Genomic DNA, 50,092 nt, shown 5'->3' with positions numbered 1-50,092 from the left:
GCGTTTGACCGCATGGCCGTGAGCACAGACTGGTCATAGGCGACGACCTGATTGAGCGCCGTGGAGTTGTTGGCAGTGCCGTCGAACGAGTTGGTGCCCAAGCCGTAATCGATCACGTTGGCGTATTTCACCAATGTGTTCATGGTCGCGGCGCCGTTGAACCACAGCAGGTTGGTGCAGCCGAACACAGAGGCATTCATACCTGCAATCGGGGCCGATCCATCGCCATAGAGCGCCCGCGCAAACTGGCCGGTGCCGCCGTTCAGGCCCGCGCCAAGGGTGTCGTAATAGCCTTCGCCCAGGCTGTCCTTGCCCGTCAACACAACCACCGGATCGCCGGACACAAACGTGCCCATCAGCACCACAGGCAGCGCGGCCGTGCCAGTCGGCGCGGTACCGCTGAATGTCATTGCGCCAGTACCGGCGATGTTGGTCCAGGTCGTGACGGTCGGATCGTAAATCTGCGCCCGCGAACCGAATGCACCAGTGGTATACGACCAGTCGTAGTAGTTGTTGACCGGCCACGTGCCGTTGACCACGATATCGAAGCTGTAACGGAATCGCACCTTGTCGCCGCGCGAGAATTTGGTGAGCCCGAAAGCGCTTGGCAGCAGCGCGTCCGACAGGACTTCCAGAGCGGAACCGGCGATGGTGGTGCTTGTCGCGCCACCGAACAGCATTTGCACCGTCTGGTTGATCCCCTGATGCTCCAGGTACAGCGTGAAATTCGCCAGCGCCGTGGTGTTGTTGGTCACGCCCGAGACTGCGCCAAGACGGTTCGTGATACGGGCGACGATGCCGTCAAGATCACCAGAACCGATGACATGCTGGTAGACGTTCGCAACGCGCGCAGCAAAACTGGCCGAGCCTGCTTGCTGTTTGGTAGGGGCTCGATTGAACGAGGACGCATAACGCAAAATACCGGTCCGGACCGCTCCGCTTCGATGCCGCGCAGAGCGCAGATATTCGCGGAGTTTCATACTAGCGCCCATTCATTGGGGCCGACGCGCTGCACGGCGATGGTGCCGTACTGCACGGCAGCGGCCACGCCCGAAGGCGAGCGCAGAGTCACGCCCGATCCGGCCACGAACGAAACCGCACCAGCGCCAGCCTGGTAGGCGGCCACGAACTCATTGGCGCTGAAGCCACCAGTGGCGTCGTTGGGGATGGTGAGCGTCCCGGCCGATGCCGAGTTGTAGGTGATCAGGCCGTTCACGTCGGTGGCCACTACGGTGTCGGATGCGGTGATCGTGCGCGGGGTGCCAGGTGCTTGATTCAGCACCGCTTGCACGATGGTTGCCTGGATGGTCCCGGCGGTCGCGACAACGCGCACGCGGCGGGTATTGGCATACGGGCCCAGCTTCTGCGATTGGCCAGCAGCCAAAGTCCAGGACTGGGTCGAGTTTCCTGCGCCGGCCACGTCATCCAGCAAGTAAGCAGCGCCGCTACCATCGGCAGAAACCGACAGATTGAGGGCCTGGTTCTCTTGCAAGGGGATGGTTTCTGGCCCTTTTGCGGAAACAGTGATGGTCGTGGTCATGGTCTTTGGCCTTGTTGCTGGATGCTGGTGTTACTGGGCGGGGGCTTGGTCAAGCAGGGCTTGCAGGTCGGCCTTCGTGGCATTTGCCGGGAAGGCGATGCCCTTGGCGGTCAGCGCGGCTTGCAGGTCGGCCTTCTTGCCGCCGGTGGCCGCCGATTCGTCGCCGAAAAGCTCGTGCTCGTCTTCGTTGAAGTCGGTCTTGTTGATGACGATGTAGCCCAGGGGGTTGTCATCGCTCACTTCCGCTTTGATGCGGACGGTTTCAAGCATGCTCATGGGAATCCCGAGAAAGAGAAATGGCGGCCAAAGCCGCCATTCCTGATGGTTGAAACTGCGCGGCGGCGATCAGCCTTGCAGGATTGCGATGTGGTTGCTCTTGATCGCCTGGCAGCCCCACGCCAGACGGACGTGGTAGACCAGCTGCAGGTACTGCTTGTACATGGCGATGTCGAACACGATGCCAGAGACCGGGTCGGTGACCTGGATCACGTCTTCTGCCATATCCATGGCCTGACCGTTCGGGCCGATGGGCATCTGCGGCGAGCGGGTGATCAGCTGCACGGCCGACTTCGAGAACGACAGGTTCGGAGTCGCGGTGTTGCCCACGGTCATGGCGGTGGCCGAGGCCGGGATGGCTTGCAGCAGGCCAGGCGCGGCGATGGTGATGGTGCCCGGGGCAGAGACGCCAGCGGTCACGACGTACTTGTTCGAGTCGCCAGCGAAGGTCACGGTGTCGCCGGCCAGCACGGTACCCGAGCCGGTGATCAGGGTGATCTGGGTAGCGCCGACGGCGTAACCGGTGGTATTGGTGGTGTACGACGCGCCGGTGCCCTTGGTCACGGGGACGATGGCGGCGGACTGGTGGATGTCCTGACCTTCCAGGCGGCCGATGATGCCCTGACGCAGCAGCTCGTCGGTACCGGCTTCGTTCACCTTGAACAGCACGGTTTGCTTGCCGCGCAGGTTGGCGATACCAGCGTTGCCCAGGACCAGTTGCAGGTCGGTCTGCGGCGCACCGTTGTCATCCAGGATGCGGCGGGTGTTGGCGATGTCGGACAGGTCACCAGCGGTACCGAACGGGGCGGTGCCCGGCGTGCCGTAGGCGCGCGATGCGTTCTGGTAGGTGGTGGTGAACAGATCCACTTCCATCTGGTTGACCAGCGAGCGGAAAGCCTGGGTGAACTGGTTTTGCAGAATACCCATGTAGGTACCAGCATTGATCAGGCCACGCTGCTCTTCACCGTTCCAGCGCACCGGAGCGTGCTTGGACTTGCTGATGGTCATGTTAACCGAGGTGATGGTCTGGTCACCGGTGTTCGGTGCGGTCACAGCCGGGGTGTTGTCGGCCAGGGCGACAGCCGGGGTGATCGGGACGGAGATGACTTGGTTCAGGGCTGCGCGTTCTGCGCTCGAGTTGCGCGAGACCGCAGGGATCATGCCCACCATTTCACGGGAGACGACATCCAGCGACTCGTAGATGGTCGGGATGAGGCCGGTCAGGGTGTTGGCGCCCAGGATCAGGCCTTGTCGGGCCATGTAATTGTGCAGCATGCAGAAGCCGATTTCGCCCATGCGGGAGAAATAGGCAACAACAGGCGCAACCAGCAGCGCCATCAGGACGGTAATTTTCTTGAACATGGCTTCGACTTTCATAAAAAAAGCCGCCCGAAGGCGGCTTGGTGATGGTGTGCTTGATCAGTCGATGATCTGCACCCCGCTGCGGACCGTTTCGGCCTGCTCGACGGGGGGCAGCGCGGAAAACTGATCGCGCTTCATGGTTTTTGCGTTGGTGGTTTTGCTGCCACCCTGGCCACCGCCTGCACCCGTGCTCCCGGTCGGGAACCAGTGCGGCGCGGTCGCTTTCATGCTTTCCAGCCATTCGGCGGGAGTGAACGGGGACTTGCCGTCCTTCCCGAGCACCGGATGCTTGTCTTCGCCCAGCTGGATGGCCTTGCCTTCAGCGTCGAGGGTGAAGATCGAGCGGCCACGGAACAGGGCGTCCTCGATGGCTTGCGGGTGCATGCCGGCCGTTGCGGCGGCGGCGCGGATATGGTTGTCCAGGACCAGGCCCTCGAAGTTCTGCGCGCGCTTTTCAGCGGCCTTCACCTTCTCCAGAGCCTGCTGCACCTGGCGTTCCGATTCCGCGCGCAGCTTCTCGGTGCGGCGTTCGATGACTTGATCGAATTTCCCGTCCTTGATCAGCTTGGCTTCTTCGTCGTTCTCGAAGCGGGCCATGATTTGCTTCACGGATTCCACATCGATGCCTTCGAACTGCTTCAGCGTCTCTTTCTGCTTCTGCAAGCTGCCCAGGAGCTCGCTGTTCTTGGCCTTCAGGCCGTTGGTGGCTTCGGCGATGCGTGCCGCGATGACGGCCTCAATCTCGGGAGTGATTTCTGGGCCACCGCCACCTCCGCCACCGGTGTCATCCGTGGCGTTGAAGCGCATGAAGTTGAGGAACAGGTGCTTGAACAGCTTGCTGACGGAAAAAACGTGCATGAGTTATCCCCTTGGGATGGTTGATAAAGCGGCCTTGCCGCGTGGACGTAAAAAAAGCCCGGCCTAGCCGAGCTTGAAAAGATGGGGCGCAGCACCGCCTAGCGGCGCTACTCGATTTCGGATGGTTCTTGCGGTTCGGGCTGCTTGGCTGCGGGCGGTTTCTGCGCCGCGGCCTGGTCGTCCGGCTTGTCCTTCTTGCGGGCGGCGTCCTCTTCCTCCACCGTGCGGGTTGCAACGATGATCTCGCCTGCCTGCAGTTGGGCAAAGTAGGTCTCGAAGCTGATTGCGCCTTGCAGGAGGGCCTGCGTCAGGGCGGTGAGCTCGTCCGAGGACATCGGCATCGGGAAGAAATCGCGGTTCAGGTGGAATTCCACCTCGCCATCGATGCCAGCCCACATGCACAGCAGTTCGACTGCCTTTTCCAGGCCTTCGGAGAGCGTCTGCGCCACGCTGGCCAGGACGGAGTTCTCGCCCGCGCGGTGGATGCCTGCGGTTTCTGCAGCCTCGACGCCCTTTTTCGGGGCTTCCAGCAGCCGCGCGCCGAGGATGGCCATCTGGTTTTCCTTGCGCGCCAGGTTCTTTTCCAGCGCGTCCAGCCCTTGGCCGGTGAATTCCAGATACGATGCCTTCGCGTTCGGGTCAGGGAACACCCAGGCAGCCGCGCTGCCGATATAGAGCTTGTCGGGCTTCTCGCCGTTCGGGCCGTTCTCCGGCGTGTAGCCGCTCACCACCGGAGTGGGCAGGCCAGCGAAGTGGCAGCCGTGCTCATAATCCGCGCTCACCAGGTAGTGCGCATAGTTCATGTCCACCAGGTCGACCAGCGGCGGCAGGTCCACGGTCGGCGTCAGGTCGTCCACGCTCATGAAGATGAACGGGATGAAGTCCAGATGCTTGCCGCCCAGCATGGGATAGGCCGGGCCCTCCATGAGGACGTCGATTTCCTTGCCGTCCTTGTCCTTCTGCACCTCGAACACGCGCACCCGGTAGCGCACGGAGTTGCCATCACGCTCAAGGTCCAGCACGCGCCATTGGTCCGTGGGCTCGTCCTCGAACTCGTCCTTGCGGTCCAGGCGCTGCTCGGCCAGCACCACCATGGTCAGGCGGTGCGCGTTGCCGATCTTCTCGAATCGCCAGTTGATGATGGACTCGGCGCAGTACATGCACAGGGATGGGCGCAGGCCCAGCGCGGCGGCATCGGCCAGCGTGGCAGCCGGCGACGACTGCGGATAGTCCACCAGCACGCCCACGCGGTTCACGGTCAGCGCCTCCTCCACCAGGGTCTTGGCGAAGGCATCCAGCGGCACGCCCGAGAGCGTCACGTCCTCCATCATCTCGCCGGCCGCTTCCGGTACATCGAGGGTCGGCGGCTTGCGAAAGATCAGGCCAAGCATGGCGGCCAGCGTGCGCCAGGTCGCGCCGAAGAATGGCGTGCGGCCCAGATACGCGGCATATTCCTTGTCGGTCTGGTCCTTCAGGCGAGGCAAATACGCCTCCCCGGCGGCGTGCACCGCGCTCTGACCGGCGGCGGCATCGCGGCAGCGTTTCCACTGCGGCACCATCGCCTTATAGTCAGGATGCTGATACTTGACGCCCATTACACTCCGCCTATGGTCACTCGTTGCATTTGGTTTCTGACGATGGGCCAATGCTTAACAAGCAGATAACCCTGTGCGTCACATGGATGGTCGTGTCCGGTCTTCTTGTCTGGCTGGCCGTCCAGGCCCCAGACCTGCTGCTCGAAGGCTTCAGTCGTGACCGGGCATCGATAGGTATTGATCTTCCAGCGGCGCTCGCCTGATGCATTCAAGATCATGGCGTTCACCGAGTTGACCCGGTCCTTCACTGCCGGGTTGGCCGAGTTCACATCAATCGAGAACCCGGCCTGGCGTAGGATCGACAGATCCGACTCGCTGGCATTCTTGGTGCTGGTGTTGCCACCTGACGCATCTGGATAGATGGTCACGTGGTGGCCCTTGTCCTTGAAATCTTCCTTCAGAATCTTGGCCATGGCTGGCGTGTCACGCACCTTCACGCGCTCATCTACCGTCAGAGGCAGGCCGTCGCGGATCACGTTGATGCAGGCCGTCATGTTCAGCACGTTGAAGTCCATGCCCACGCGGATCGGCTCTTTCTCTTGCAGCACGGCATCAGTGTGGTTCAGCCGGCGGTCAAAGTCTGGATATACGCTGCCGCTGGCCAGGTTCACGAACTGGCCGCGCAGGTAGGCCGAGATCAGCTGCGGCGGGTAGGAGTCGAACAGGGACTGGATATAGTCTTCAGGCAGGTTCAGCTCGTTGTCATACGTGCTGGCCTGAATGAGGCCGTAAAGCTTTTCAAGGTGCGGCTTCTCGCGGAGCGCACGCACGAACTGCTGATAGACGAACTTGAAACCCTCGGGCGTCGTCGTGACGTCCACGCCATTGAGCAGGCCGGGCTCGTTGTAGCGCATACGGGCGATGATCTTCCGCCACGCGGTCTGCGCCTTGAGCTGCGCCATCACGTCCAGTTCGTCCACCAGGCCGTGGCCGATCTTGAAGCCGACGATGGTCTCAGGCTTCTCCATGGACCGGCAGATGATCGTGCCGCGGTACCGGTGGCGCTCGTAGACCTCGACCTCGTGGTCGGCCACCTTCACCTTCGTGCGCAGGCCCATGCCGAAAGCAACCTCCTCCATCGTCGGATAGAAGATGTCGCGGATCTGCGGATAGGTCGGCGCGAAGTAGCCCTGATTGATGCCAGGCCAGCGCCAGAAGTGTTGTGCGATGCCCGCGCAGCCCACAAAGGTCTTGCCCGAGCCGAAGCCGGCCACGTATGCCTTGAACTTGTGCGGCAGCTGCAGGAAGGCAGTCTGCGGCACGTTCAGTTCAAAGCTAATCTTCCTCATGAGCAGGCTTTCGGGCGTCCTTGGTGACGAATGTGACCTCCACCGGGCCCGGCGGCTCTTCTTCAGGCTTCACTGCGTCCTTGTTGGCTTGCAGCAGGCGAAGCGGGATTTCGGCAGAGAGGTTGGCCGTTTTGGTCAGCGCAATGATGCGCGTCAGGGCGTCGGCGGACTTCTCCGGCTCGGCGTCGTCCACCTGCTCCACCTGGCCGTGGGCGATCCCCATCAGGCGATGGGAAGTCATTGCGCCGTACTTGGCAGCGCTGGCGAGGTGGGTGGAGATGGCCTTTAGTTCATCGGCCAAAGTACGCGCACTAATTTGCGCACTTTTCGGCAGGGCTGAAAATGCTGTTTCCGCTGCAACCAATTGATTTGCAACGTCTTTTATCTGTTTTGTTTGCGCACCAAAGCGCTTGCGGATGGCGGCTTCTGAAATGCCGAACTCGCGGGCGAGCACTCGGCCCGCCTCCCCTTTCAAGAGGCGTTCGGCAATCTCAGCCCACTGCTTTTCCGTGAGTGATGACTTGCGGCCCATGGGGAACCTCTATCTATGGGAAGGATGATCGACCCCGCGCCGACAGCACGCCGGAGCTGCAACCGGCGAAGGATTCGGCTTCCATATCGTGTCGATCTGCCGGTCATATTTCCGTGTTTCCGGCGCGCGGAATTACTTAATTGATAAGCCCTTGTTGATCCAGTAGGCGAGCTTTTCCTCGTCTGGCTCTTGTAGGGTCAGCGCTGCATACAAGACGACGCAACGCAGGTACAGGCGCAGCCACCATGCCAAGCGAATCTCGACAGTGAGTTTTTGCAGTGTCATGGCGGCGCAGAATAAAAAGGCCGAGCCCGAAGGCTGCGGCAAGCTGGTCACACAACCAGGGAGGAGACAAGCGAAAATTTGGTGCCGCATCGAGGAATCGAACCCCGGGCATCCGGATTACAAATCCGGCGCTCTGCCTACTGAGCTAATACGGCGCAATTTGGTGCTGGGTTACAGCGTCCCAGCTGCGGTTGGAGCGCAAGCGCGCGCCGGCGTGACGGGTCACTCCGCTGATACAGCTATTGAATTGTCCGTGGTCTAAGGCTGACTTATCCGTTAAGGGGGCGCCAACCCCAACTACCCGCTGCCCAACGGCTACATGCGCGGTACGTCGGCTCACATGGGGCCCAGCCAATTACTGAGCCTCTCTGACAGGGAGGCTACTCGTCCCCGCAAGCGAAAAAGCCCCGCGCGGCGGACCGAGCGAGGCTTGTTATTGGTGGCTGGATTTGAACCAGCGGCACACGACCAAATTCTTGACCGATGCTGCCCTATCCCGGCTCAGCACGTCTGCTTTGCATTCACCAATAAGGATGCTGAATGTCCCATTCCGGGGTCGCGCGGTCCAGGCGCGTCTGCTTCCACAGTCAATCAGCATGCGTATTGGGGCTGAAAACACGAAAGCCCCGCTCGGTGATGAACGGGGCTTTCAGTGTGCTGCTCAAAATCTCTAGGCGAGCGAAAACAGCCAGTGATCAGAAGTTTACGGAAATTGCATGCGGGTTGCAACGTTTTTTTTCAGCAGTGGTTCCAAAGCCGCAACAGCGTCCGCGTAAGACTGCGGCAGCTCGGAATTCGGGAAGCCCCAGACCTTGGCCAGGCCGAACTTCTTCTTGATCGCCCACTGGTGGCGCGGCACCAGGCTCTTCATCATGGCGTCCGTGGCCTCGGCAATGGCGTTCTCTTGGCGCGCCAGGGCAGCCTCGGCTTCGCTCTGGCTGGACATGCTCTTGACGCCCAGGTCGCGGTCGTCCTTGCGCATCCAGTCGGACCAGACGAGCAAGCAGTATTCCATGCCGTCGCGCTGGCGGTCGTTCATTGATTCCACGGGCTTAGGTGCTCGTTTCGCGTTTGCATTGAACATTGGCAGTTCCCTCTTTCTCGGTGTAGTGCCGGCAGCGCCGGCCGTATTTCTGGTTTTTCTTGTCGCAGGTCAGGCGGTTGAAGACCTTGGTTTCGTGGGCGCAGCCCTTGCACGTCCTTTCCTCGCGCTCGATAAGCTGCTCCAGTGGGTCGCGGTAGCTTTTGCTCGGCAGCGCCATCACGTCATTCCGGTCTTGGGGTTGCGGCTGCCCTCACACAGTCGCATCAGCTGGCCTGGGTCGTAGCCGGTGAGCGGCTTGAGCGGAGGCAGATAGGCCGGGCCGGCAACGGCATGCGCCACGCGCTTCTGCACCATCTTCCGGCCGTTGTAATTCCGTCCATTGAGCTTGCAGTCCTTTTCCAGCGCCTTGACCTGGCGGAAAATGCGGTCCGCTTCCACGCCCAGCAGGTCCGCGATCTCGTGCGTCGTGTACCAGGTGCCGGGCTCCATGACTTCCATGACCATCTCGCTGATGGTGGGCTCTTTCTGGCTCAATTCAGCACCCTCCCCGGCTGGCCCATCTCCTCGATCTCGGCACGGATGCGATCCATGGCATCGGCGTTGCAGATAGCAGCGGCCGCCAGATAAAACGCCTGCAGCGCTGGCGTGGCCTCTTCCGGATTCGTCACCACGGCAAGCACCTCGCCAGTGGGCCCTTCCATGCTGATCTTTACGGTGAAGGTGTTCATGTGGATTTATCGCTTTCAAAGGGTACAACGCCAAGAGTGGAGGCCACAATCTGCTGGACCTCATCAAGGGTGGCCGCCGATATTGGCTTGCCGACCATGCACATCAGCCGATTGGTCAAAAGGCGAGTGAGGGCGATTTTCTGGCGGCGCTTTGGCATGCGCCTGATCCGCGCGGAAAACTTCATACCACCCCCGTCATCGAGTTGCGGGCACCCTGGCAAAGCCGCATCAGCGCGCCCAGGTCATACCGGCCCAGCGGCCGGAACGGCAGCGCGGCGCGCGGCTCAGCAATCGCCAGCTTGGCCGGCCAGTAGAGGAAGCTGTCCTTGTAGCCCTTGTTCGGGGTCGCGGTGAGCTGGCCGCGCTGGCGCATCTCTTCCAGCAGGCGCGCGGCCGTGTTGAAGTGGCAGTGCACGCCGGCCACGACGTCGCGGATGGTGCTGCCGGGATGCTGGGCGAGGAATGCCTGGATCATGGCCGGGGTCACGGCGGTCTTGGGCGCGCTCACTTGCGCACCTCGGACAGGGGCACCACGATGTCGCTCTGCTCCTGGCGCTTCACGCAGTAGGTCTTCAGCTGCCAGTCCATCTTGCTCTGGGGATAGCCGGCTTGCAGGCATGCAGATGTGGCCTCCATGCGCTTGTAGGTGGCGCCAATGCTGAAGGCCACGATGGCGCCGAACGCCAAGATGGTCAGAAGGGATGAAACAGGGCCCAGCTCCTTGCCGTTGATTTCGATGTTCATCATGCTGTTCTCCAGGTGGTGGTCAGTGTCCGCAAGGCAGTTCGCCGGCGGTGTTGGTCTTGGCTCCGCAGGAAAGGCAGGTGCGGGGCGGCGAAAGAAGGATGTCCAGTGCATCCAGCGTTTCCAGATCGGTGGAGGGCTGAAGCGTGAACGAGAGCCCGTCAGGCACTTCGAATGGCTGGACTGGCGTTGTGAAGCCACCCAAGCCTTCAATCGTGCAGACGATTTGGCAGTTCGCTACTGTCAGGGTGGCCATCACTTTGCCTCCCGCAGTTCGCATGCAGCCATCGTTGAGGCGATGGCAAAAACAGCGCTCAGACATGCGCCTTTCATGTCGTGGTCGTAGGCCAGTGCCACGCAATTCACCTGATTGGCGATGGCGCTGATCCAGAAAAGGGCTTTCAACATGGCGGCCATCACGCACCGCCTTTCTGGTCGTTGGAAAACGCTTCAGGGAAAGCCTCACGCATGTCATCGCGTTCCAGAAGCTCTGGAGTGCTTTCTATGCTTCGGACGAACTCGATCAGGCCGTGTGGATCGTCATCATCGTCGTGGATCAGTGTTTGGATGTTTCGCAGCCAGTTCGTCGGGCAAGAGTGCTCTTCGTAGAAAAATTCCTTGTTGTCCGGATAGCCATCAAATTTCGGCCCCTCGAAACGCATTCCCCTGAGCACGAAATAGACCGGCTTGGCCTGCGGCTGAAGCACCAGCAAATCCAGCGTTTGAACCTTGCGCTCATCCAGCAGCTCCAAATCGATCTGGCCGACATCGTCTTTGGTGCCACGGAAGGAACCCCCGCAGGTATCGCAGTACCACGGCCCGAAAGACCTTTTCCACGTGCCGTTAAGGATGTGGTCTACCGGAAACTCATCGCCATCGCAGTGCGGGCAACGGATGAATGTTTTGGTATGGGTTGCGGCGATCATTGCGCGCCCTCCCCTGCAATCACCGCCTTGATCTGCTTGGTAGGCCAGCCGGTGGCCTCGTGGATGCGGAGGATCATCAGCGGGCCGACAGGGATGCGGTTGTTGCGCATCTTGCTGATCACCACCGGATGACTGTCCATCTCGCGCGCCAGGCCGGCATCGTTCTTCAGCACCAGGGTGTTGATGACCTTGTCGAAAAGGGTAGCGGCGCTCACAGGTTGCCTCCATCAATCCGAATCACTGAGCCCCATTCGCCGAGGCCGCTTTCTTTGCCGACGGCTTCGACGGCCCAATAATCTTCACCATTCGGCAAGCCTTCCTCATTCGCGCTGGGCGTGACGAGCAGCACCGAATAATGCTGCGGGAGCTTCTTCAGCTCCTCGATCAAGTCGGCGACTCTCATGCTGCACCGCCTTCCTGCGCGACCGCGATTTTGCTGAATTCGCGCACCAGCACCAGCTTTTCTTCTTCTTTCACGGCGACGTCATAGGCCTCGTCAATCCACTCGATCGCTTCTGGATTGGAGTGTTTACCGCCGCCATAGTAGTAATTCCAACCAACCCAAGTACCATCGATATACTTGGCCGCGACCGCCTTGACTTCGAAATACCGCGCATAGGGTGTCGGCAAGCCGGTTTCCACTTCGCCGCCGCGAAGCTCATTGATTGCGTCCCACTTCTGATCGTCCTCGTCATAAAGACGGTCAATGTTTTCGGCCGTGATCAGCGGCAATTCTTTCCCGTCCCATTCGGCCAACTTCAACAGGATCATGTGCTTCAGTTTTTGCGATGCGTCCATTTATCTCTCCTTGGTTAAGCAGCCTGAGCAGCAGGCGGCATGTTGTTGAACAGCTTGGCCATGTCCTGCATACCGCCAGAACGATGGGTGTCCTTCACTCGCTTGATGGCGCGGCTGGACTCTGCTTGGGTGCAGTAGCGCAGCTGGATGCGGTACATGTCGCGGGCCTCGCGGATGGCTTCCAGCTCGGTGGCGTAGCAGGTCGACGTGCCGCGCTGGATCATCCGGCGGGCGATTTCCCGCAGCGCCTCTTGCGCACGCTCGAAGTCCGGGAAGAAGTTCGGGCAAATTTGCAGGTCGGCCAGGGCCACGGCGATGTTCATCGCGCTGGCCACCATGTTCCAGTCGTCGCGGGTGGCAACGCCCTGGCGCAGCAGGTCGATCGCATCGTCAACTGGCTTGATGAAGGCTTCCTGCTGTCCAAGCAGCAAAGTGTGCGCGCCGGCGATTGCCCACTCGAGTGGGTTTATCAATGCGCCCTTCGGCTTGTATGCTTTGTTACGCGGCTTCTTTGCCATGTTGTTTCTCCATCCATCTGATTCGCTGCGCCAGCACGTCGGCCGCCGCCATTTCAAACTTCCCGCAATCTCTTTCCGCCGTCATTGACCGGTAGTGCGCCTGGCTCCGCTCCCGATCACAGAGGCTGAAACCGTGCCGGCTCATCTCCTTGCTGCCCGGGCTGTCTCCAGAGGTCATGTGGGAGCAGTCCAGGCATTTCATGCATCTGCGCCGACCAGCGCCTCGTCGGCGAACTTGATCTGGATCAGCGTCAGGGACTTGTCGCCGCGCTTCTGCCTCGCCTTGATCTTCTTGGCCCAGTGCTTGTGGTCGGTCTTGCTAGTGGCGCTCTTCACCACGCCCTCCGCCCCGTAGTCCTTCACCAGCTGCGCCGCCTTCTCGCGGGAGAGGCCGGTCTTGCCAGGCTCAGGAAGCGCCAGAACAGGCTTCGGGATGTCGCGCCACTCGCCCTTGTCCAACTGCTCATCAAGGGCCCGCTCCCAGCGGTGCTTGATCTGCGAATAGGTCATCTGGTCGAAGTCATAGGCCATGGGCGTAGCGGCCCAGAAAATGGCCGGATGAGACCATTTGCCCATTTCCCCACGCTTACGCGCCTCAATGCCCGCCAGAGCTTCGTAATAAGCCGCTACGGCCTCCACGGTGGGCTTGCATAGGCGGATGAACTGCGGAAGGCTCGGCGGCCAATCCAGGGTGTCCAGCTTCGCCACGCCGGCCTTCAACTGTTCGCCCGTAAGGCCGGCCAGCTTTTCAGCCCAGTGGCGCTTCAGGCCGTCCGGATCGATCCCCTTCCACTGGTCCGCGAACTTCGCGCCGTAGGCGAAGGTCATGCGCTGGAACAGGCTCTCGATCCAATGGATCGGCAACGCCGGCGCGCTAGTTGATGTCAATGAGGGTTCGCTGTTCATGGTTCTGTCCTGTCAGTGCTGCGTAGGTCTCTCGCCTGGATTTGTCTTTTGCCGATTCGTATGGGCCAGAAGGAGAGGCGCGAGCCTGCTGCGGAGAAAGCCAGTCGGGATTGAATCCAGCCCATCCCCGCTCGCAGCAAATGCGGATTCCTTGATCGGGGGTCATCCCGGCTTTCCGGATGTTCCGCAAGACGCCATCAATCCCGGTCTTGGTCGGCTTGGCCCGCTTGGCTTTGCGCACCTGAAGCCAGTCAGCTGCTACCTGCTGGTCAACGCCCGCCTCCACGAGAGCAGCTTCCGCCGAATAGGCGGGAGCAACGGGTTTCGCCTTTTTCGCCGAAGGCGATGTATTAGGAATCGGTGAATCAGGAATCAGAGAATCAGGAATCAGAGAATCAGGGTGTTCTTTAACTGTTAAAGAATCGTTAGAAGACTGTTTGGCCTCTGTTATAGGTGCGTCTTTTAACGAGACAGAGCCAGTCGTGTATCCGTTTTTACCTCGTTCATGAACCCACAATTTGCCGTTTTGGTCCGGCAAATCACTGTCTTTTTCTGTGCCGTGAGGCGTCTGGTGCTTGGGGAAACTGACGATGTGAATCACCTTCACGCCGGCCGCCTCGTACCGATGAATGAAGCCCTCAGCGCACAGGGTGTCGAGCATGGCCTCGACATCGGCAGACCGGTCGTAAGGAAGGGCCTGTACTGCGATGCGATTCGGCCGATCTTCAAGCCGCCCCTCGCGATCTGCGAGCATCCACAGGTAAATGAACAGCAGGCGCGTCAGAGGCGGCAAGGACGCGAGATCCTCGTTCACCATGATCGCCGGCTTGATGTTGCGCGCGCGAGCCATGCTAGACCCCCATCGCCGAACGCATTTCCTGATGCCAGGCGGTCCAGTTGCGGGCATTCAGCGTGATGCTTTTCATCTCGCTGATCTCCAACCCGGCGTGATAGCCCTCTTCCAGAAGGCGAAGGCATTCGACCTGATTCACATAGGTGAATCTGTTGCGAGCGATGCCCCGAATGTAATAAAGGTCGCGCTTCCAGTCCGGCTCGGATGCCATGCGGCAAATACCGCCGATCTTTCTGAATGCAAGTGCCACGCTCTCGTGGGTGAATTTACCGTCACCCTCTTCCAGGTAGTTGGCGCATGTATCGATGGCCGCGAGAACCTGCTGAAGGCCGAACTTCTCGATGACCTTCTTCAGTTGCTTCTCGCCTTGATCGTTCAGCGAATACCCGGGAACAAGGTTATGCCAAGCTTCGGATGCTGCCGCAAAGGCGACGTCATCAATGTCCCGCATGCCCTCGCGCCATGCCAGCATCTGCTCCAGCTGCTCGCGGCGCTGGTTGAGTTCTTCGAGTTGCGCGCGCTGCTTCGCCATTACCGAATCGTCGGACAAAAGGCGGTCGCTCTTGCCACCGTTGCATTCGGCGCAGGCGGTGATGTAGTTCAGGATGTCGTTCTCTCCGCCCTTGCTAACCGGGTGGATGTGGTCGACGTGCAAAATTACTTCCGGTGCGCAACGCCCGCAGTATTGGCACTTGAAAGAGTCCCGTTTGAAGACTTCGAAACGCGTCTTCTTGCTGATATTTTTTCTGGTTGCCATCAGACTGCCTGTCCTTCCGCCCGCGCTGCGAGCAAATCCTTCAATTTCAATTCGTAGATCCTGCGAATGGAGCGCAGGTCGTCATGCGTCCAGTTGCGTGATTCCTGGTCAGATTCCAGGGCCTCGACGGCTTCAAGGCCGATGCGCTCGATCAGGCCCAGGCGGTAATCCACCGCGCGGCCGGCGCCGTAGCGATTGCACTGGACCAGTTGGGCGTGGCAGTTCCGTTCATCAAAGCGCAGATGCGGCGCGCTGCCGACAGACCGGTAATGACCGGCATCCACATTGTGCGAGTTCAGGCCCTGGCTGCCGGTCAGCGGGCGGCCGCAGCAGATGCAAGGCTGGAAGGCATCGCGCGCGCGGATGAACCTATTGAAGGCCGTCTGCGCCTCCTTGATCAGCTGGGGCCGCGGCTTCATCGCTTCCTTCTTCGCCCGATCGGCAACACGATCGGCACGCATTGCCTCCCGCTCGCGCTTCTCGCGCTGGCGCTTGGCCCATTCAATCGCGCACGCCGGCGAGCAGGCCACGTGCGACATCGAAAGCTTCACGTACTTGGCCTTGCAAACCTTGCAGGAAACATTTTTCGGCTCGCGCGGCTTGTCTGCCTTCTTGCGGGTGAGTTGGGAGCGGATCATTTGTCGAACCCGTCCAGAATGCTGGCCATCATGGCGCCGGCCTCTTCGGCATCCAGGTGGCGCCACAGATATGGCGCGGCATGGTCACCGTGCAAGAAGGCCAGCATCTGCTCGTGCAGCTCGCGCATCTCCTGCTCTTCGATCTCGGAATAGCTGATGGACTTCGGCAGTGGCACGATGCCGCCCTTGGCGCCTGGCACCCATTCAACATGGCCGGCGCCGATCTTCAGCCAGTCGCGGAAGCGGTCAAAGTCACGGAAGCGCTCCTGGCCATTGAAGACAGCCTGCTCCATGGCCATGTGGAAGCGATGGAATGGGCCGCTGCGCGGGTGGCGCGTGTCAACTGTAGTGATCTCGCCCTCTTCCAGGCCGAACCAGGTATTCACCACGCGGCGCCAGCGCTTGTGGTGCTTCTCGTCCACGCCGCGCAGGACTTCGGTCAGCACCTTCTGGCCGATCTGCTTCTCGGTCTCGGTAAGGCTGATGCTGTGGTCGCGCATGATGAGGGTCTGCGTCATGCTGCGCTCCGCAGGTCTTCGCGCATCGAATCAATCTTCTGATAGCTTTCCCACATGCGCAGGTTCGCAAGGCGGGTGATATCCATCACCTGCTCAGGCGTCAGCCTTTCAGCGTTCCGGTTTGGAGTGGCGCGGCGCTCGCAGCGCACGTCCATATACGCACCTTGGTCGCGCAGCAGCAGAACGCCGCTGGCCGGCGATGCCAGGTACTCCAGAAGATCTGGCTTCCAGATTTCTGCCGGCATGGCGTAATAGTGCTTCCAGACCTTTTTCGGATGGATAAGGCGCTGGTCAGGGGCCGGGCAGCCGTGCTCGACGTTGTACGGCGAGAGGAATGGCCAGTTGTATGCGCGATGCCACCACTTCTCTTTTTTTGCATCAGCCTTCAAATCGGAGCGACTGATTTTTATCTCGATGTCAATGATCCTCAGATCAAGCGTGACGCCAAGGACATCGCATTCATGGCCGGTCCAGTTGCAGTTATCCACCAGCAGGACGCAGCGGCGCTGCAAGGTCTGCTGAGAGATGGCGCGCGCGATCATGCGCTCGTTCCAGGCTGTCATGCGGCCACCCGGTACATCTTGATTTCGTGGCCCCTCGTCTGCGGGGAGATTGCCAGGCGGAAGCCGTCGCGCACGATCCAGCCCTTTTTCTTTGCTGCAGTCGGGATGACTCCCCATGCCTTGTTGGACACAGGGCAGAGTTCCGGGCGGTGGTGCTCGACGTAGATGCGGAAGTCCTCGATGGCGAAGGCCTCGGTGCGGACCATCAGCCAGTCATGGAAAACGGGGAGGATGTTGTCCAGCCAGCATTCGCCAGCATGCTCCACGGCCAGGGCAATGCCCTCTTCACCCTTCTGACGGCCGCGGGAGGAAAGCTCCTTGAGCATGGCCTTGCTCGATACCTTGCTGAGTTCGATGGTGGTGGTCATACGCCCTCTCCTTACGCACGCAGTTCGCGGAAGGTCCGCATGGTGATTTCGCGCTCATGTTCCAAAGCGGCGATGCGCTCTTCGGCCAGGCGCAGCTTCTTCTCGGTCTCGGTTTCGCGGCGGCGCAGGCTGTTAAGGTCGTAGCCCAGCTGATGCAGCATCCACAGGACCGGCGCCTCATTGCCGCACACATCCATGAGCTTCTGCAGCTTCGGCCAGACAATGCCCTCACCGCCCGACAACCAGCGCGAGAACTGGCCTTTGTCGGCGCCCAGCTCCATCTGCAGTTCCTTGTCCAAGGCATAACCGGCAACCTTGGCGCACAGAGCAATGGCGTCACCGAGCGTTTTCTCTCGGGCGATTTCTTCGGGTCGGACTTCTACTGGCAGCGAGATTTGTTGAAGGCTCATGATGGTTCTCAAGCAAGTTGAGTAGTGTTGAGAGGCAAGAACGGACAAAAATTTAGGCATGGAAACCCATGCCTCGAAAAATTCAGGCGGCCTGTTCTTCGTAGAAGAAGGCGATCAGTGCTTGTTTGGTGAACTTGGCCCCAAACTTGAGGCAGGCGGCGTGCAGCGCGTCCATCTTGTCCTTGCGCGGCATGCGGCGCGCGTAGACCAGGTGAACCTCGATGTACTCTTTCGATGTGCCGGCGCACGCGGCAAATTTCGCTTTGTCCTCGGTCGCGAGGGAGCGATAGAAAGATTTGAAGTCTGCGCAAGTGGGCGTTTTCATATCCCACATACTATTACCATTGCGGTAACAGCGCAAGGTAAATTTATTACCTTTTTAGTGCATTTACCATTGCGGTATATGCTGGCTTAATCCCCCGCATGAAACCTATACAGAAAATCCGGCAGCTTAACTTCGCGAGCGTGATTGCGCAGAAGTGTGACGGCAGTCAAACAACTGCCGCAAATCGACTCGGCTACAGCACGCCATCGTTGGTAAATCGTTATCTTTCTGGTTCCAAGGATATCGGCAACGGAACCGCTCGGAAGATCGAGGCGGAATTCGGCTACCCAGAATTTTGGATGGACGCTGACCACGAGGTCCCATTGCCGCCTGGATATACGCGCATCATTGAGCACGACCCGGACAACGAAGAATTCGTAGAAATCAGAAAGGTCAAACTTAAATTGTCAGCCGGCATTACGGGATTCGAATCAGCCCCAGATATGGACGACGGAAGACCTATCACCTTCCGCAAAGAGTGGCTGATCAAAAAGGGGTATGTCGCGGAGAAACTTGTCGCCATCGGCGTAAAGGGGGAAAGCATGGAGCCGACGATGTCGGCCGGGGATACTGTGGTCATCAACATCGCAGACACCATCCCCAAGGACGGCAAGACCTATGCGGTCAACCTGGACGGTGAGGCCGTCATCAAGCGCATGGCGCGCAATTATGGCCGCTGGTTCCTCATGTCCGACAATCCGGACCAGGCACGCTTCCACCCGCACGAATGCACGCAGGGAAACTGCATTGTGATCGGACGTGTGGTGATGCTGCAGAGAGAAGATTTCTAAAATGCATTATTAAGGGGTAGTGTATGAAACGAATTTTCTTTGCCGCCTTCCCACTTTTTATGTCGGGAGCGGCCCAAGCGCTAGACGCAACGGATATGTTCAGCAAATGCGCCGTGGTTAAGGATGACAAGAAGCGTTTGGCTTGCTACGACAACATCAGGGATGCGGCAGTGAAGGAGTATCAAGCCGCCCAGCAGCCAGTAAAAGGCTACGCTTGGATGAAGTTTTCTGATCTGAAAGTTGATATCAAAGAGTTGAATGGGAAGAAAGTAATGGTTGGCGCTTTAGCTCAGACAATAGGAGAGCAGCTTCTGATAAAAAGTGATGAGCTTGATATGAATCCCGTTTTTGCTACATACGACAAGCTGCCGCGTGAGGACCGAAAGAAACTGGCGAATGGCTGCCAAGTCATTCTTTGCAAAGGCGTCTTCTATGGAACCGTCCGCCAGCTTCCCCTTGGCGTTCCAGGCCTGGTCCTTGATCAGGTTGAATGGAAATAGACAGCGCGAATCATTTCAAACCGCCTTCGGGCGGTTTTTTTACGCCTGCATATTTCAAAAAGCTATTAAATTGACCGTTTCGGTAACAAAATATAATAAGGATTATTACCTTTTTGGTTTGCTTTGATTTACCGTTTCGGTAATAATAACTCCATCGCAGCACACAACGAGATGGAGGAAGAAATGATCAAGCACAGCAAACAGCAATGGGTAGTCGGCCAGTTCGTGAAGGTCGGTTTCGTGTCCAACCTGATGGTGGTTGCGGCCATGCCGACACCTGGCGACAACGCACCGGATGCATACCTGCTGTCGCGCAATGAGCAGTTCTACTCCTTCGTTCCGCACAACGGCCTGACCAAGATCACCACCGAAGAAGCACGCACCATGGTGGCTGAGGCCAAGGCACAAGCTGCCCGCGCTGAAAAGAAGGCCGCCGACCAAGCCGCCAAGACCCTGGCGCACATCGCGCTGGCCAGCGAACTGGCTTTCGGCTGATTTTTGCACACACAGATGGAGAGAGCGATGAGCGCAAACAAGAAATACGAACTGCTGAAAGACGACACCGTAACGACCTGGGACGGCCGCACCCTCTACCGTATCCGCGCGCTGGTCGCGATCAGCTATTTCGCTGCCGCTGGTCAGTTGGGCGGTTACGTTGAGTCGGAGAAAAATTTGGAGGTCTACGGCAACGCCTGGGTCTTCGGCAACGCCCGGGTCTTCGGCAACGCCCGGGTCTTCGGCGACGCCCAGGTCTTCGGCGACGCCTGGGTCTTCGGCAACGCCCGGGTCTCCGGCGACGCCCAGGTCTCCGGCGACGCCTGGGTCTTCGGCAACGCCCAGGTCTACGGCGACGCCCGGGTCTACGGCGACGCCCGGGTCTTCGGCAACGCCCGGGTCTCCGGCGACGCCCAGGTCTCCGGCAACGCCCAGGTCTACGGCGACGCCTGGGTCTACGGCGACGCCCGGGTCTTCGGCAACGCCTGGGTCTACGGCGACGCCCGGGTCTCCGGCGACGCCTGGGTCTTCGGCAACGCCTGGGTCTACGGCGACGCCTGGGTCTACGGCGACGCCCGGGTCTTCGGCGACGCCTGGGTCTTCGGCAACGCCCGGGTCTACGGCGACGCCCGGGTCTTCGGCCGCAGCGCAATCGTATGGTTCACCAACGTCGGCAGCGAAAACGGCACCATGACCGTCTACCGCGCCAAAGACAACACGCTGATGGTCACGCGCGGCTGCTTCGCCGGCTCCGATGACGCGTTCCTGCTGGCCGTCGATGAGCGCCACGGCAATTCAAAAATCGGCCACGAATACCGCCTGCTGATCAAGGTTGCGCGCTCGCGTATTGATCTGTCGCAGCCTGTCGACGAGCCGGTAGACGAGGTGGCGGAATGAGCCTGCCCACCAACTTCCCCGCCGTACCCAAGGGCCTGATGCTGATCCCCTACGTCACCAGCGTGGGCGATCTGCCGGTCGAGCTGTACGGGACCTTCTGCCGATTCAGCCAAGAATTCGAAGCTGAGGCCATCGCCATCAACGTCGGCGGCCAGGTTGTTGACCTCACCGACGCACTGAGCCAGCGCCTGCTGGACAACTTCAACCGCGAGATGCGCGAGGCCGGTATCGGCAAGCAGTATGCCGACGAGCGCCGCGAAGATTCGATGCAGATGCAGCGCGAAATGCAGCGCCATTTGGACCGCGACGAGCACGAATACGCAGGTATCTGACCACCAATTACAGGGGAATTGAGATGAGCGATATCAAGGTTGGCGATCTGGTGATGATCGTGCGTGGAATGCCGTGCTGCGGCGGGACAAAGAACATCCCCTTGGGATTTGCATTCACGGCATACGCATTATCGAAGATGACCGCGCCGGAAAGCTGCGATTCCTGTGGCGCGATTGTTGACGGTCTGGCGGTCGTATATGCCGACAGCGGGATGGGCGCTTATTTGCACTGCTTGAAAAAGATCGACCCACCAGCCGAAGGCGACAGCCTGCCTACTCGCGCTGATCTGGAAGTTACCGCCTGACCACCACCACGCATAGAGATAGGACAGAACATGAACAAGCACACTCCGACGCCGTGGCTAGTTGAAAAAGCCAACGTACATGCGGGTCAAGTTGCCGTCTTCTATGACGGCGAAAAGGACGCGTGGTTTGAACTGTGGAGCGAACATTGGGGTGATGGCATTGATGCAAAAGCAAATGCTGAATATGCCGCACGTTGCGTGAATAGCCATGAGGCGCTGGTGCGTGCACTTCGTGATTGCGTCAGCGTGTTTGAGGGAGATTTGGATGGCCTTGCAGTAATTCAGCCTGAACTGCGCCAAGCCCGCGCCGCCCTCGCCGCCGCAGGAGCCCCGCAATGATTGATATGCGCCGCGTTGATGGGCTCCACGTTTTGAGCCTCGACACCACTACAGACATCACGCACGTGGTGCACATGCCGAGTGGCAAGTCCGTGCTGACGATTGATAGCCATGGTGCTATCCGCGAGGCGGACGGAACACCAGCGGGCAGCATCTACCTGAAGCGCAATGAATGGCACTGCGGGAACCTGCTCGGCATTGAATGCACTCCGGTGCCGTTTATCAAGGTCGAAGGCGTCTTTGATATTGAGCGCGAGTTCGCCGCAAAGTGGATCGCGCTGAAGGCTGCAGGAGACACGCAATGATCCACGCCATCCGCATCCTCTGGCACCGCCAGTCCATCAAGAACGCCACGGGCATGCTGGCCGCCGCGACTTCGCAAGAGCGTTCGGTTCTGCTGCGCGACATCGCGGTGAGCAAGCTGCGGCTGTCGCAGTTGGAGGGCTGATGCTCCTTCTCATCCTGATCGCTGCCATGTGCAGCACCACTACCCCGCTGAAGCCTGACGCATATGCAGATGCCGCAGGCAGCGGGCCCGAACCGGCGAGGCCGGGACAGTTGGATTACGGCTAGATGGTGGAGTTTCAAACAGGCCTGCATGCCTGGGTGTTCTCCGAAACAAAACACCGAATTTGATTCTGGCCAGCGCCCCGGTATCACAGCGGCACCTGTGAGTAGACCGCCCTGGCGTCGATAAAGGCCAGGGTCAATATCAGAGCGGCGGCGTGGAAGGTAGTCACACAGAACACGCAACACTGGAAATATGCCGGGCTCGTATGCCTGGGGAAGAAACGGACTCTACCCGCTGCCAGCTTTGTGCGGGGGATCGCTGAGAGACGTGCCGACAGTCTCATGCCGGGGTGGTGTCCGGCCCGCTCTGATTTTGGATAGCTGTTTTTTGGGCGTAACCGCCTCAGCCGTAAAGGCGGGAATCATCGGGGAGGATGCCATGTAACAAGCGCGGAATACCTCATTTTCGAATGGCCCTCTGAATACGAACAGAGGGCCAACATCAGAGAGGGAGCGCACAAGCAGGCGCACTGCTGGCCACAGTGGGAAGGCACCGGACTATGTAAGCCGGCGAGCCACGAGGTAACAGACTTCCTCGCCCAGTCGGTACCCAATCCGGCCCGCTCTGATTTTGGCGCGAACCATTCCTTCGCTGTTGAAACATGCAGCGCAAGCAGAAGCGCTCGGCCAGGTTGGATGACCTGGCCGCCCTACTAAGAGGAGAGAACGATGAGCCATTTGCATTTGATTGACTGGCGCGCACGCGTTGACAGCGGCAAGCACCGCCCGACCGTTCGGCGCTTGGCACGCCGTGGCGCACGCGCTGCCCTGTTCATTGCAACCATCGGCTATCACCTGATGGCGGCCTTTGGCGGTCTGTGCTTTGCCGCGCTGTTCCTCAAGAGCTGCGGGGTGGCGTGATGGCACTGACCAAGGACGAACGGCGGGCGCTGGAGTTGGCGCGGATACATGTCGCTAACGGCACTGAATATATTTGCGTTGCTCTTGACGACGTGTCTGTAGATACGGGTATCGATGTCTCTCGCCTGAAAGAATACTGCGATGTATCTCTCGGCCTTGGAAAGTCTGGGTCGCTTTGGACATGGCAGAACCGCAATGGATTCGCAGACCGAGGTTACGACGGAAGACGTGCCGACCGCCTCGCCTGGATTGACTGGATGCTGGGGAAGCCGTTGCCGGGCGAGAAGGTAGAAATCATCTGGTTCAGCAAGGACGCCGTGCACAGCACTGCCGAATACTGCGGTCGCGAGTTCTATGCGAAGCGCTGGATTGCAAGCACGAGCCATGACGTTTTCGAGAAGACTGAATCTCGCGGCATGGTGAAAGTATGCGAGGGCGATGACTTCGCCAAGATCAACGCCGCCATCGTCGCCCACGTGTGGCCAGCAACATGAAAACCATCTTCGCCACCGCCCTCCTGTGCTGCTTTTTCGTGAGCTCTTTCACTGCACCGATTGAGCAAGAGAAGAACGAGCAAGAACGGGCCAAGGCTGAAGCCAAGCTGAAAGCCCGGCTTTTCACCAAGTTCCCCGATCCGGCTATCGCAGCAATGCTGCCGCCGGCCCAAAACAAAGACTGAGGATAGACATGAACGCAGTTGTCGAATTTCAAGAAGACGGCCGCACCCTGGCCATGTCCGAGGACGAACTGATTGACGTTTTGCAATCCAGTCTCTACCCCGGCGCCGCCTTGAGCAGCATCAAGATGGTCATCAGCTATTGCCGGGCCGCCGCCTTGGACCCGATGCAGAAGCCCGTGCACATCGTTCCCATGTGGGACAAGAACAGCAAGAGCATGCGCGACGTGATCATGCCTGGCGTGGGCCTGTACCGCACCCAAGCTGCACGCAGCAACGCCCTTGCCGGCATCAGCGAGCCCGAGTTCGGGCCTGATGTCGAGTTCGAACTGGATGGCCAGCGGTTCCGTGCGCCTGAATGGTGCCGCGTCACCGTGAAACGCATTTTGCCGAATGGCTCTGTGGGCGAGTTCTTCGCCAAAGAATACTGGATCGAGAACTATGCCACTGCCGGGAAGGATAGCGTCCAGCCCAACACCATGTGGCGCAAGCGCCCGCGCGGCCAGTTGGCGAAGTGCGCCGAAGCACAAGCGCTGCGCCGTGGCTTCCCTGAAATGACGGGCTCCGCTCCGACCGCCGACGAGATGGAAGGCAAGGCGATTGACACCCCCGCCAGCACGATGCAGGAAGCACCCACAAAGCCCGCGCCACGCCCGGAAATCGGCATGTGCACCCCTGAGCGCTTTGAGCAAAACCAAGCTGCATGGCGCGATCTCATCTTGTCCGGGAAGAAAACGCCTGACCAACTGATCGCCCAGATCGAAACGAAGGGCAAGCTCACCGAAGACCAGAAGCTGACCATCGATAGCTGGAGTCACGAACATGATTGAACACCAAGGAGCAAAAATGATTATTCACCCGCTTGAGCAAGGCACCGAGGCCTGGGACCAATTCCGCCTGACCCACTACGGGGCCAGCGAAGCCGCTGCAATGCTGGGCCTGTCCAAGAAAGCCAGCCGCGCCGAACTTCTGCGCCTGAAGTACCTGGGCGATGCAAAGCAGTTCAGCGACTGGGTGCAGGAGAACATCCTGGATCGCGGCCACGAGGTCGAAGCGCTGGCGCGTCCGCTGGTGGAAGACCTGATCGGCGAAGAGCTGTACCCGGTCACCTGCTCCGCGCAACTGATGCCGGCCTGGGCCAGCTATGAGATGTCGGCCTCGTGCGATGGCCTGACCATGGGTGAAGACGTTGCATTCGAGCACAAGCAGTACAACGCCGATCTCTTCGCCTCGGTTTCGGCCGGCATCGTACCTGAAGAACACTTGCCGCAGTGCCAGCAAGTGCTCATGGTCACTGGTGCCAAGGAACTGTATTTCGTCGTCTCCGATGGCACCCGCGAGAAGTTCGCTTATGCCGTGGTGCTGCCCGATGCCGAATGGCAGGAGCGCATCCTGGCCGGCTGGTGCCAGTTCGACAAGGACCTGGCCGCATACCAGTTGCCAGAGGCCGAGAAGGTGCTGGCCGCCGAGCCGGTGCTGGCGCTGCCGGCCGTTTCAGTGCAGGTCAGCGGCACGATTGCTGTCGTCAACAATTTCCCGGCATTCGAAGTGGCCGTGCGCAACTTCCTCGCAAACGACCTGATCCGCGAGCCGAAGACCGATCAAGACTTCGTGAACCTGGACTTGCAGATCAAGGAAATGAAGTCCGGCCGCGAAGCCATCAAGCTGGCCAAGGGCCGCATCTTCTCGCAGATGGAAGCCGTTGATGCAGCGGTTCGCGCTGCCGAGATGCTGGATGCCCTCCTGCAACAGAACTGCAGCATGGCCGAGAAGCTGCTGGCCAGCGAGAAGGAGCGCCGCCGCGCCGAACTGATCGAGACTGCCCGCAAGGCCATGGCCGCCCACGGCGAGGCCCTGCAGTCGGAAATCCAAGGCGTGCGCCTGGCCGTGGCCATGCCCGACTTCGCCGGCGCCATCAAGGGCCTGAAGTCGCTCACCAGCATGAAGGAAAAGCTGGACGCAGCACTAGCGAACGGCAAGGCCGCCGCCGACATGGCCGCCGCCGACATCCGCAAGAAACTGGCCTGGGTGGCCGAGCACGCAGACGAGCACCGCGCCCTGCTGGCCGACCTGCAGCAACTGGTGGCCAAGCCGATGGAAGACTTCCAGCTGACCATCACCAGCCGCATCAAGGAGCACCAGCAGCGCCAGGAGCAGGAGCGCGAGCGCATCCGTGCCGAAGCAGAAGCACGCGCACAGCGTGAACAGCAGAAATTGAAGGATGAAGAGGATGCACTGATTGACAGAATCTGGGCTGCGGCTCGCCGCATCGAAGGAAATCGCGTTGGCTATGTCCAAAAGGCGATCAGCTACTTCGAGGCCGGCGCCGGGAATTACGCGAATGATGAACGGCCGCGTGTCGTTGCAGCAGTAGAAGCCGCGCGCGCTGAGATGCAGGTCAAGCTGGCCGAAGCGCAAGCCCATGAAGCCGAAATCAGCCGCCAGGAAGCCGAGCGTCGTGAGCGTGAGTCCGCCGTCCAGCAGCAGAACATCCTGGCCGAGAAGGCTCAGGAAGCCGAGGCCGCCGCGCACGCGCCGCGCACCGTGGCAGCGCCGGCCGCCGCGCCCCGCCGCGAACCTTCCGGCCAGCCGACCCTGCGCCTGGGCCAGATCTGCGAGCGCATCGCCCCGCTGTCGATCACCGCTGACGGCCTGGCCGGACTGGGCTTCGTCCACGCCGGTACCGACAAGGCCGCGAAGCTTTATCACGAGTCGGACTTCCAGGCCATGTGCTACGCCATCAGCAACCACGTTCTCACCGCCATCAACCAACGAAAGGAAGCAGCATGACCCAAGAATCCCAGCCCGCATCGCGCCGTTCGCGTGAAATTGCAGCGCAGGCATGGTGTGAAGATTCCACCAAGGGCATCGAGATGGACCCTCGCTTGGCCGAAGCGTTCGCTCAGATCATTGATCGCGAGCGTCAGGCTGGCATCGTCCTCACTGGCCATCAGTTGCTGGCAGCACTCGACTACACAGCTCCTGACCGCGATACCGATCCTGACCAGATGGACAGCGAATTGACGATTGCGCTGGGCGACGAGACCAGCCACAGCGGTCCTGGGCCGTATGCATGGTCCACAGACTATCCGGAAGAAGGCGCTATCGCACTATTCGATGCGCCGGAAGATGCAAGCAACTCGGACGTGACGGTGCCGGCCAACTCCGGTGTCGAGCAGATTTTCTCACCAGACTGACCACTCCCCCTGCCCGCCGCCCCAGCGGGTCGCCCTGGCACGACGGCCGGAAATAGTCTGCCACCTACAACCAAAGGACCGACATGTTCAAGAACGCGCAAATCTACCGTCTCCAGAAGAACTGGGCCATCACCGCCGAAGGCCTGGCGCGGCACCTCGCGCCGCAGGCATTCACGCCGCTGGGTAGCCTCGACATGCAGTGCATGGGCTGGGTGCCCGCGCGCGACAGCTCCAACGGCTTCGTGCATATGGTGAATCGCCAGTTCCTGCTGCGCCTGCAGACGGAAAAGAAGATCCTGCCGCAGTCGGTCATCAACCAGGTTACCCGCGAGCGCGCCAAGGAGCTGGAAGAGCAGCAAGGCTTCCCGCCCGGCCGCAAGCAGACCAAGGAACTGAAGGAACAGGTCACCGACGAACTGCTGCCACGCGCCTTCACGCGCCTGTCCAGCATGTGGGTCTGGATCGACCCTGTGAACGGCTGGCTGGTGGCCGACAGCAGCAGCCCGGCCAAGGCCGAGGAAGCGCTCAAGTTGCTGTTCAAGGCTGTGCCGAAGTTCCCGCTGGAAACCGTGCGCACCGTGATGTCGCCGGGCGCGGCCATGACCGACTGGCTGGCCAGCGACGAGGCCCCGGAGAGCTTTACCGTGGACCAGGACACCGAGCTGCGCTCCACCGCCGAGAGCCGCGCAACCGTGCGGTACGTGCGCCACACCCTGGAAGCAGACCAAATCCGCCAGCACATCGAGACCGGCAAGCAGTGCACGCGCCTGGCGCTGACCTGGGCCGACAAGATCAGCTTCACCCTGGCCGAGAACCTGTCCATCAAGAAGATCGCGCTGCTGGACGTGCTGAAGGAAGACCACGAAATCAGCGGCAAGAATGCCGACGAGCGCTTTGACGGCGATTTCATGCTGTTCGCCGGTGAGATGGCCAAGCTGCTGTCGGCACTGGTCGCTGCACTGGGCGGTGAGCTGCCGGACAACATCGAGCGCGACGGCCAGGGCCGTATCACCGAGGGCGCAGCATGAGCACCCCCATCGGCTGGCCTGAAGCGCAGCGCATCTGCGACATACCGGAGGTGCGCGAAGCACTGGACAAGTTTGCGGCGGACGCGCAGGAAGAGCACATGCTGGCCATGGTCAGCGCGATCATGGGCCATGCAGTCACCCAAGGGCGCGCAGCAGGGCTGGAGGAAGCAGCGAAGGTTTGCGAGAACCTGGGCGACGACTACGACAGGCGAGAGAGCCACAAGTGGCCCGAGATGAAGAGTGATGCGTACACCGGCTGCCAGGATTGCGAAAGTGCGATCCGTGCGCTGATCACCTCCCCCACCCCCTCTGATGCAGGGAAGGATGATGCACTGGAACTGGATGCGAAGCGGTATCGGTGGCTGCGCGACCAAATGGCTTATGTGGCCGTGCATCCGCATCACAAGGATCTGCCGATTGCAGAGCGCACCGGCTGGACAATCCGCCTCGTCACTGGCAACGACGAAAGCATGGACGCCGCCATTGACGCAGCCATCGCCGCGCAAGGGGAGGGTAAATGAGCATCCTCGTATTGAATCTGAAGCGCATCTACTTCGACAGCATCCGCATCGGCACCAAGGGCGAGGAATACCGACTGTGCACGCCGTACTGGCAGAAGCGCTTGGCCGGTCGCGACTACGACGCGATAGAAATCCGTCTTGGCTATCCTGCAAATCATGAACTGGAAAAAATCATGCTCTTCGCATGGCATGGCTATCGGCGCACGAAATTGACACATCCGCACTTCGGGCCTGAAGAGGTCGAAGTCTACGCAATTGACCTTTCCGAGAGGCTTTCATGATCATGACAACCGAAGAGCTGGCTGAATTGAAGCGCAAAGTGCATGACGCCACGCCAGGGAATGTGTATTGCGGAGATAAGGACCATCTCCGCCTGATCGAGGAAGCATATGCCAAGGCGTTTAAAGATGCATGCACACCGGAAGTTGTTTCTTCCCTGATCGCCCTAGCAGAGCGCGCCCTGCAGCCGGAAGAGGGGCAGGCGCTGCCGAAGCCGGAAGAGGATGCATTCATGGCTGATGTGAAGAAGCTGGCCGCTTCTGTGCTGGGTGATTGCTATCTGGGTAAGTTGGACGAGGAAGAGCTGGCCGCCAAGGTAAAGAAGGCCGCCTCCCAGCTCGCGCTACCAGCAGGGCCGGTGCCTGTGCAAGGCAAGTTCTTCCTGCTCGATCCGGCAGGCTATTCACACCCGGAGATTTTCAACACGGAAGAGGAGCGCGACGCAGCAGCTAAGGACGCCATCATGGATCATCTGAGTGATGGATGGAGTGAAGAAGTTGAAAACATCGTCTGCGGCGTCATCACGCACGAGGCCACCAAAGTAGATGTTCGCCACCGTCCTGCAGAGGGAACGCCGGAATACGACGATTGGCCAGACCATTCATTCGACGAAATTTGCAACTATGAAATGCGGCCAGTTGCCTCGCCAGCGGTGGCGCAGCCGGTGGCGGATGAGCGGGTGCGTGCGTATGCGATCTACCGCATTCGTGAAGATGAAAACGACGGCAAGGAATTCTTCCATTACGCCATGTGGCACGACGACCAAAGGCCAGGTGATGGTGAGCGCATGGTGCCCGGCTACTTCGTGCCAGACCGCGCCGCACTCGGCCAGCCAGCAGAAGAAGGAGGGAAATCGTGAGCGATGAACTGAAGCCAGCGGAACAGCAAGAGCCAGAGCGCTACGTGGTTCTGAAAGCATCAGGCAGCCAATATGCCTATGTCCAAGACACCCATGAGCGCAAGACCGTTAAGCGCTATGACATCTTCAAGCGCAACGGATGGGACCAGGCGCTGATTCATGCAAAACGGCTGAATGAGGCCGCAAAAGACAAGCCATGACCCCCACCACCGCCATCCAACGCGCAGAGCAGCCTGTTTGCTGCCTCTGCGGCATGACCGGGCATTCTTCGGGTAAGTGTCAGTGGGGTAGGAGGATTTGATATGCCGATCAAGCCTGAGAACAAGGGCCGCTATCCGGCCGACTGGAAGCAGATCCGCGCTGCGATTCTTGAGCGCGCTGGCAACTGCTGCGAGCAATGCAAGGTGACAAATGGTGAACGCATCATGCGCGGGATTGGCGAAAGTGCTGACACCTACATGGACAAGGATGGCTATGTCTTTGATGCCGACACGGGAACGCAGCTCGGGCGCATCCGACATTCAGATTATGAGTGCTCGGGCAAATGGACAAACGTTGTGCTGACGATTGCGCACCTTGACCACACGCCGGAGAATTGCGCGCCCGATAACCTGAAAGCACTTTGCCAGCGCTGCCATCTTCGCTATGACGCCCAGCACCACGCAGAGACTGCGCGAGCCACCAGGAAGGCGCGCAAAGCTGTTGCTGACCTTTTTGAAGGATGACCATGGAAAACCAAGAAATTATGCACCTGTGGGACACGCATGTTGGGCAACCGAATGAGAAATATCCGTTGACTGAAGGCGATATTTTGCGATTCGTCGGTGTAATCCTCTCCCGCGCCATCCCAGAGGGGCACGTTGTGGTGCCGAAGGAGCACAACAAAGCGATGGCGCATGTATTCGAAATGATCCAGGCAGATGCCTACGGATCGTATCAGGACATGTGGGCGGATCTGCTGGCAGGTACAGCGGCCCCTGCGCCCGAGGGGGAAGCATGAAGCGCGGCATAACCATGGGCATCATTGATTGGTGCCACAAGCATGGGGCCATCGGGGCCGTGATCTACATGATGGCATTCGCCACCGGATTGGTCTTGGTTGCCATCATCGCGGACAAATTGAACAAGGGCGACTGACCCTCCCCGATAGAAAGGATAGAGCATGTCTGAATGGATTGAGTGGAAGGGTGGTGATTGCCCAGTTCCAGGTGAAACGGTGAGCGTGAAATTCCGTGGATCGGGCTTCGGGACTCGCCCAGCGACGGCTGATTTTTTTGACTGGTCGCATGACGGTACAAAGATTAATGGCGACATCATCGCCTACCGCATAGTCAAGGAGAAGGAAGAATGAAGACAGCTGTGAAAGAGCGCCCGATTCTGTTTTCGGCTCCGATGGTGCGCGCCATCCTGGCCGGTGACAAGACGCAGACCCGGCGCATCGTAAAGTTTCCGCACCATAACCCTCTGGTGGAGTGGGAGCCAATCACCATCGGTGGTGAACGGGGTGGCCGCACCGCGTCAGGCGAAAAAATTCCCGAGCAAGGCGGCATATTTCACACACGCACTGGCGAAGGGCTCATGTGCCCTCATGGCCAGCCTGGCGACCGATTGTGGGTGCGCGAGACTTGGCGCGGCGTGGTCAAAATCAGTCCACCTAATGCGGTGAAGCCAGAGTACGGAGTGGCCCGGTATGTACCAGATAAAGAGCATTGCAAGCGCATTGAATATGCGGCCACTGAAAAGCGTGATGCTGATCCGTGGCGACCAAGCATCCACATGCCCCGTTGGGCCAGTCGCATCCTTCTGGAAATCACATGCGTGCGCGTGGAGCGCTTGCTGGACATCAGCCAGGCCGACGCCTATGCCGAAGGAGCTATGTCATGGGCGCAGGAACAAGAAACGCAAGTCAAAGACCTGAATGGCGGCGATGATCGCATCGCCTTCATGGCGCTATGGGAGAGCATCGGAGGTGCTGGCAGCTGGGCCGCCAATCCATGGGTGTGGGTGGTTGAATTCAGGAGGATCGCATGAGCACAGATCGCGAGCTGTTGGAGATGGCGGCGAAGGCTGCGGGCATCAAAGGCGCATACCTATGGACGCCAGACTACTGCGGTATTGAAATAAATGATGGTCGGATTTGGAACTCGCGCGATGACGACGGCGATGCGCTGCGCCTACTGCGCGCAGTGGACTATGGCCTGCTGGTCGAGGATGGCGTGGTCAAGATCATGAACAACCTGGGCGGTTGCGTCTTCTTCGCTGACATCAACGGTGCAGATGAAATGAGCGTAATTCGTCGCGCAATCACATCAGTCGCTGCAGCTAAATCGTGGAGCGAGCCATGAGCCGCAAACCACGACGAGACGAGCGCAGGAACGCAAGGGAGAGGAAGCGGTGGCCGGGAGATGACGATGTTTCTTGACGACGATGAAGTGATCCGCCTTACCGGCAAAGAACGCGCCCGCTCGCAGCAGAAAGCACTGAACAAAATGGGCATCCCATTCCGCGTGCGCGCCGACGGCAAGACGCTGGTGCTTCGTGACGCTGCCCAAGCCTTCTTTGATGCACCGGCCAAGCCAGCCGCAAAAGTCTTCCGCCTGAACCTGTCCAATGCCTAGAAAACGCAATCCAGAGAACGCCGGCTTGCCAGCCCGCTGGCGGCTCTACCATGGCGCCTACTATTACCAGGTCCCGCCAGGCAGTGAAGGGCGCTGGGATGGCAAGCGCCAGTTCAAGTTAGGTACATCGCTGCCCGAGGCTTACAAGGAATGGGCGCGGCGCTTGGAACTGAACCAGCAGGCGGCTAGTACCATCGCGCAGCTTCTGGACCGATACAGCCTGGAGGTGGTACCCGAGAAAAAGCCGACGACCCAGGCGCACAATGCGGTGGCCATCAAGCGGCTGAAGGCCGTGCTTGGCGACAACGCATTGGACATGCTGCGCCCGCAGAACGTCTACCAGTATATCGAGGCGCGGAAGGAGTCAGGCACGGCGGCGCGCCGAGAGGTCGAGGTGCTGTCGCACGCGTACACCAAGGCCGTGGAATGGGGCTATCTTGACCGGCACCCATTCAAGGGTGAAATCCGCCTCAAGGGGCTGAAGTCGCGCACGCGGTATATCGAGGATGCGGAGGTGGTGGAGATGCTGGCGCTGGAGCCGAAGCGCAAGGCCGGCAGCGTGCTGGTGATCCAGGCCTATATCCGAATCAAGCTGCTCACCGGCCTGCGCCGTGGCGACATGCTGCGCTTGACGATGTCCGACCTGAAAGAGGACGGCATCCATGTCACGCCGGAGAAGACGAAGGACTCCAGCGGCAAGAGCCTGATCTACGAATGGACGCCGGACTTGAAAGCCGCCGTCGATGCGGCCAAAGCAGCGCGGCCGCGCATCAGCAACTTTCTATTCTGCAACCGTCTGGGGGATGGATACTTGGACGAAGAGACCGGCCGAGCCGGCGGGTGGGATTCGATGTGGCGCAATTTCGTGGATCGCGTCATGGAGGAAACCGAGATCAAGGAGCGGTTCACCGAACATGACCTGCGCGCCAAGTGCGCCAGCGATGCTGAGACCCTGGAGCATGCCCAGCAGCTCCTGGCCCATGCCGACAGCCGGACAACCAAACGCGTGTATCGTCGGAAAGCCGAGCGCGTCAAGCCCTTGAACAGCAAATTCGAATAGCACAACTGCTTTTTAATAGCACAAAGAAAAAGGCCCGCATTTCTGCGGGCCTTTGTTCAAGCTGGCGGAGAGGGGGGGATTCGAACCCCCGATAGGCTATGAACCTATACACGCTTTCCAGGCGTGCGACTTAAACCACTCATCCACCTCTCCTGGATTCGGGTTCGCGTTCAGCGAAGCCATGCATTATAGCAAGCTTCTCGCCGAAGCCAAGTCTTTTCTGCATATTTTTCAAAAAGACCATGAAAAAACCGGCAGGACCAGGCGTTCAAACCACAACGCCCTGCCCTGCCGGCTCGCCTGTCACCGCCTTGCAGCGGCGACTTCCGGCTTACTGCGCTTCCTTGAGCTGATCCAGGATGGCCGGATTTTCCAGCGTGGAAACGTCCTGGGTGATCGCCTCGCCCTTGGCCAGCACGCGCAGCAGGCGGCGCATGATCTTCCCGGAGCGCGTCTTGGGCAAGTTGTCGCCGAAGCGGATTTCCTTGGGCTTGGCAATGGGGCCGATTTCCTTGGCCACCCAGTCACGCAATTCCTTGGCGATCTGCTTGGCTTCTTCACCGGTCGGACGCGGACGCTTCAAGACCACGAAGGCGCAGATCGACTCGCCAGTCGTTTCATCCGGTTTGCCCACCACGGCGGCTTCAGCCACGATGCTGTTGGCCACCAGCGCCGATTCGATTTCCATGGTGCCCATGCGGTGACCCGACACGTTGAGCACATCATCGATACGGCCGGTGATGGTGAAGTAGCCGGTCTCCTTGTTGCGCACGGCGCCATCACCAGCGAGATAGATGTTGCCACCCAGCTCCTCGGGGAAGTAGCTCTTCTTGAAGCGTTCCGGATCGTTCCAGATGGTACGGATCATCGACGGCCAAGGACGCTTGACCACCAGGATGCCGCCATTGCCGTTGGGGATGTCGTTGCCGGTCTCGTCGACGATGGCCGCCGTGATGCCCGGCAGCGGCAGCGTGCACGAACCAGGCACCTGCGGTGTGGCACCCGGCAGCGGCGAAATCATGTGGCCACCGGTCTCGGTCTGCCAGAAGGTATCGACGATGGGGCAGTTCTCGCGGCCGACGTTCTTGTAGTACCACATCCAGGCTTCCGGATTGATGGGTTCACCCACCGAACCGAGGATGCGCAGCGAGGACAGGTCGTATTGCTTGGGATGGACCTTCTCATCCGCATCAGCCGCCTTGATCAGCGAACGGATCGCGGTGGGCGCGGTGTAGAAGATGGTGGCCTTGTGGCGCGCCACCATGTCCCAGAAGCGGCCGGCGTTCGGATAGGTCGGCACGCCTTCAAAGACGATCTGGGTCGCACCCACGGCCAACGGACCATAAGCGATGTAGGTGTGACCGGTGATCCAGCCGATGTCGGCGGTGCACCAGTAGACATCGTCGGGCTTGATGTCGAAGGTCCACTTCATGGTCAGCACGGCCCACAACAGGTAGCCCGCCGAAGAATGCTGCACGCCCTTGGGCTTGCCGGTGGAACCGGAGGTGTAGAGGATGAACAGCGGATGCTCGGCATCCACCCATTCCGGCTCGCAGGTGTCCGGCTGGTTCGCCACCACATCGGAAAGCCAGAGGTCGCGGCCTTCGACCCAGTTGATCTCGGCACCGGCGCGCTTGTAGACGACCACGTGCTTCAAGGTATCGCAGCCGCCCATGGCCAGGGCTTCGTCGACGATGGATTTCAAGGGCAGTTGCTTGCCGCCGCGCACCTGGTAGTCAGCGGTCAGCACGGCCACGGCACCGGCATCGATCACCCGCTCGTGCAGGGACTTGGCGGAGAAGCCGCCGAAGACCACCGAGTGCGTCGCGCCGATGCGGGCACAGGCCTGCATGGCAGCCACGCCTTCAACCGACATGGGCATGTAGATGACCACGCGGTCACCCTTCTTGATGCCCAGCGATTTGAGGCCATTGGCGAACTGGCAAACCTTCTGGTGCAGTTCGCGATAGGACACGCGGGTCACCTTGCCGTCGTCGGATTCGAAGATGACGGCGGTCTTGTCGGCATTGCCGTTTTCCAGGTTGACGTCCAGGCAGTTGTACGAAACGTTCACCTGGCCATCGGCGAACCACTTGTAGAACGGGGCGTTGGATTCATCCAGGGTCTGGGTGAAAGGCTTGTGCCATTGGAGGTTGTCCTTGGCCAGTTTGGCCCAGGTGCCTTCGTAGTCTTTTTCGAATTCGGCGTTCAGGGCCTGGTAGGCGTCCATGCCGGAAATGGCGGCGTGGCGGGCCAGCTCGGCCGGGGGTGCGAATACGCGGTTCTCTTGCTTGAATGTCTCGATGTCTGCCACGGTAGTCTCCAGTAGGTTTGTTTTTGCTTTCCGCAAAACATAGGCCGTTTCACTTACTCAGTCCTTACACAAGCAGCGCCCATCCCGCCGGGAGGCCGCTTGCATCAGGGCTGGGACAGCGACGCCGGCACCCTTGCGCCAGCCCGGGCAGGACCGCACCCGGCTGGCTCCATAGACGCAGACCTTCATATCGCTGCGATGTTCTCTGACGATCCAGACAACATATTGGCATTCTGGCACAGGACGATGTTTCCCGCAGGCACTGCGCACACGGGATGCAAGGCATGCCGCGGAAATGGGCCAAGGGCGTGTAGAATACGGCCCCAAATCCGGAGCCGGGCAGTGAACGCAAACGCAGCTGCAGCGGCTCAACGGATATCGTCATCCTCAGCCAGAATCACGCGTAGCACGGACACCCATGAAAAACTCGTCGCCCCAGCCACCCCGCAAGATCGGCATCCTGCCCAACCTGATTTTCATGAGCCGCTGGCTGCAGCTGCCGCTCTACCTGGGCCTGATCCTGGCACAGTGCGTCTACGTGTATCACTTCTGGGTCGAGCTGGTCGATCTCATCGGCGCGGCCATGGGCAGCGCCAGCTCGCTGGACCATATCCTGGATGCGGTCGCCATTCCCGGCGCCACCCGCCCCGACAAGCTCAATGAACAAACCATCATGCTGGTGGTATTGGCCTTGATCGACGTGGTGATGATTTCCAACCTGCTCATCATGGTGATCGTGGGCGGATATGAAACCTTCGTCTCGCGCATGAACCTGGAAGGCCATCCCGACCAGCCCGAGTGGCTCTCGCATGTGAACGCTTCGGTGCTGAAGGTCAAGCTGGCCACGGCCATCATCGGGATCTCGTCGATCCACCTGCTCAAGACCTTCATCAATGCCAACCTCTACGACGCCAAGACCCTGATCGCGCAGACCGGCATCCATATCGCCTTCCTCTTGTCGGCCATGGCCATCGCGTATTGCGACCGGCTGATGGTGCATCCTTCCGAACCCTCCGACAAGCCGCACTGACTTTGCCTCATCCAAACCGAGAGAACCAGCCATGACCATCATCAAGCAAGACGATCTCATCGAATCCGTCGCCGCCGCGCTGCAGTACATCAGCTACTACCATCCGGCCGATTACATCCAGCACCTGGCGCGCGCCTACGAGACCGAGCAGAGCCCGGCCGCCAAGGATGCGATCGCCCAGATCCTGACCAACTCGCGCATGTGCGCCGAAGGCAAACGCCCGATCTGCCAGGACACCGGCATCGTCAACGTCTTCCTGAAGATCGGCATGGGCGTGCGCTTCGAGGGCTTCTCGGGCTCGATCGCCGACGCCGTCAACGAAGGCGTGCGCCGCGGCTACTCGCACCCGGACAACGTCCTGCGCGCTTCCATCGTGGCCGACCCGCAGTTCGAGCGCAAGAACACCAAGGACAACACCCCGGCCGTGATCCACATGGAACTGGTGCCCGGCAACACCGTGGACGTGCAGATCGCGGCCAAGGGCGGCGGCTCCGAGAACAAGACCAAGTTCGTCATGCTCAACCCCTCCGACAACCTGGTGGACTGGGTCCTGAAGACGGTCCCGACCATGGGCGCCGGCTGGTGCCCGCCGGGCATGCTGGGCATCGGCATCGGCGGCACGGCCGAGAAGGCCATGCTGATGGCCAAGGAAGTGCTGATGGAAGACATCGACATGTACGAGCTCCTGAAGCGCGGCCCGCAGAACAAGACCGAAGAGCTGCGTATCGAGCTCTATGAGAAGGTCAACGCACTGGGCATCGGCGCACAGGGCCTGGGCGGCCTGACCACCGTGCTGGATGTGAAGATCATGATGCACCCGACCCACGCGGCTTCCAAGCCGGTGGCCATGATCCCCAACTGTGCCGCAACCCGCCACGGCCACTTCGTACTGGATGGCTCGGGCCCGGCCTACATGGAACCGCCGTCGCTGTCGGACTGGCCGGAAGTGCACTGGGTCGCCGACACCGAGAAGTCCAAGCGCGTCAACCTGGATACCCTGACCAAGGAAGAAGTCGCCTCCTGGAAGCCGGGCCAGACCCTGCTCTTGAACGGCAAGATGCTGACAGGCCGCGATGCCGCCCACAAGCGCATCCAGGACATGCTGGCCAAGGGCGAGAAGCTGCCGGTGGACTTCACCAACCGCGTGATCTACTACGTCGGCCCGGTCGATCCGGTGCGCGACGAAGTGGTGGGTCCGGCTGGCCCGACCACCGCCACCCGCATGGACAAGTTCACCGACATGATGCTGGAGCAGACCGGCCTGATCTCCATGATCGGCAAGTCCGAGCGTGGTCCGGCGGCCATCGAGGCGATCAAGAAGCACAAGTCGGCCTACCTGATGGCCGTGGGTGGTTCGGCCTACCTGGTCTCCAAGGCGATCAAGTCGGCCAAGGTGCTGGGTTTTGCCGACCTGGGCATGGAAGCGATCTACGAATTCGACGTCAAGGACATGCCGGTCACGGTGGCCGTGGACGCCAACGGCATCTCGGTGCACAACACGGGGCCAGCCGAATGGAAGGAAAAGATCGCCCAGAGCGTATCCCTGTCCAAGATCCCCGTCACCACTGCCTGATTCACACCCAGACCGACCCCGTTGCAGGAGCGCGCGCAGCACCATGAATGAAGCCGTCAAGCAGGTCAGTGCGCCTTCTGCCGCCGGGTCCGACAGCAGTACATCGATGCCGGCCGCAGCCAACGCTGCGGTCGGCATTTTCGATTCCGGCATCGGCGGCCTGTCGGTGCTGCGGCACATCCACGCCGCCTTGCCGCGCGAACAATTGATCTACTTCGCCGACTCCGGCTATGCGCCGTATGGCGACAAGACCGAGGCGCAGATCGTGGAGCGCTCGCTGGCCATCGCTTCCTTCCTGCTGGAGCAAGGCGTAAAAGCCCTGGTGGTGGCCTGCAACACCGCCACGGCGGCGGCCATCCAGGCCATACGCGCGCGCTGGCCGCAACTGGTCGTGGTGGGCATCGAGCCCGGCCTCAAGCCGGCCGCCCAGCAAACCCGCAGCGGCACCGTCGGCGTGCTGGCCACCCGCAGCACCCTGGCCAGCCAGCGCTTTGCCTTGCTGCAGCAGCAGATGCAGGCGCAGTACCAGGTGCGCTACCTGCCCCAGGCTTGCGTGGGGCTGGTGGACCTGATCGAGAAAGGCGAACTGTTTTCGCCGGCCACGGTGCAATTGCTGGAGCGCTACCTGCGTCCGCTGCTGGAACAAGGGGCCGATACGCTGGTACTGGGCTGCACCCACTACCCCTTCGTGCGCCCGGCCATCGAAAGCGTCTGCCAGCGCCTGGCAGGGGGCGTCCCGGACATCATCGATACCGGCCAGGCCGTTACCCGGCAATTGCAGCGCCTGCTGGCCACCGAAGGCCTGCAAGCGCAAGCGGCGACCGGCTCACTGGCCGGCTTCACCACGGCCAGCCGCTCGACGCTGGAACAGGCCTTCCGGGGACTGCTCAAGCTTGATCCACCGGTGCAGGCTTTGCAGCCGCAAGCGGGCGGCTGACGCGGATGCCCAGGGTGGCGAAAAGAAATTTCAGCGCAATTGCCAATTTGCATTGAAATATGTTGCCATTCCCTGCAAGTGTTTGTATAATCTTTTGCTTACTTGATGACGGACGCAAGTCTGTCTGACAGTCGACGGTGGCTGTAGCTCAGTTGGTAGAGTCCAGGATTGTGATTCCTGTCGTCGTGGGTTCGAGTCCCATCAGCCACCCCAGAATACACAAGGCTTTCAGACCTTCACCTGAATTTTCCGGGAACTTGAAAACGGTTTTTCGGGAACATAAAAGCGGCTCACCAATCGGTAGAGCCGCTTTTTTATTTCCGTTCATGCAACGCCCTTGACCTTCTCCACGGTGCGCAGCGCGCCGATGCCCAGCATACCGAGCAGGATCGTGCTCATCTCGGAATAGTCCATCTGCGGCAGCGTGACGGTGTGGCCGAAGTAGCCAGCCACCAGGACAAGCATGGGGCCGCCGATGAACTTGAACGCGAACGCGGCGCCGCAGATCCAGCCTACGAACGGGCGCCAGCCAGACACGAAGATGCTCGGATTGGCCGCCTCAACCTTGTTGATTTCCATCTGGCCCTGGGCCATCTTGAGGTCCGCATCCAGCTGCGCCAGCTCGCCCGTCTGCGCCATCTGCATTACCTTCAGCTTGGCGTCCTCTGCTGCCTTGGGATCGGGAAAGAGCTTGTCCAGCAGGTTGCCGATCAGGGGGATTAGTGTGGGCCACATTAGACGATTCCTTTCATATATCCGGTGCCGTTCCGGATGGTCAGCAGTTCTCGATGCGGCGCGCCAAGTGATAGGCCGAAATGCACCCAGTTGTCGTATTCGAGGATCAGCTGGTCAAACATCAGACCGCTATCGCGGATCTTGATTGCAAGCTGACGCGGCGTGTAGCCGTTCACGTTGATGTCGGCCGCCAGCCCTTGCATGTGGGCGCTGTTGGCAGCCCCGCCGATGGCCTTGTTCAGCGCTGGTGATCGATATCCGCTGGTGACATTGATCGGACGGCCAACAAGGGCTCGGACCTTCTCCAGCTCACCGGCCAACGTCTTGAGATTCGCCAGGATGAATGCATCCGGCGTGTTGTCGATTCCACGCCGCGCCGCAGTCTCCGAAAGCGTCAGCTCGGCCTGGGTGAAGTGTTCGCTCAGATTCATTTACCCTCCTTGGTCACCATGCGGCGCAGCTCGGAAAGCTCCTGAGCCTGCACCAGGTTGATCTGCTCGGCCTTGTTCACGGTGTTGATGAGCCAGCTACCACCAGCCATACAGACGGTGCCGATGATGCCCAGCAGCGCATAGGTCACCACCATGCCGCCGCGCAGCCGGTTATGAAACGTCGCAATCTCCGCGAAGCCGGCGCGCTGGCTCTTCCAGACGTCGTCAATCTTGGCGTCGAATTTCAGGTCGATTTTTTCCAGTGTGCGGCCGGTCACTTCCTCATGCTGTGCCTGCCACTGAGAGTGCGAATCCATGCGCAAGACCATGCGCTGGTCACTGTCCAGCAATGCCTTGATAGCCTCGCCGTGCTGGGTGACGATCTCCTGCGTTGCCAGAAACCGGCGCAGCATGTCCTTAATGTCTGCTTGCCCTTCGCGGAAACCGTCCATCATGGTTTCCATCCTGGTCATGCGAACGATCATTTCCTGTTCATCAGCCATTCGCACCTCACGGATATGGCACCCAGGCCGGGGGAGAAAGTGTGTCATCCCAGCGCCATTTGTTCACTTCCAGATTGAAGTCCCACGGCTCCGATTGGCGGATATCACCGGGCCGGTTGGTCTCCACGTAACCCCAGGCAACTAAGACGCCTGTTACCGGATCTCGAAACGAATATGGCATCACTCACCCCCATTTGCGACTGTGAAGCTGGTGACCCACGCAGAGAACTGCGTCAATGCGCTACCAGCAAAGTAATTGAACGACTGGCCGACGTTGGGCAGGTTGATATTTTGGTTCTGGTATGCAATTGCAGCTGCGCCGGTTACGCCAATTGTTGAGCGATACAGTGCGCTGCCACTTACAAGCCGAACGCCGGCTGAATATGCGCCAGCCCCTGCACCGTTGTTTGCGTACTCGGTATGCAAACAATAGGAAAGTGCTTCAGGAGGAACAAATGGGCTTACCGTCACGGGAGTTTCTACGACCGCTGAGCCGCCGCTGAGAGCACTCTGCTGGGCTGTATGTGATGCCGTTGCCCCTCGGTAGTACATCGAGGCAATCTGACCGCCTCCGTTGATCCGAACGATCCCGGCGAAGGCCCACATTTTGTCGCCGGTGGGCAGCGTTGACCCTGTGAAAGATGCCGGTGCCGTCGGGCTGATGACTGCGCTAATCGTCGCGCCATCACTGACAAAGTACATGTACGCCCAGCTGCTGATAGCAAGCGCTGCAGCCCGGTCACGTCCGCCGCGAGCAGGCCCGGGAAGACTGATATCAATCGTAATGGTGCCGACATTCGAGAACGTGATCGACTCGCCATTGTTATTGCGCAGCGTCACATAGTCGGTCACGGTGAGGTCGTATTTCGTGGTTGGAGTCGTCGCATTCGGCTGCCCGCGCAGACCGCGCACGGCCGCCGGCGGCGTGAATGCCGCAATTCTTGGCAGCGAATCAGAGACCGACGAAAGCATGGCATAGGCCACGGTTGACAGTCCCGAGTCCAGCGCAGTGCCGCCGTCCACGGACAAGGTGATGGTGGTGATCGAGGACGCAAAGACCGAAGTCAGAATGGTGGCATACAGCGTGCCCGCGCTTGTGGTCAGCTTCAGGCGGCGGCCTGGCGTGAAGGTAGAAGTCTGGTCACCTTGGAACGAGAAAGAATTCGCGGAGATATACAACGGCGCCGCGCCTGAAATCACCCACTGATCCAGCGTTGCGGTTGCACTCGGCACGCCGGTCACATTGTCCTCAGTGCGCTTTACCACGCCGCTGGCATCTGCAAGGACGAATTTATAGGCCACGCCGGAGGTGAGCCAGACCTGGCCAAGGGCAGGCAGGCCCAGCGAGTCCAATACCATGGGATTCGATTGCGGAGTGGCGCCACTGGAATCAGTGAATGTCGGCAGCGGCGTCGATGAACCAGCCTGATAGGTGGTCACCGTCCAACCAACTGCCGGCGCGCCGTTCTCAGTAACGGTCTGGGTATTGAAGAGAGGGCTGAGGCTGACGGACATATTTGCTCCTAATTCTGGAAAACGATGACGCGGACTGACAACGATGCCGGGGGCGTGATTGCACCTGTGGTGAAATTCTTCGCATAGACCGTGACCGTGTTGGGCGCTGTCACCTGTGCGGAAAAAATCATGCCAGCAACATCAATGCTGAAGACGGCTACTGCATCGCCTGGCGCCGCATCTGCCACTGCGAACGAAAGAGAGCCCTGGCTTTGCGCACCGATGGCCGGGAATGTGAGGCTGGCCGTCGCTGTGAGTGTCGATTGCCAGCCGGCCAGCGCGCGCCACACGTCCATAAACCAATTCGACCAGCCCCGGGTGATTCGCGCTGAATCGCCTTCAACTGGAAATTCTTCCTGGAGGCGAGGCTTGCTATTCATTGGTCACCGCCGCTGCCGCAAGAACGAATTTCACCGGATCGGTCATGCGGATCTTGAAGACGAAGTCATAGCCTCGCCCAAGCCGGCGCCAAATGACCCGGGTCCGGTACTCACCGATCTTGCCCATGGAGCGCCAAAGCTCATTGCCCCACGTGTGCCCGTTGTCGCGCGATACCTGCAGCATTACCTGCGGATCGCTGCCCTGGCCATCATTCACACCGACGCCTGTCTCAAAGTCGATTTGCATAAACGATGTGCGCAATACGTTCAAGTCACGGAAAACATGCCTCCCGACAATCTGCCGAACAATCGGCATACCGTTGTCGGTATATGCCGTCTGGTCCAGGTTGTAGATATTGCCGTTTTGGTAGTCGAAAACGCGGACCTTGTTGAGGTAGTCGACATGCATCTCGCCAAGGTGTCGGCCTCCCGCAAGGCCAGATTGCATCGATGTCCAAAGGCCTGTGCTTGCGTCATAAACCCACGACGCGCCGGCGCTCGGGAAGTTGATCTGATACATCGGGTGACCCTGATACACAAAGGCGCTTCCGGTCGCATCAGCCACGTTCGCATAGCCGTTGATGATGGTGTCCATCGACTGCGAACTGACTTTCTGCATCGTGTGACCTTGGAGCATGCGGACCTCGACCTGGCCGCCGTTGCGCACCAGTCCGATCAGTGTGTCATTGAACTTCGTCAGGGACCACGGCGCGGCCAGGCCGAATTCCAATTCCGAGCCGTTCTGATTGGAAAATGGCTGATCAAGGTTACCCGTGCTTGCCCAGAATTCAATGCTGTTCTTCCCGAAGAGCACGACCTCGCCATGGTCAGCAATGCATCGCACCAGGTCGTCCGGGCTGGATTCTGCGGTGGCAAAATCGAGCGCCGACACGTTGGTGCCATCATCAACCGCTGACCACTGGATCGCTCCCGAGCCGGTGAAGCCCATGATGAAAGTGTGATCCTGCCAAGTGATGTCGAACGGGTTGGCCAGCAAGCCGCCGGCGACAGTCACAAACGAAGATGCCACCACATACGAGCCAACCGGCGATGCAGAGGCGCCGGGGTTCGATGCCATCGTGTAGGTGAAGGTCGTCGCGCCGGTCACAGTGATGGTGAATGTCCCGTTGTACTCGGCTGGCGTGGCGCCGCTGATCGTGACCGTTTCCCCGGTGTAGCGATTGTGCGGCTGCGCCGTCGTGAGCGTTGCCAGGGTGCCCATGTTGGTGATGGATGCGATGGGTTGCGCAGTGCGATTGAGCGCGTACATGTATAGGTTTTTGCCGTCAGCAATGCCGATTTGCAACCCGTTGTAGCCCATCTGCACGCGGCCGGAGGTGGTGCTCAGCGTGCCGCGCGACACTTTCACGCCGGCGTTATTCACCTCCCAGAAGGTGCCCCGATGCACGACATAGAGGAAGTCATCGACGGGGATGCGGCCGCGCACCGGCGTGTCGCCAAAGCTCGTGAAAAGAGTCAGGCCAGGCATGCCATAGAACGCAAGCGGCGTTTTGTCGGCGTCTTGCGAGACCTCGGCAAACACGTTCACATGCTCCTGCGCGCTGACGGTAACGGATTTGCTTTTGGTGCCAAGCGAGAAAAGCGGTATGATCATGGCTCCCCCTTCTTGGAGTAATCCATGTCTTTCGACCCGATCAAAGCCGGCGCCATCGTTGCGATGATCATCAACGCCTGGCTGTGGTCGCGCGGCAAGAAGTGATCACTGTTTTTCATCGTTCGTTCCCAGGAAAGCGGCCGGCGACAGCATCAGGCGATTGCGCGGCGAGTTGCGCATCGGCTGATTGAGCGCGTTCGGCACGTTCAAGGCGTTGCGGGACTGAATCCCCACCGAGATGTTTTGCACCGGGCCCGCCAGCTGATTGCCGAAAGGAATCTTGCTGAGCAACGGGCTATTGGCGATGCGGTCCAGGATTGCCGACAGGCCGGCCGCCGCCGTGTTGGAGTTGTTCACCGCCGATCCCTTCGGCTGGAACTGCTCATAGCTGGCCACGCGGCCCACGGCGCGCAGCTGTGCCACCTCATCCGGCGTGAAGAACATGCCCAGCTTCTCATCACCGATCTGGCGCAGCGCCTTGTTGAAGGACGATTGGCTGACGTTGCCCACCTCATCTGCAGCGCCGCCCAGGGCCTGGCTCTTGAGGTGTGCGGCGATCTGGTTGCGGACGGCCTGCAGTGCGCCGGGGTCATTCTCCACGGCCGTGCGCAGCGCCTGCAGGTCGGCCACATTGGCGCGGCCGCCATTCCCCACGATGAACGTCTGCACGAACTTGTCCGGCTGCACGCCGTCGCGCAGCGCCTGCAACGCCGGGGTGCCCTCGACCTGCTGCATATAGCTGCGATTCAGCGCGCGGGCGCTGTTGAAGGCGTCGATGGATTCTTGGCCAACGTTCTGGGCCGACTGTTGCAGAGGCGTATCCTCCAGGGCCTGGCGCACCAGACCGAGCGCATACCGGGTGTTGCCATCGGTGGCGCCACGCTGAATCCGGCCAATGTTGCTCTTCAGCTGCTCCGCGATTTCCACATTCAGCGGAATCTGGCCTTGTGCAATGCGGTTCATCGTGTCGCGGATGCCAGCTGGCAAGAAGCTTTCGGCGTTCGCCTGGTTGAGCAGGTCACCGGCGCGCTGGGTGAAGGCAGACGGGTCCAGCGGCGCACTGCGGCCGGCCGAGTCCCGCGCACGCGAATAGGCTGCGCCGATGGCGCCCCGCGCGGCCTGGTCGGTATTGCCAAGCGCCTGCAGGATGCGGCCGCCCGCGTCGTACTGGCTCTCTGCGGTGCCGGCGCCCAGGTCGTTCAAGTTGTTGATCAGCGTCCGGTTGTTGGCGTTCTGCACGCGGCCCAGCTCCTGCGCGGCGGCGTCCTTGCTGTTGATGCCCAGCTTGGCCAGGTTGCGCTCCTGCGTGATCGTGGCTGGGTCCAGCGTCAGGGAGCCGCGCGTGGGGGTCGCGCCGACCATGCGGTAATCGGCCAAGCGGCGCACCGCGTCAGGCGACAGAATACCGTTGGTCTGCATTGCGGCGGCCACGTCCTGGCGGATGCTGTTCTGTACGGCCGGGGCCAGCTGGCCGAAGTCCACACCGCCCTGCTGCAGCGCCTGCGTGATCTGAACGTCAATCTGCTGATTCGCGGCCGACGCCGGGGTGGTGGCGCGGCGTACAGCATTCGAGGCCGACTGGCCGACCTGCATGAGCTTGTTCGCCGCCATGGGTGCGCCGACACCAGCAGCCAGGGAGGCCGCAAACTGCGCCGCGCCATCGCCGCCAGTTTCGCGCACGTAGCCGCCCGCACCGCCGGCTGAGGCATTGGAAAGGGTCTGCATGCCAGCGTTCTGGCCAAGCGCGGCCAGGGCGTTTTGCGCCACCGGGCCGGCCGCCGCCTGCGCCAAACGGTTTGCACCGCCCATGATGCCGCCACCGGTGGCCATCGTCGTCGCCACGTCGCCCACGATGCGCTCGCGCGCGTTCTGCGGCTTGGGCAGGCCGATCTGGTCAGCAACATCGGCCGCCAGCTTGCCGGCCGGCTTCAGGTTGGAGCCTGTGGCCATGTTGATGGTGGCGCCAATGGGGTCGGACAGCACGCCAACGGCATTGCCCAGGCCTTCCAGCCCATACCGCGCGGTCAATCCGACCTGACGCGGCACATCCTTGATGGCATCGGTCAATTGCTCGCCAACCCCCTTTTCTGGCGTCGGCGTGGCCACCACCATGCTGCGCACGCGGGCCAGCGCATCTTCGGCGGTCGAGCCTTCGGGCCCGGTCACCTCGTAAGTCTTGCCGTCAGGGGCGGAAATTCGGAAAGTCGGCATATCACTTCACCTGTGTGACGGTCCAGCCATCGGAGGATGCAGTCGGAGTAGCTGGCGCCGGCGCATCCTGGCCCAGGTACTTGCGCTGCAGGTCGCGCACGGTCTGCAAAGCAGCACGACGCTGCGCCACCGGTACCGTTGGGTCGCCAATCTGGCCGGCCATTTCGCGGTATAGCAGCACGTCCTTGTCCGACTGTGGGCCCGACATCTTCGGCATCTTGGATACCATGGCGCCCTGCAGAACCTTGAGTTGGGCATCCGCCTGTGCGGCGGCCGTGGAGCTGCCGAGTGCGCCCAGCGCCTGGTTGTAGCCAGAGCTCAGGTAGCCGTTGGATGCCTTCGCCAGCAACTTGTCCGCCTCGTCGGCAATCGCCAGCACGTCCTTGGCATCCTGCGTGCGCTGGTTGCCTTCCTTGCTGTTCTTGATGTCAGCAGGACCGCCGGGGATCGCTTCCAGGTTGCCATCGCTGGTGCGGCGGTAGCCGGGCGGTACTTTCCCGGCCTCCAGCTCCTGACGGCGCAGACCGAGACCTGCTTGAGCCACGCCGAGTTGTCCTTGCGCGATCGCGTTGTTGGCGCGGTTGTTGCGGGCCTGCTCGTCGGCCTGCTGCTGCTGGATGTTCAAGCCGCGATCCTTGGCCGCATTCTCAATGCGCTGCTGAGCGGTCAATACCTGCTGGCCAAAGGCCTTGACGTAGGCAGGATCGAACTGCGCAGGCGCGGCGGAAACATCTAGGCCCATGGATGCCGCATTCTTCTTGGCCAGGTCGTAGGAAGCCTGATCGGTGGCCGAGCCGACGATATTGAGCAGTGCGGTGGTCTTCTTGTGCGCCAAGTCGAACTGCGCCGCCTCTGCATCGCGCTGGGCCTTGGATGCCTCTGCCGCGCTCTTCTGCACGCCAGGAATGGCCGCGCCCGCGCCTGCACCGGCAAGGTTGCTTGTCACCTTGGCATAGTCCACCTTGCCGGTGGTCGGATCAACGGCGCCCTGATAGGCCCCGGATAGAGCAGTGCGGTCTTGATCCTGCTGCTGCGCCTGCTTCAACTGCAGCTGCGCCAGCGCATTCTGGTTCTGGAAGCCCTGCACTTGGCCGAGCTGCGCCAGCTTGTTCAGCGGGTCTTCGAGCTGCACCGTCGGGCGGCCGGCTTGGAAAAGGATGTTTGCGTCAATGGGCATGGCTCGTCCTTATTTAAAGCCGGTGAAATTGAACCGGCTCAAAGACTGGTTCAAGTCGTTATTACCGAAAATGGTCGGGGTACCCGTGTTCTTCATGCCACCCAGCTGACTCAGCAGGTTCTGCGTCTGGTAGTAGTTCGAGATCGAGTTCAGGCCGCCGGAGAGCGCATTGCCGCCGGCGATGGAGCTGGCCGCGCGCGAGTTGCCCGCGCCTGTGTAGAGGTTGGACAGCGCATTGCCCGTGGTCAGCGCGGTGCTGGTGCCTGCGTTGGCATAGTTGCTGCCGGCCGACGACAGCGTATTGGCTGCAGTCTGGCCGGCGCCAGAAGCGCCAGCCAAGAAGTTGTAGGTCTGGCCTTTGTCGTTCGTGAAACGGTTGTAGGCGTCGCCCAGGTAGGTGTTGGCGGTCTGCGCGGCACGGTCCTGCAGGGCCTTGGCTGCAGCGCCTGAATACAGGTTGCCGTTGGCCGCAGCCATGCGCGACAGAGCGTTCTGCCCTTGGTCCAGCGCGGTCTGATAGGTCTTCTGGTAGACGATATCGTTGTTGATCGCGTTCTGGTCGAATTTGCCGAGCAGAGAGCCATACGCCGGGTCAGCTTGGGCCGCCTTCTGTGCCGCTGCAGCATCAGCTTGGGATTTCTGGGTCTGAGCCGCGTTGTAGTTGTCCAGGTTGAAGCCGTACTGCTGCAGCTGGCCCGCCAACTGGCTTGCGTCCGAGCCCAGCGTGCTATTCGGATTCACGCCGTACTGCGCGGCATGATTCTGGATGAACGTATCCCATGCCTGTTTGTATTCCGGGGAATTCGCGTACAGGGTCGAGTTGGGCGTCCATGCTCCCGTGGTGTTTGCCAGGTCGTTGGCAGTCAGTGCCGTGAAGCCATTGGACGACGCACCGCCGGCGCCAGCATTGGTGCCAGACACAGGCAGCCCAAGCAAGTACGACAGTCGGTTGCTGGCGGCCGTACCATTGTTCAAGAATGGCAGGCTGTCCTTGCGAGACGTGTCGTACATGTACTTTTGCAGGTCATTGGCCTCGCGCTGGGCCTGCAATGTCGCCTGCGAAGCCTGCGCGGAAGCCTTGGCCTGCGCGTCTGCTGCGCTGCTGGCAGCATCCTGGCCGATGAGGCCGCCGACGATGGGGCCGGCGAATTGCATTACGCTGCCAATATCCTGCGCGATGCGCTGCTCGTGGAAAATCTTGCGGAGAAACGGGGTCATAGTGTCACCTTGCAAATCATTTTGACGATGCCGTTTTCGCGGCCAATTTCATCGAATCCAATGCGCCGGCAAAAGTCCATGCCGCGCCGGTTGCTCTCGCATACCGTAGTGCTGGCATAGCCGAACCGCTCAATCAGCGGACCCAGCACGCCCCGGAAGAACTTGCGTGTCGCCCAGCGCCGGTGTACCGCACCGTCAACCTCGATATGCACCTCAGGACCGTCGCGCATCAGCACGCCAACCACAGTCCCGCACCACACCACCGGCTCCAGCACAAACCGCTCAACCGATCGCGTCACATCGTCCAAGCTGCAGGCAATCCGCCGGCTGAAAATCTGGTGCAGCAGGATGGTGAGCTGGTCGCGGGTCATTGGTCGCTGTAAATCTTGTAGATTCGGCGATATGGCACGCCAGGCGGCATGTCGAGTTTCAACACGGTGGTGTTCTGGCGCTTCATCACTCGCCGAGCGTTTGCCGCTTGGCGCAAAATGTCAGGAGAAATTGGCACCCCAAGGGACATCGACATCAACTCTGCCAAGCTGTAGCGCACAGCAAGCTGATATTCCGGCGGGATCATCATGTCATTGGTCAGCGATGTGTAGCCATCTAGGCCAACACGCGTTACCAGCCGAATCTGTCCTGACTGTGCCTGTGGCCAAACAAGCAGATTGCCCACTGGGTATAGCCGCTGGAAAAATACCCCGAGCGGTACGCCGCTCAGGGTTTTGACTCCGATGCGTTCCCATTCTTCAAGCGAATCGACCACTTGAAGCGGGAAGTCCACGAGCCCGTCGCGCCAACTGGCAGCGTCAATTTTCGCTGGCAGAGCGATATCAATCGTGCCACCAGGCCCTATGGTGTAGCTCCCTGATCCGTTGGCCGAAAACATGACCACCTTTTGCGCGTAGACGTACTGTTTTTCAGTCGTCCACTGAGCAATCATCTGGTTCAAAGTATCCAGCGCATCACTGATGATTGATGGCGACAGCTGCTCATCTTCACCAACAGTGTTGATGTCCCTTAGAGCCAGCTCGATGATCCTGAAAACGGTGGTCATGATCAGGCGCCCTTGTTGGCCTCATCAAGCATTGCCTGCAGGTCTGCGCGTTTCACATAGCTGGAGGGCAGCGAGACGCCTTTTTCAGCCAATGCTGCACGCAACTGCGCGATGTTCATCGAGTCGGCCGGAGTGTTTTCTTCAACCTCAACGCCGAAGCCGATTTCGTTGGCTTGCTCTTCTTCCTGCTCATCCTTCACGATGATGTAATCGCTGTAGAGGACGTTGCCCTTG

Annotated in this window: 76 protein-coding genes and 3 tRNA genes (2 of these 79 running past the window's edge); 32 read left to right on the top strand and 47 right to left on the bottom strand. The window is 60.3% G+C overall.

From position 1 onward, the window contains the following. The 33 genes from FYB76_RS19050 to FYB76_RS18885 form a co-directional block, all read right to left on the bottom strand. Nucleotides 1-980, bottom strand: the 5' portion of a protein-coding gene (locus FYB76_RS19050) for a hypothetical protein (RefSeq protein ID WP_154134689.1). It extends 346 nt beyond the left edge of the window; the window shows 980 of its 1,326 coding nt (coding positions 1-980); the start codon lies at nt 978-980; the stop codon falls past the left edge of the window. After that, nucleotides 977-1,540, bottom strand: a complete 564-nt coding sequence (locus FYB76_RS19045) for a hypothetical protein (RefSeq protein WP_154134688.1) — start codon at nt 1,538-1,540, stop codon at nt 977-979. Before FYB76_RS19045 ends, FYB76_RS19050 begins: the two co-directional genes overlap by 4 nt. 30 nt (nt 1,541-1,570) lie before the next feature. Then, the gene (locus FYB76_RS19040; protein ID WP_229297024.1) at nt 1,571-1,816 is read right to left on the bottom strand and encodes a HeH/LEM domain-containing protein; all 246 of its coding nucleotides are present in this window, start codon (nt 1,814-1,816) and stop codon (nt 1,571-1,573) included. 69 nt (nt 1,817-1,885) lie between these two features. Continuing rightward, entirely contained in the window at nt 1,886-3,193 is a 1,308-nt protein-coding gene (locus FYB76_RS19035; protein WP_154134687.1) for a P22 phage major capsid protein family protein, read from the bottom strand. Nucleotides 3,194-3,235: 42 nt separating this feature from the next. Next, nucleotides 3,236-4,036, bottom strand: a complete 801-nt coding sequence (locus FYB76_RS19030) for a hypothetical protein (RefSeq protein ID WP_154134686.1) — start codon at nt 4,034-4,036, stop codon at nt 3,236-3,238. 107 nt (nt 4,037-4,143) lie between these two features. Next, a complete protein-coding gene (locus FYB76_RS19025; RefSeq protein WP_154134685.1) occupies nt 4,144-5,631 on the bottom strand; it encodes a DUF4055 domain-containing protein in 1,488 nt (495 codons plus the stop codon). After that, nucleotides 5,631-6,920, bottom strand: a complete 1,290-nt coding sequence (locus tag FYB76_RS19020) for a terminase large subunit domain-containing protein (protein ID WP_154134684.1) — start codon at nt 6,918-6,920, stop codon at nt 5,631-5,633. The genes FYB76_RS19025 and FYB76_RS19020 overlap by 1 nt, the downstream gene beginning before the upstream one ends. Next, on the bottom strand, nt 6,907-7,452 hold the full coding sequence (locus FYB76_RS19015) for a Hin recombinase (protein WP_154134683.1): 546 nt from the start codon (nt 7,450-7,452) through the stop codon (nt 6,907-6,909). The genes FYB76_RS19020 and FYB76_RS19015 overlap by 14 nt, the downstream gene beginning before the upstream one ends. 364 nt (nt 7,453-7,816) lie before the next feature. Beyond that, nucleotides 7,817-7,892: transfer RNA gene (locus FYB76_RS19005), tRNA-Thr, on the bottom strand. A gap of 548 nt (nt 7,893-8,440) precedes the next feature. Further along, nucleotides 8,441-8,776 (bottom strand): hypothetical protein, encoded by a 336-nt coding sequence (locus FYB76_RS19000; RefSeq protein WP_154134681.1) that lies wholly within the window; start codon nt 8,774-8,776, stop codon nt 8,441-8,443. 13 nt (nt 8,777-8,789) lie between these two features. After that, entirely contained in the window at nt 8,790-8,999 is a 210-nt protein-coding gene (locus FYB76_RS18995) for a hypothetical protein (RefSeq protein ID WP_154134680.1), read from the bottom strand. Further along, nucleotides 8,999-9,316, bottom strand: coding sequence for a hypothetical protein (locus FYB76_RS18990; RefSeq protein WP_154134679.1), 318 nt, complete (start codon nt 9,314-9,316; stop codon nt 8,999-9,001). Before FYB76_RS18990 ends, FYB76_RS18995 begins: the two co-directional genes overlap by 1 nt. Continuing rightward, the gene (locus FYB76_RS18985) at nt 9,313-9,510 is read right to left on the bottom strand and encodes a hypothetical protein (RefSeq protein ID WP_154134678.1); all 198 of its coding nucleotides are present in this window, start codon (nt 9,508-9,510) and stop codon (nt 9,313-9,315) included. The genes FYB76_RS18990 and FYB76_RS18985 overlap by 4 nt, the downstream gene beginning before the upstream one ends. Then, entirely contained in the window at nt 9,507-9,695 is a 189-nt protein-coding gene (locus tag FYB76_RS18980) for a hypothetical protein (RefSeq protein WP_195724672.1), read from the bottom strand. Before FYB76_RS18980 ends, FYB76_RS18985 begins: the two co-directional genes overlap by 4 nt. Next, nucleotides 9,692-10,018: a hypothetical protein gene (locus FYB76_RS18975; protein ID WP_154134676.1), complete on the bottom strand. Its 327-nt coding sequence runs from the start codon at nt 10,016-10,018 to the stop codon at nt 9,692-9,694. Before FYB76_RS18975 ends, FYB76_RS18980 begins: the two co-directional genes overlap by 4 nt. Continuing rightward, on the bottom strand, nt 10,015-10,257 hold the full coding sequence (locus FYB76_RS18970; protein WP_154134675.1) for a hypothetical protein: 243 nt from the start codon (nt 10,255-10,257) through the stop codon (nt 10,015-10,017). The genes FYB76_RS18975 and FYB76_RS18970 overlap by 4 nt, the downstream gene beginning before the upstream one ends. A 19-nt stretch (nt 10,258-10,276) precedes the next feature. Then, the gene (locus tag FYB76_RS18965) at nt 10,277-10,510 is read right to left on the bottom strand and encodes a hypothetical protein (protein WP_154134674.1); all 234 of its coding nucleotides are present in this window, start codon (nt 10,508-10,510) and stop codon (nt 10,277-10,279) included. Next, the gene (locus FYB76_RS18960) at nt 10,510-10,671 is read right to left on the bottom strand and encodes a hypothetical protein (RefSeq protein WP_154134673.1); all 162 of its coding nucleotides are present in this window, start codon (nt 10,669-10,671) and stop codon (nt 10,510-10,512) included. Before FYB76_RS18960 ends, FYB76_RS18965 begins: the two co-directional genes overlap by 1 nt. Next, nucleotides 10,671-11,180, bottom strand: a complete 510-nt coding sequence (locus FYB76_RS18955) for a hypothetical protein (protein ID WP_154134672.1) — start codon at nt 11,178-11,180, stop codon at nt 10,671-10,673. Before FYB76_RS18955 ends, FYB76_RS18960 begins: the two co-directional genes overlap by 1 nt. Beyond that, a complete protein-coding gene (locus FYB76_RS18950) occupies nt 11,177-11,395 on the bottom strand; it encodes a hypothetical protein (RefSeq protein WP_154134671.1) in 219 nt (72 codons plus the stop codon). Before FYB76_RS18950 ends, FYB76_RS18955 begins: the two co-directional genes overlap by 4 nt. Continuing rightward, nucleotides 11,392-11,583 carry a hypothetical protein gene (locus FYB76_RS18945; RefSeq protein WP_154134670.1) on the bottom strand — a complete coding sequence of 64 codons (192 nt, stop codon included), beginning with the start codon at nt 11,581-11,583 and terminating at the stop codon, nt 11,392-11,394. The genes FYB76_RS18950 and FYB76_RS18945 overlap by 4 nt, the downstream gene beginning before the upstream one ends. Beyond that, entirely contained in the window at nt 11,580-11,978 is a 399-nt protein-coding gene (locus FYB76_RS18940; RefSeq protein WP_154134669.1) for a hypothetical protein, read from the bottom strand. The genes FYB76_RS18945 and FYB76_RS18940 overlap by 4 nt, the downstream gene beginning before the upstream one ends. 14 nt (nt 11,979-11,992) lie before the next feature. Then, on the bottom strand, nt 11,993-12,496 hold the full coding sequence (locus tag FYB76_RS18935) for a hypothetical protein (RefSeq protein WP_154134668.1): 504 nt from the start codon (nt 12,494-12,496) through the stop codon (nt 11,993-11,995). Continuing rightward, a complete protein-coding gene (locus FYB76_RS18930; RefSeq protein ID WP_154134667.1) occupies nt 12,477-12,698 on the bottom strand; it encodes a hypothetical protein in 222 nt (73 codons plus the stop codon). The genes FYB76_RS18935 and FYB76_RS18930 overlap by 20 nt, the downstream gene beginning before the upstream one ends. Further along, a complete protein-coding gene (locus tag FYB76_RS18925) occupies nt 12,695-13,402 on the bottom strand; it encodes a 2-hydroxyacyl-CoA dehydratase family protein (protein ID WP_154134666.1) in 708 nt (235 codons plus the stop codon). Before FYB76_RS18925 ends, FYB76_RS18930 begins: the two co-directional genes overlap by 4 nt. Beyond that, nucleotides 13,371-14,252 carry a hypothetical protein gene (locus FYB76_RS26685; RefSeq protein ID WP_195724671.1) on the bottom strand — a complete coding sequence of 294 codons (882 nt, stop codon included), beginning with the start codon at nt 14,250-14,252 and terminating at the stop codon, nt 13,371-13,373. Before FYB76_RS26685 ends, FYB76_RS18925 begins: the two co-directional genes overlap by 32 nt. Nucleotide 14,253: 1 nt before the next feature. Beyond that, complete coding sequence (locus FYB76_RS18915) at nt 14,254-15,012, bottom strand: HNH endonuclease (RefSeq protein WP_154134665.1); 759 nt, start codon at nt 15,010-15,012, stop codon at nt 14,254-14,256. Next, the gene (locus FYB76_RS18910) at nt 15,012-15,650 is read right to left on the bottom strand and encodes a recombination protein NinG (protein ID WP_154134664.1); all 639 of its coding nucleotides are present in this window, start codon (nt 15,648-15,650) and stop codon (nt 15,012-15,014) included. The genes FYB76_RS18915 and FYB76_RS18910 overlap by 1 nt, the downstream gene beginning before the upstream one ends. Beyond that, nucleotides 15,647-16,168: a DUF1367 family protein gene (locus FYB76_RS18905; protein WP_154134663.1), complete on the bottom strand. Its 522-nt coding sequence runs from the start codon at nt 16,166-16,168 to the stop codon at nt 15,647-15,649. The genes FYB76_RS18910 and FYB76_RS18905 overlap by 4 nt, the downstream gene beginning before the upstream one ends. Next, nucleotides 16,165-16,731 (bottom strand): hypothetical protein, encoded by a 567-nt coding sequence (locus tag FYB76_RS18900; RefSeq protein WP_154134662.1) that lies wholly within the window; start codon nt 16,729-16,731, stop codon nt 16,165-16,167. The genes FYB76_RS18905 and FYB76_RS18900 overlap by 4 nt, the downstream gene beginning before the upstream one ends. After that, nucleotides 16,728-17,099: a hypothetical protein gene (locus FYB76_RS18895; RefSeq protein ID WP_154134661.1), complete on the bottom strand. Its 372-nt coding sequence runs from the start codon at nt 17,097-17,099 to the stop codon at nt 16,728-16,730. Before FYB76_RS18895 ends, FYB76_RS18900 begins: the two co-directional genes overlap by 4 nt. Nucleotides 17,100-17,110: 11 nt before the next feature. After that, nucleotides 17,111-17,509 carry a hypothetical protein gene (locus FYB76_RS18890; protein WP_154134660.1) on the bottom strand — a complete coding sequence of 133 codons (399 nt, stop codon included), beginning with the start codon at nt 17,507-17,509 and terminating at the stop codon, nt 17,111-17,113. 82 nt (nt 17,510-17,591) lie between these two features. Next, nucleotides 17,592-17,834, bottom strand: a complete 243-nt coding sequence (locus FYB76_RS18885; protein ID WP_154134659.1) for a hypothetical protein — start codon at nt 17,832-17,834, stop codon at nt 17,592-17,594. A gap of 98 nt (nt 17,835-17,932) precedes the next feature. Between FYB76_RS18885 and FYB76_RS18880 the strand changes: the two genes are divergently transcribed. From FYB76_RS18880 to FYB76_RS18745, 28 genes are all read left to right on the top strand, one after another. Then, the gene (locus tag FYB76_RS18880; RefSeq protein ID WP_154134658.1) at nt 17,933-18,625 is read left to right on the top strand and encodes a LexA family transcriptional regulator; all 693 of its coding nucleotides are present in this window, start codon (nt 17,933-17,935) and stop codon (nt 18,623-18,625) included. A 23-nt stretch (nt 18,626-18,648) separates the two neighbouring features. After that, nucleotides 18,649-19,125 (top strand): hypothetical protein, encoded by a 477-nt coding sequence (locus FYB76_RS18875; RefSeq protein WP_154134657.1) that lies wholly within the window; start codon nt 18,649-18,651, stop codon nt 19,123-19,125. Between the two features lie 183 nt (nt 19,126-19,308). Beyond that, nucleotides 19,309-19,620 carry a hypothetical protein gene (locus FYB76_RS18870; protein WP_154134656.1) on the top strand — a complete coding sequence of 104 codons (312 nt, stop codon included), beginning with the start codon at nt 19,309-19,311 and terminating at the stop codon, nt 19,618-19,620. A gap of 27 nt (nt 19,621-19,647) precedes the next feature. After that, nucleotides 19,648-20,517 (top strand): hypothetical protein, encoded by an 870-nt coding sequence (locus tag FYB76_RS18865; protein WP_154134655.1) that lies wholly within the window; start codon nt 19,648-19,650, stop codon nt 20,515-20,517. Further along, nucleotides 20,514-20,849, top strand: a complete 336-nt coding sequence (locus tag FYB76_RS18860; protein WP_154134654.1) for a hypothetical protein — start codon at nt 20,514-20,516, stop codon at nt 20,847-20,849. The genes FYB76_RS18865 and FYB76_RS18860 overlap by 4 nt, the downstream gene beginning before the upstream one ends. Nucleotides 20,850-20,872: 23 nt before the next feature. Then, nucleotides 20,873-21,154 (top strand): hypothetical protein, encoded by a 282-nt coding sequence (locus FYB76_RS18855; RefSeq protein ID WP_154134653.1) that lies wholly within the window; start codon nt 20,873-20,875, stop codon nt 21,152-21,154. Nucleotides 21,155-21,184: 30 nt separating this feature from the next. Next, on the top strand, nt 21,185-21,493 hold the full coding sequence (locus tag FYB76_RS18850) for a hypothetical protein (RefSeq protein WP_154134652.1): 309 nt from the start codon (nt 21,185-21,187) through the stop codon (nt 21,491-21,493). Next, nucleotides 21,490-21,798, top strand: coding sequence for a hypothetical protein (locus FYB76_RS18845; protein WP_154134651.1), 309 nt, complete (start codon nt 21,490-21,492; stop codon nt 21,796-21,798). The genes FYB76_RS18850 and FYB76_RS18845 overlap by 4 nt, the downstream gene beginning before the upstream one ends. Next, nucleotides 21,795-21,941 (top strand): hypothetical protein, encoded by a 147-nt coding sequence (locus tag FYB76_RS18840; protein ID WP_154134650.1) that lies wholly within the window; start codon nt 21,795-21,797, stop codon nt 21,939-21,941. Before FYB76_RS18845 ends, FYB76_RS18840 begins: the two co-directional genes overlap by 4 nt. Before the next feature lie 791 nt (nt 21,942-22,732). After that, a complete protein-coding gene (locus FYB76_RS18835; RefSeq protein ID WP_154134649.1) occupies nt 22,733-22,924 on the top strand; it encodes a hypothetical protein in 192 nt (63 codons plus the stop codon). Continuing rightward, nucleotides 22,924-23,418, top strand: coding sequence for a hypothetical protein (locus FYB76_RS18830; RefSeq protein WP_154134648.1), 495 nt, complete (start codon nt 22,924-22,926; stop codon nt 23,416-23,418). Before FYB76_RS18835 ends, FYB76_RS18830 begins: the two co-directional genes overlap by 1 nt. Beyond that, nucleotides 23,415-23,603, top strand: coding sequence for a hypothetical protein (locus FYB76_RS18825; protein WP_154134647.1), 189 nt, complete (start codon nt 23,415-23,417; stop codon nt 23,601-23,603). Before FYB76_RS18830 ends, FYB76_RS18825 begins: the two co-directional genes overlap by 4 nt. A gap of 8 nt (nt 23,604-23,611) precedes the next feature. Further along, nucleotides 23,612-24,430, top strand: coding sequence for a phage recombination protein Bet (gene bet / locus FYB76_RS18820; RefSeq protein ID WP_154134646.1), 819 nt, complete (start codon nt 23,612-23,614; stop codon nt 24,428-24,430). A gap of 16 nt (nt 24,431-24,446) precedes the next feature. Next, on the top strand, nt 24,447-26,390 hold the full coding sequence (locus tag FYB76_RS18815; protein ID WP_195724670.1) for a YqaJ viral recombinase family protein: 1,944 nt from the start codon (nt 24,447-24,449) through the stop codon (nt 26,388-26,390). Beyond that, the gene (locus tag FYB76_RS26850; protein ID WP_229297023.1) at nt 26,387-26,797 is read left to right on the top strand and encodes a hypothetical protein; all 411 of its coding nucleotides are present in this window, start codon (nt 26,387-26,389) and stop codon (nt 26,795-26,797) included. Before FYB76_RS18815 ends, FYB76_RS26850 begins: the two co-directional genes overlap by 4 nt. 83 nt (nt 26,798-26,880) lie before the next feature. Continuing rightward, nucleotides 26,881-27,825: a recombination-associated protein RdgC gene (locus FYB76_RS18805; RefSeq protein WP_154134644.1), complete on the top strand. Its 945-nt coding sequence runs from the start codon at nt 26,881-26,883 to the stop codon at nt 27,823-27,825. Continuing rightward, complete coding sequence (locus tag FYB76_RS18800; RefSeq protein WP_154134643.1) at nt 27,822-28,346, top strand: hypothetical protein; 525 nt, start codon at nt 27,822-27,824, stop codon at nt 28,344-28,346. The genes FYB76_RS18805 and FYB76_RS18800 overlap by 4 nt, the downstream gene beginning before the upstream one ends. Further along, nucleotides 28,343-28,627: an ASCH domain-containing protein gene (locus FYB76_RS18795; RefSeq protein WP_154134642.1), complete on the top strand. Its 285-nt coding sequence runs from the start codon at nt 28,343-28,345 to the stop codon at nt 28,625-28,627. The genes FYB76_RS18800 and FYB76_RS18795 overlap by 4 nt, the downstream gene beginning before the upstream one ends. Then, nucleotides 28,624-29,484: a hypothetical protein gene (locus FYB76_RS18790; protein ID WP_154134641.1), complete on the top strand. Its 861-nt coding sequence runs from the start codon at nt 28,624-28,626 to the stop codon at nt 29,482-29,484. The genes FYB76_RS18795 and FYB76_RS18790 overlap by 4 nt, the downstream gene beginning before the upstream one ends. Further along, nucleotides 29,481-29,684, top strand: coding sequence for a hypothetical protein (locus tag FYB76_RS18785; RefSeq protein ID WP_154134640.1), 204 nt, complete (start codon nt 29,481-29,483; stop codon nt 29,682-29,684). Before FYB76_RS18790 ends, FYB76_RS18785 begins: the two co-directional genes overlap by 4 nt. Before the next feature lie 102 nt (nt 29,685-29,786). Further along, on the top strand, nt 29,787-30,209 hold the full coding sequence (locus FYB76_RS18780; RefSeq protein ID WP_154134639.1) for a hypothetical protein: 423 nt from the start codon (nt 29,787-29,789) through the stop codon (nt 30,207-30,209). 2 nt (nt 30,210-30,211) lie between these two features. Next, nucleotides 30,212-30,484: a hypothetical protein gene (locus FYB76_RS18775; protein ID WP_154134638.1), complete on the top strand. Its 273-nt coding sequence runs from the start codon at nt 30,212-30,214 to the stop codon at nt 30,482-30,484. Then, entirely contained in the window at nt 30,481-30,621 is a 141-nt protein-coding gene (locus FYB76_RS18770) for a hypothetical protein (RefSeq protein WP_154134637.1), read from the top strand. The genes FYB76_RS18775 and FYB76_RS18770 overlap by 4 nt, the downstream gene beginning before the upstream one ends. Nucleotides 30,622-30,646: 25 nt before the next feature. Continuing rightward, nucleotides 30,647-30,835, top strand: coding sequence for a hypothetical protein (locus FYB76_RS18765; protein WP_154134636.1), 189 nt, complete (start codon nt 30,647-30,649; stop codon nt 30,833-30,835). A gap of 8 nt (nt 30,836-30,843) precedes the next feature. Beyond that, nucleotides 30,844-31,515 carry a hypothetical protein gene (locus FYB76_RS18760; RefSeq protein ID WP_370516380.1) on the top strand — a complete coding sequence of 224 codons (672 nt, stop codon included), beginning with the start codon at nt 30,844-30,846 and terminating at the stop codon, nt 31,513-31,515. Further along, entirely contained in the window at nt 31,512-31,829 is a 318-nt protein-coding gene (locus FYB76_RS18755; protein ID WP_154134634.1) for a hypothetical protein, read from the top strand. Before FYB76_RS18760 ends, FYB76_RS18755 begins: the two co-directional genes overlap by 4 nt. Nucleotides 31,830-31,895: 66 nt before the next feature. Next, complete coding sequence (locus FYB76_RS18750) at nt 31,896-32,102, top strand: DUF4224 domain-containing protein (protein ID WP_195724669.1); 207 nt, start codon at nt 31,896-31,898, stop codon at nt 32,100-32,102. Then, nucleotides 32,095-33,162 carry a tyrosine-type recombinase/integrase gene (locus FYB76_RS18745; RefSeq protein ID WP_154134632.1) on the top strand — a complete coding sequence of 356 codons (1,068 nt, stop codon included), beginning with the start codon at nt 32,095-32,097 and terminating at the stop codon, nt 33,160-33,162. Before FYB76_RS18750 ends, FYB76_RS18745 begins: the two co-directional genes overlap by 8 nt. Before the next feature lie 62 nt (nt 33,163-33,224). Here the strand turns inward: FYB76_RS18745 and FYB76_RS18740 are convergent. Together FYB76_RS18740 and acs are read right to left on the bottom strand one after the other, a co-directional pair. Continuing rightward, nucleotides 33,225-33,315: transfer RNA gene (locus tag FYB76_RS18740), tRNA-Ser, on the bottom strand. Nucleotides 33,316-33,493: 178 nt separating this feature from the next. Beyond that, complete coding sequence (gene acs, locus FYB76_RS18735) at nt 33,494-35,476, bottom strand: acetate--CoA ligase (RefSeq protein WP_370516378.1); 1,983 nt, start codon at nt 35,474-35,476, stop codon at nt 33,494-33,496. A 418-nt stretch (nt 35,477-35,894) separates the two neighbouring features. Between acs and FYB76_RS18730 the strand changes: the two genes are divergently transcribed. The 4 genes from FYB76_RS18730 to FYB76_RS18715 all read left to right on the top strand — a co-directional run bounded on the left by FYB76_RS18730 (nt 35,895) and on the right by FYB76_RS18715 (nt 39,229). After that, entirely contained in the window at nt 35,895-36,506 is a 612-nt protein-coding gene (locus FYB76_RS18730) for a YqhA family protein (protein ID WP_088756663.1), read from the top strand. Between the two features lie 31 nt (nt 36,507-36,537). Next, nucleotides 36,538-38,079: a fumarate hydratase gene (locus FYB76_RS18725; RefSeq protein ID WP_075257626.1), complete on the top strand. Its 1,542-nt coding sequence runs from the start codon at nt 36,538-36,540 to the stop codon at nt 38,077-38,079. Between the two features lie 43 nt (nt 38,080-38,122). Then, nucleotides 38,123-39,016 carry a glutamate racemase gene (murI, locus tag FYB76_RS18720; protein ID WP_154134631.1) on the top strand — a complete coding sequence of 298 codons (894 nt, stop codon included), beginning with the start codon at nt 38,123-38,125 and terminating at the stop codon, nt 39,014-39,016. A gap of 137 nt (nt 39,017-39,153) precedes the next feature. Further along, nucleotides 39,154-39,229: transfer RNA gene (locus FYB76_RS18715), tRNA-His, on the top strand. Between the two features lie 111 nt (nt 39,230-39,340). Here FYB76_RS18715 and FYB76_RS18710 read toward each other — a convergent pair. The 12 genes from FYB76_RS18710 to FYB76_RS18655 all read right to left on the bottom strand — a co-directional run. Next, complete coding sequence (locus FYB76_RS18710; RefSeq protein WP_154134630.1) at nt 39,341-39,751, bottom strand: holin family protein; 411 nt, start codon at nt 39,749-39,751, stop codon at nt 39,341-39,343. Beyond that, nucleotides 39,751-40,182, bottom strand: coding sequence for a D-Ala-D-Ala carboxypeptidase family metallohydrolase (locus tag FYB76_RS18705; RefSeq protein ID WP_154134629.1), 432 nt, complete (start codon nt 40,180-40,182; stop codon nt 39,751-39,753). The genes FYB76_RS18710 and FYB76_RS18705 overlap by 1 nt, the downstream gene beginning before the upstream one ends. Next, nucleotides 40,179-40,685 carry a hypothetical protein gene (locus FYB76_RS18700; RefSeq protein ID WP_154134628.1) on the bottom strand — a complete coding sequence of 169 codons (507 nt, stop codon included), beginning with the start codon at nt 40,683-40,685 and terminating at the stop codon, nt 40,179-40,181. Before FYB76_RS18700 ends, FYB76_RS18705 begins: the two co-directional genes overlap by 4 nt. A 180-nt stretch (nt 40,686-40,865) precedes the next feature. Further along, nucleotides 40,866-42,200, bottom strand: a complete 1,335-nt coding sequence (locus tag FYB76_RS18695) for a hypothetical protein (RefSeq protein ID WP_154134627.1) — start codon at nt 42,198-42,200, stop codon at nt 40,866-40,868. 8 nt (nt 42,201-42,208) lie between these two features. After that, entirely contained in the window at nt 42,209-42,580 is a 372-nt protein-coding gene (locus FYB76_RS18690; RefSeq protein WP_154134626.1) for a hypothetical protein, read from the bottom strand. Then, nucleotides 42,573-44,195: a packaged DNA stabilization protein gene (locus FYB76_RS18685; protein ID WP_154134625.1), complete on the bottom strand. Its 1,623-nt coding sequence runs from the start codon at nt 44,193-44,195 to the stop codon at nt 42,573-42,575. Before FYB76_RS18685 ends, FYB76_RS18690 begins: the two co-directional genes overlap by 8 nt. Before the next feature lie 105 nt (nt 44,196-44,300). Then, nucleotides 44,301-46,406: a hypothetical protein gene (locus FYB76_RS18680; protein WP_154134624.1), complete on the bottom strand. Its 2,106-nt coding sequence runs from the start codon at nt 46,404-46,406 to the stop codon at nt 44,301-44,303. 1 nt (nt 46,407) lies between these two features. Further along, a complete protein-coding gene (locus FYB76_RS18675; protein ID WP_154134623.1) occupies nt 46,408-47,583 on the bottom strand; it encodes a hypothetical protein in 1,176 nt (391 codons plus the stop codon). Between the two features lie 9 nt (nt 47,584-47,592). Then, on the bottom strand, nt 47,593-48,801 hold the full coding sequence (locus FYB76_RS18670; protein ID WP_154134622.1) for a hypothetical protein: 1,209 nt from the start codon (nt 48,799-48,801) through the stop codon (nt 47,593-47,595). Continuing rightward, nucleotides 48,798-49,172: a hypothetical protein gene (locus FYB76_RS18665; protein ID WP_154134621.1), complete on the bottom strand. Its 375-nt coding sequence runs from the start codon at nt 49,170-49,172 to the stop codon at nt 48,798-48,800. The genes FYB76_RS18670 and FYB76_RS18665 overlap by 4 nt, the downstream gene beginning before the upstream one ends. After that, on the bottom strand, nt 49,169-49,858 hold the full coding sequence (locus tag FYB76_RS18660) for a hypothetical protein (protein ID WP_154134620.1): 690 nt from the start codon (nt 49,856-49,858) through the stop codon (nt 49,169-49,171). Before FYB76_RS18660 ends, FYB76_RS18665 begins: the two co-directional genes overlap by 4 nt. Before the next feature lie 2 nt (nt 49,859-49,860). Continuing rightward, nucleotides 49,861-50,092, bottom strand: partial view of a HeH/LEM domain-containing protein gene (locus FYB76_RS18655; protein ID WP_154134619.1) — the 3' portion only. 23 nt of this gene lie beyond the right edge of the window; only the last 232 of its 255 coding nucleotides appear in the window; its start codon lies off the right edge, out of view; its stop codon occupies nt 49,861-49,863.

Source organism: Herbaspirillum sp. CAH-3 (assembly GCF_009668275.1).
Taxonomy (GTDB): domain Bacteria; phylum Pseudomonadota; class Gammaproteobacteria; order Burkholderiales; family Burkholderiaceae_D; genus Herbaspirillum; species Herbaspirillum aquaticum.
This window is presented reverse-complemented; position numbering and strand designations above follow the sequence as displayed.

Coding starts and splice junctions, on each gene's coding strand:
- FYB76_RS19025 (WP_154134685.1), bottom strand. CDS start 5,631: ATGGGCGTCAAGTATCAGCATCCTGACTATAAGGCGATGGTGCCGCAG.
- FYB76_RS18725 (WP_075257626.1), top strand. CDS start 36,538: ATGACCATCATCAAGCAAGACGATCTCATCGAATCCGTCGCCGCCGCG.
- FYB76_RS18680 (WP_154134624.1), bottom strand. CDS start 46,406: ATGCCGACTTTCCGAATTTCCGCCCCTGACGGCAAGACTTACGAGGTG.
- FYB76_RS18825 (WP_154134647.1), top strand. CDS start 23,415: ATGAAAACCATCTTCGCCACCGCCCTCCTGTGCTGCTTTTTCGTGAGC.
- FYB76_RS18815 (WP_195724670.1), top strand. CDS start 24,447: ATGATTATTCACCCGCTTGAGCAAGGCACCGAGGCCTGGGACCAATTC.
- FYB76_RS18875 (WP_154134657.1), top strand. CDS start 18,649: ATGAAACGAATTTTCTTTGCCGCCTTCCCACTTTTTATGTCGGGAGCG.
- FYB76_RS19040 (WP_229297024.1), bottom strand. CDS start 1,816: ATGAGCATGCTTGAAACCGTCCGCATCAAAGCGGAAGTGAGCGATGAC.
- FYB76_RS18765 (WP_154134636.1), top strand. CDS start 30,647: ATGTCTGAATGGATTGAGTGGAAGGGTGGTGATTGCCCAGTTCCAGGT.
- FYB76_RS18960 (WP_154134673.1), bottom strand. CDS start 10,671: ATGGCCGCCATGTTGAAAGCCCTTTTCTGGATCAGCGCCATCGCCAAT.
- FYB76_RS18705 (WP_154134629.1), bottom strand. CDS start 40,182: ATGAATCTGAGCGAACACTTCACCCAGGCCGAGCTGACGCTTTCGGAG.
- FYB76_RS18945 (WP_154134670.1), bottom strand. CDS start 11,583: ATGAGAGTCGCCGACTTGATCGAGGAGCTGAAGAAGCTCCCGCAGCAT.
- FYB76_RS18965 (WP_154134674.1), bottom strand. CDS start 10,510: ATGGCCACCCTGACAGTAGCGAACTGCCAAATCGTCTGCACGATTGAA.
- FYB76_RS18860 (WP_154134654.1), top strand. CDS start 20,514: ATGAGCCTGCCCACCAACTTCCCCGCCGTACCCAAGGGCCTGATGCTG.
- FYB76_RS18855 (WP_154134653.1), top strand. CDS start 20,873: ATGAGCGATATCAAGGTTGGCGATCTGGTGATGATCGTGCGTGGAATG.
- FYB76_RS18695 (WP_154134627.1), bottom strand. CDS start 42,200: ATGTCCGTCAGCCTCAGCCCTCTCTTCAATACCCAGACCGTTACTGAG.
- FYB76_RS18790 (WP_154134641.1), top strand. CDS start 28,624: ATGATCATGACAACCGAAGAGCTGGCTGAATTGAAGCGCAAAGTGCAT.
- FYB76_RS26850 (WP_229297023.1), top strand. CDS start 26,387: ATGACCCAAGAATCCCAGCCCGCATCGCGCCGTTCGCGTGAAATTGCA.
- FYB76_RS18685 (WP_154134625.1), bottom strand. CDS start 44,195: ATGATCATACCGCTTTTCTCGCTTGGCACCAAAAGCAAATCCGTTACC.
- FYB76_RS18970 (WP_154134675.1), bottom strand. CDS start 10,257: ATGATGAACATCGAAATCAACGGCAAGGAGCTGGGCCCTGTTTCATCC.
- FYB76_RS18730 (WP_088756663.1), top strand. CDS start 35,895: ATGAAAAACTCGTCGCCCCAGCCACCCCGCAAGATCGGCATCCTGCCC.
- bet (WP_154134646.1), top strand. CDS start 23,612: ATGAACGCAGTTGTCGAATTTCAAGAAGACGGCCGCACCCTGGCCATG.
- FYB76_RS18775 (WP_154134638.1), top strand. CDS start 30,212: ATGGAAAACCAAGAAATTATGCACCTGTGGGACACGCATGTTGGGCAA.
- FYB76_RS18865 (WP_154134655.1), top strand. CDS start 19,648: ATGAGCGCAAACAAGAAATACGAACTGCTGAAAGACGACACCGTAACG.
- FYB76_RS18915 (WP_154134665.1), bottom strand. CDS start 15,012: ATGGCAACCAGAAAAAATATCAGCAAGAAGACGCGTTTCGAAGTCTTC.
- FYB76_RS18985 (WP_154134678.1), bottom strand. CDS start 9,510: ATGAACACCTTCACCGTAAAGATCAGCATGGAAGGGCCCACTGGCGAG.
- FYB76_RS18910 (WP_154134664.1), bottom strand. CDS start 15,650: ATGATCCGCTCCCAACTCACCCGCAAGAAGGCAGACAAGCCGCGCGAG.
- FYB76_RS19035 (WP_154134687.1), bottom strand. CDS start 3,193: ATGAAAGTCGAAGCCATGTTCAAGAAAATTACCGTCCTGATGGCGCTG.
- FYB76_RS19020 (WP_154134684.1), bottom strand. CDS start 6,920: ATGAGGAAGATTAGCTTTGAACTGAACGTGCCGCAGACTGCCTTCCTG.
- FYB76_RS18925 (WP_154134666.1), bottom strand. CDS start 13,402: ATGAACAGCGAACCCTCATTGACATCAACTAGCGCGCCGGCGTTGCCG.
- FYB76_RS18755 (WP_154134634.1), top strand. CDS start 31,512: ATGAGCACAGATCGCGAGCTGTTGGAGATGGCGGCGAAGGCTGCGGGC.
- FYB76_RS18880 (WP_154134658.1), top strand. CDS start 17,933: ATGAAACCTATACAGAAAATCCGGCAGCTTAACTTCGCGAGCGTGATT.
- FYB76_RS18780 (WP_154134639.1), top strand. CDS start 29,787: ATGCCGATCAAGCCTGAGAACAAGGGCCGCTATCCGGCCGACTGGAAG.
- FYB76_RS18980 (WP_195724672.1), bottom strand. CDS start 9,695: ATGAAGTTTTCCGCGCGGATCAGGCGCATGCCAAAGCGCCGCCAGAAA.
- FYB76_RS18670 (WP_154134622.1), bottom strand. CDS start 48,801: ATGACCCCGTTTCTCCGCAAGATTTTCCACGAGCAGCGCATCGCGCAG.
- FYB76_RS18905 (WP_154134663.1), bottom strand. CDS start 16,168: ATGACGCAGACCCTCATCATGCGCGACCACAGCATCAGCCTTACCGAG.
- FYB76_RS18995 (WP_154134680.1), bottom strand. CDS start 8,999: ATGGCGCTGCCGAGCAAAAGCTACCGCGACCCACTGGAGCAGCTTATC.
- FYB76_RS18930 (WP_154134667.1), bottom strand. CDS start 12,698: ATGAAATGCCTGGACTGCTCCCACATGACCTCTGGAGACAGCCCGGGC.
- FYB76_RS18710 (WP_154134630.1), bottom strand. CDS start 39,751: ATGTGGCCCACACTAATCCCCCTGATCGGCAACCTGCTGGACAAGCTC.
- FYB76_RS19000 (WP_154134681.1), bottom strand. CDS start 8,776: ATGAACGACCGCCAGCGCGACGGCATGGAATACTGCTTGCTCGTCTGG.
- FYB76_RS18835 (WP_154134649.1), top strand. CDS start 22,733: ATGAGCCATTTGCATTTGATTGACTGGCGCGCACGCGTTGACAGCGGC.
- FYB76_RS18805 (WP_154134644.1), top strand. CDS start 26,881: ATGTTCAAGAACGCGCAAATCTACCGTCTCCAGAAGAACTGGGCCATC.
- FYB76_RS19015 (WP_154134683.1), bottom strand. CDS start 7,452: ATGGGCCGCAAGTCATCACTCACGGAAAAGCAGTGGGCTGAGATTGCC.
- FYB76_RS18745 (WP_154134632.1), top strand. CDS start 32,095: ATGCCTAGAAAACGCAATCCAGAGAACGCCGGCTTGCCAGCCCGCTGG.
- FYB76_RS18800 (WP_154134643.1), top strand. CDS start 27,822: ATGAGCACCCCCATCGGCTGGCCTGAAGCGCAGCGCATCTGCGACATA.
- FYB76_RS18675 (WP_154134623.1), bottom strand. CDS start 47,583: ATGCCCATTGACGCAAACATCCTTTTCCAAGCCGGCCGCCCGACGGTG.
- FYB76_RS18690 (WP_154134626.1), bottom strand. CDS start 42,580: ATGAATAGCAAGCCTCGCCTCCAGGAAGAATTTCCAGTTGAAGGCGAT.
- FYB76_RS18700 (WP_154134628.1), bottom strand. CDS start 40,685: ATGGCTGATGAACAGGAAATGATCGTTCGCATGACCAGGATGGAAACC.
- FYB76_RS18830 (WP_154134648.1), top strand. CDS start 22,924: ATGGCACTGACCAAGGACGAACGGCGGGCGCTGGAGTTGGCGCGGATA.
- FYB76_RS18840 (WP_154134650.1), top strand. CDS start 21,795: ATGATCCACGCCATCCGCATCCTCTGGCACCGCCAGTCCATCAAGAAC.
- FYB76_RS18750 (WP_195724669.1), top strand. CDS start 31,896: ATGTTTCTTGACGACGATGAAGTGATCCGCCTTACCGGCAAAGAACGC.
- FYB76_RS18955 (WP_154134672.1), bottom strand. CDS start 11,180: ATGATCGCCGCAACCCATACCAAAACATTCATCCGTTGCCCGCACTGC.
- murI (WP_154134631.1), top strand. CDS start 38,123: ATGAATGAAGCCGTCAAGCAGGTCAGTGCGCCTTCTGCCGCCGGGTCC.
- FYB76_RS18795 (WP_154134642.1), top strand. CDS start 28,343: ATGAGCATCCTCGTATTGAATCTGAAGCGCATCTACTTCGACAGCATC.
- FYB76_RS19045 (WP_154134688.1), bottom strand. CDS start 1,540: ATGACCACGACCATCACTGTTTCCGCAAAAGGGCCAGAAACCATCCCC.
- FYB76_RS18900 (WP_154134662.1), bottom strand. CDS start 16,731: ATGACAGCCTGGAACGAGCGCATGATCGCGCGCGCCATCTCTCAGCAG.
- FYB76_RS18770 (WP_154134637.1), top strand. CDS start 30,481: ATGAAGCGCGGCATAACCATGGGCATCATTGATTGGTGCCACAAGCAT.
- FYB76_RS18665 (WP_154134621.1), bottom strand. CDS start 49,172: ATGACCCGCGACCAGCTCACCATCCTGCTGCACCAGATTTTCAGCCGG.
- FYB76_RS18935 (WP_154134668.1), bottom strand. CDS start 12,496: ATGGCAAAGAAGCCGCGTAACAAAGCATACAAGCCGAAGGGCGCATTG.
- FYB76_RS26685 (WP_195724671.1), bottom strand. CDS start 14,252: ATGGCTCGCGCGCGCAACATCAAGCCGGCGATCATGGTGAACGAGGAT.
- FYB76_RS18660 (WP_154134620.1), bottom strand. CDS start 49,858: ATGACCACCGTTTTCAGGATCATCGAGCTGGCTCTAAGGGACATCAAC.
- FYB76_RS18890 (WP_154134660.1), bottom strand. CDS start 17,509: ATGAGCCTTCAACAAATCTCGCTGCCAGTAGAAGTCCGACCCGAAGAA.
- FYB76_RS18870 (WP_154134656.1), top strand. CDS start 19,309: ATGATCAAGCACAGCAAACAGCAATGGGTAGTCGGCCAGTTCGTGAAG.
- FYB76_RS18895 (WP_154134661.1), bottom strand. CDS start 17,099: ATGACCACCACCATCGAACTCAGCAAGGTATCGAGCAAGGCCATGCTC.
- FYB76_RS18845 (WP_154134651.1), top strand. CDS start 21,490: ATGATTGATATGCGCCGCGTTGATGGGCTCCACGTTTTGAGCCTCGAC.
- FYB76_RS18850 (WP_154134652.1), top strand. CDS start 21,185: ATGAACAAGCACACTCCGACGCCGTGGCTAGTTGAAAAAGCCAACGTA.
- FYB76_RS18940 (WP_154134669.1), bottom strand. CDS start 11,978: ATGGACGCATCGCAAAAACTGAAGCACATGATCCTGTTGAAGTTGGCC.
- FYB76_RS19030 (WP_154134686.1), bottom strand. CDS start 4,036: ATGCACGTTTTTTCCGTCAGCAAGCTGTTCAAGCACCTGTTCCTCAAC.
- FYB76_RS18885 (WP_154134659.1), bottom strand. CDS start 17,834: ATGAAAACGCCCACTTGCGCAGACTTCAAATCTTTCTATCGCTCCCTC.